The organism is Thermosipho sp. 1074, from assembly GCF_001999655.1.
In the GTDB taxonomy this organism is placed as follows: Bacteria; Thermotogota; Thermotogae; order Thermotogales; family Fervidobacteriaceae; genus Thermosipho; species Thermosipho affectus.
This window is the reverse complement of the sequence record NZ_LBEX01000015.1, coordinates 115,344-173,014: the sequence shown is the minus strand read 5'-3', so window position 1 is coordinate 173,014 and position 57,671 is coordinate 115,344. Positions and strand designations below refer to the sequence as shown.

Here is a 57,671-nt window from a genome sequence, read left to right as displayed (position 1 = left end):
GGGAGAGTTGAAAGTTATGCACGATCATAATCATGAACATGAACATGAACACCTCGAGGCTTTTACGTTATTTGACGAAGAAGGAAAAGAACACAACTTTGTATTGTTAGGAGAACTTGAAAGGGAAAATAATCAATATTGGGTATGTGAAGAAATATTCGTTGAAGGGGAAGAAATAACAGATTTTGGAGAACTATACATATTCAAAAAATCTACGGATGAAGAAGGAAATATTTTTCTTGATACAATCGAAGATGAAAACGAATTTAACGAAGTTGCGAAGATGTGGGAAGATTTAGGAGACTTTGAAATCCTTGATGAAGACGAAAATATTGACAACTAAAACCTAATTTGTTAAAATATTCCTGGTTGCAGGCGTAGCTTCAAGAGGTGGAGCGCCTCCTTGGTAAGGAGGAGGGTGTGGGTTCGAGTCCCACCGCCTGCTCCAGAGAGGGACCTCATAGGAGGTCCCTTTTTGTTGTGGTATAATTTATATTGGAGGTGATAAATATGAAAAAATTAATTGTTTTTCTATTATTACTTGCTGTTCTCCAATTTCCACTTACACTGTTAAATCCGTTTGGTCCAACTATATTTCCAGTTGCACCAATATTAAATAAAAACGTAACTGGGAATGTAGACTTAACGGTTGAATTTTGGAAAAATCTAGATGACGTTATTGCAAAGGTTGCCACAAAGTACGCAAAATTTGTCGTATTACCCATTACCACTGCGGCAAACCTTTATACCAAAGGTATAGACATAAAACTAGTTGGGGTACACGAATGGAAGGTATTTTACCTTGTATCAAACACAGATTTTAAAGGTCTAAAATCTCTAAAAGGAAAAACAGTGTACTCTGCTCACGGAAGAGGACAAACTGTAGATGTGCTTTTGAGGTATCTCTTAACAAAAGAAGGACTTATTCCCGACAAAGATGTAAAATTTGCATATGCTCCACCACAAGAAATCGTTGCACTATTTAACTCTGGAAAAATAAGCTTTGCTGCTCTTCCTGAACCTTTTGTCACAATGTGTCTGTCAAAAGGAAAGATTGTTTTAGATTTTCAAGAAAAATGGAATAAAATATCGAATTCAAAACTTGGTATTCCAATTGCAGGACTTTTCGTAATAGGTGATATTTCAAAGTACAAAAATACCATACTTGAAGTGGAAAAAATATTCAAAGAAAGTGTTTCATACGCAAATACTCATGTAGATGAAAGTCTTGAAATTACAAGCAAGTATTTACCAATTCCAAAACCCATTCTCAAAAAATCACTTGAAAGAACACAATTTAAATACGTGTCTGATTGCAAAGATGAAGTCTCAAAATTTCTCGAAACGATGCATAACCTTTATAAAGAGGGGATACCGAAAATTCCAGACGAAGGATTTTATCTAAAATGAAATTTGCATATGGACTTGTTTTGTTCTTGATTATTTGGTATTTTTTAGCCTTGGTTATAAACTCATCTTTAATACTCCCTACTCCATTGGAAGTAGGGAGGATTTTTATTACACTTATATTTTCTAAAAGCATTTGGAATTCCATATATTATACACTATTAAAAGGATTTATTGCACTTTTTTTTACATTATTATTGGGTTTTATATTCGGTTTTGTAATGGGGATATGTGAAAAATGCTTTGAGTTACTAAGACCTATATTTACAATATCTCAATCTGTACCAATAATATCTTGGTTAGTGCTTGTAATATTTATATGGGGAATTGGTATTACAGGACCAATAATCATCACCGTGTTATCCCTCATACCTAACGTTACTTTTTCAGTTGCACACGGTGTGAGAAACACAGATAAAAAATTATTGGAAATGGCTCAAATATATAATGTCTCAAAGAAAAAAATTATAAAAGATATATACTTTGGCTCCGTTATTCCATTTTTATTAAGCGCACTTGAAGTAGTTTCTGGTAACTTATGGAAGGTTATAATAGTTTCAGAATACCTTGCTGGAAAAGAAGGAATAGGTGTACAAATATCATGGGCAAGACAATATGTAAACATTCCAAAAGTTTATGCTCTGACTATAATAGCCGTGATACTTGGAATATCAACCGAAAGAGCTATTAAATTCCTAACTAAAAAGGTGATATTATATGATATTAAAGATTGAAAACCTAAATAAAAGTTTTGGAAGTCTAAAAGTTTTAGAAAACATCGAATTTAAAATTAAAAGAGGAGAAAAAATCACCTTTTTAGGTCCTTCGGGATGTGGTAAAACCACACTACTAAGGATTATAGCAGGTCTTGAAAAATACAGTGGAAAAGTAAAAAAAAGCTTTAAAAAAATAGGATACATATTTCAAGAACCGAGGTTAATTCCCTGGAAAACGGTATATGAAAATCTTAAATTTGTGGGAAAAGATGACCGAAAGATAAAGGAAGTTCTAATTTCACTTGATTTATTTCAATTCAAAGATTACTACCCGGCAAAGTTAAGTGGTGGAATGAATCAAAGAATAAATCTTGCACGCGCACTAATTGTAGAACCAGAAATTCTACTCTTAGATGAACCTTTTTCTTCGCTTGATATACATATAAAGTGGAAGTTGATAAATGATATTAACGCACAAATAAAAAATAGAAAGATAACCACTATACTTGTAACCCACGACATAAAAGAGGCTATTTCACTTTCAGATAGAATTTTAATCTTATCAAACAGACCGGCAAAGATAATAAAAGAATTCATTACAAACGAAATTAATGAATTTTTTTTGGAAAAAGAAGTAATAAAACTTTGGGGTGATAAATATGTATAGGATAAAAAAGAGCGGAAAGATGAAAGTCGATGCCTTTGTACTTACAGATAGTTTAAATGACATATCTGAAGCTATTGAACAACTCAAAAATGTTGCATCTTTACCAAGTATAGTGAAAGCTGCATATGCAATGCCCGACATACATTGGGGATATGGATTTCCAATTGGTGGTGTTGCGGCATTTTCAGAAATTATAAGCCCCGGAGGTGTGGGGTTTGATATAAATTGTGGCGTTAGACTATTAAAAAGTGAAGTTACATACAAGGAAATTTCAAAACACATACAAAAAGTTTTAGAAAAGATATACAAATTAGTACCCGTAGGACTTGGTTCAACTTCAAAAAAATTTGAAAAAAAACTCTTTAAAAAAATAATAGAAAATGGCACAAAAGCAGTTATCGAACTAGGTTTTGGTTATGAAGAAGACTTAAATTTTATAGAAAACAACGGCACATTATTACCCGCAAATATGTTAGACGTATCAGACACTGCCTACAAAAGAGGCAAAGAAGAGTTAGGTACTTTAGGCGCTGGAAATCATTTTATCGAAATTCAAAAAGTAGAAGAAATATACGATAAAAAAATAGCAAATGTATTAGGACTTTTTGAAGGACAAATCACTGTAATGATCCATACGGGAAGTAGGGGATTTGGTCATCAAGTTGCAACGGATTACATTAAACTAATGAGAAATTTAAATATCGATCTTCCAGATAAACAACTTGTCTATGCTCAATTTAAAAGTGAAATTGGTCAAAAGTATTATTCTGCAATGAACTGTGCCGCAAATTTTGCATTCTCAAACAGACAAATAATCACACATCTTGTTCGAAAGGCTTTTTCTGATATTTCAAAACTATATCTGGTATATGATGTAGTACACAATATAGCAAAAGTTGAAATTCACGATGGTCAAAAAGTTATAGTCCATAGAAAGGGAGCAACTAGGGCTCTTGGCCCTGGTCAAAAAGAACTACCTGAAAAATACAAAGACATAGGTCAACCAGTTATAATCCCTGGTGATATGGGAACCTCCTCGTATATCTTAGTAGGAACAAACGAAAACTTTGCATTTTCTTCTACTGCACATGGAGCAGGAAGAATTCTTGGCAGAAGACAAGCCTTAAAAAAATTAAAACTAAACGATATACTTTCAAATCTTGAAAGAAAGGGTATAATATTAAAAAGTAAATCCAAAAGAACTATAATAGAAGAAGCACCAAATGCTTACAAAGATATAGATAAAGTAGTGGAAATAGTGGACAAATTAAGACTTTCCAAAAAAGTAGCCAAATTAGTACCTTTGGGGGTTATAAAAGGTTGAATAAAAACGAAAAATTTTTAATTTTAGAAGGTATATTTTCAAACTTTTATTTTTTACTTACCCAAGGTGTTGTATTTACAGCACTTGCTTTGTATTTCAAATTTAACGAAATTCTACTTGGGATTACAGCTGCTTTTCCCATGGTCTTCCAACTACTACAAATAGTAACGCCATATATAATAGAAAAATTTAAATACAGAAAAAAATTACTTGCAGTCTTCAACTCCTTTAAATTTTTATGGATTGTTGTACTAATCTCCGTATTAACAAATAGCAAATCCCCTTTAATATTAATAACAATTTTTGCAATTTCTCAAGCTTTTACATCCCTTGCGGGAAACACGTGGTCTTCGCTTGTTTCAGATATAATCCCATCAAATAAAAGGGGGAAATATTTTGGTATTAGAAGTGTTTTAATATCTTTTTCTACACTTATAATATTTTACGTTTTTTCATACATAATAGACAACGTATCTGCTCCTTTTAATTTTGTATACGTTATTTTAATTACTCTAATAGGAAATCTACTTGCACTTTTATCCTTAATTCCCGTAAATGACCCCCCTGTAAAAAGTTTGGGAACTTTAAGTGAAATAAAAGAAGTTTTTAAAGAAAAAAACTTTATGAAACTTTCTTTTGCAAACATGTACTGGAATTTTATCCTTTTACTAACCGCTCCCTTTTTCTCATACCACCAATTAAAAAATCTAAAAATATCCATGACTTACATAAGTTATGCAACCATTGCAATGACTCTAATTTCCATGATTTTTTACTTTGTTTGGGGAAAGATAAGTGATAAATACGGGAATAAAACCGTTATGATTTTAGGACTTTCGTTTGTCTCTATTACTCCTATTATCTGGATATTAATGAACGAACAACATTGGCCTTTTGCAATGACCCTTGATGCAATAATATCAGGTGTTGGATGGGCAGCTATAAATATATCACTGTTAATTTTGCCAATGGAAACGGCAAAAAGAATGTCCCCCATGTATTTTGCCGTTTTTGGTTTTTTTGGGGGACTTGGTGGACTTATTGGTTCTATACTTGGCGGATACTTTGCCTCAATATTTAATCAATACAATTTTTACATAAATAATTATCACATATTTGGCATTCAAATATACTTTGTTATAGAAGGAATACTAAGAATGATGGCTATATTTATATTTGCAGCTATAAGAACACAAAAATATGTTTCACCTACTATATTTATGTTTAACGTACTCAACATAATAGCAAGAAGACCTACTCAAAGAATATACGAAAATGCAAAGATAGAGACTGCATTTATACTTAAAAAATTAAAAATAGAAAAGAAACGTATAAACAGATGGTGGTAACACTACTCTTTTAACCAGTTTATTATCGTTTTCGCAACCTTTTCCTTTTCAATATCATTCGTCATCACATGACCTGATTCTTTAAATACTTCCAATTTTCTCCGTTCTGATGAAACGTTTTTGTAAATATAATGAGCTGCCTTTAAAGGTACTACTTGATCTTTTTCCGATGCCAGTATAAGTATATCCGATTTTATAAATTTCAATCTTTTCCTTGCTATTTTCATCAATTTATACAAGTGTTTTGCTTGAAGTGGCCAATTATACGACCAGTACTCCTTAGACAAATATTTCAAATCCTCGTTATCATACTTTTCACCGTACCCTTCTTTCTTAACTTTTTTTGCAAAGAGTGAAATTATAGGTGTTAAAGCTATTCTTTTTTCCGTGGTAAAAATAGCACCTGCAATAGAAATAACTTTTCTTGGATTAACTATACTTGCTAAAACTAAAGTTAACACTCCTCCCATGGAAAGTCCTGCTACATACACATCTTTACACAAACCAGCTAAATCAAAGTAACTGTCTAAAGACCTTCTAAGCCAATCTCTCCAATTACTTTCTAAAAAGTCTAAAGAAGATGTACCATGTCCAGGAAGACGTGGCACCATAACAGTATAACCTTCCTCATTCAAACTCTTTGCAAGATACGTCATATCATGTGGGCTTCCTGTAAATCCATGTATTAACAAAATACCTTTTTCGTTGTTCCCTTTCAAAAATATCGGTTGTGAAATTTTAACTGTTTTAATATCACCAAGATCAAATAAACTCATATAACCCCCTCCTTCTTTATCATATTATAACCCAAAATAATTCTTTACCAATTAATATTTTTCTATATAATTAAATTAGAAAAGGAGGGGATAAAATGAATTTTAATGATACCAAAATCATGGGAATAATCAATGTAACACCAGATTCTTTTTACCCAAAAAGTCGGATAAACAAGGATAAACTACTAGAAACAGTGGATAATATGATCAAAAATGGGGCAAAAATAATCGATGTAGGTGGTGAAAGCACAAGACCCGGTGCAGAAGAAGTATCCGAAGAAGAAGAACTAAATAGAGTTGTTCCAGCTATCGAACTTATAAAGAGAAATTTTGATATAGTTGTTTCAGTTGACACCTACAAATCAAAAGTTGCAGAAGAGAGTCTTAAGGTTGGTGCCGACATAGTAAACGATATAAGTGCACTTAGATTTGACGAAAACATGGCTAGTGTTGTAAAAAAATATAACTGTCCAGTAATACTAATGCACATGAAAGGTACTCCCAAAAATATGCAGAAAAATCCATATTACAAAGATACCATAAAAGAAATTTACTCTTTTTTTGAAGAAAGAATAAAATTCGCCCAAAAACGTGGTATACAAAAAATTATAATTGATCCAGGTATTGGCTTTGGCAAAAGACTTATAGACAATCTTCTAATTTTAAAACATCTAGATGAATTTAAAAAACTTGGCTTTCCTTTGTTAATCGGTGCAAGTAGAAAATCCATGATAGGAATGATTCTTGATCTTCCGGTTGAAGAACGCTTAGAAGGTACTCTTGCAATCACGGCATATTGTGCACTAAAAGGTGTTGAGATAATAAGAGTCCACGATGTGAAAGAAAATTATAGAGTACTAAAAGTAATTGAGGCGATTAAAAATGCGTCTAGATAAATTTTTGGCAAATGCAAAAGTTGGTTCTAGAAAAGACGTAAAAAAAATTATTAAAGCAGGAATAGTTTCCGTAAATGGAATAATAATCAAAAATCCAGAATTTAAGGTAAATTACAACGATATAATAAAAGTAAATGACCAAACAATAACTCCATACCACAAAGTTTATATAATATTTAACAAACCATCTGGATATACTTCAAGTAAATCCGAATACGAAAGAAACGTATTCGAATTTATCACACATCCTTACGTTGAAAATCTTCATATTGCAGGAAGACTTGATAAAGATGTAGAAGGATTACTATTAATAACAAATGATGGTGAATTTACACACAAAGTAATTTCACCAAAATATAACGTAGAAAAAGAATACCTTGTGGAAATCAATGGTATACTTACAGTTGAAATGATAAAAAAGGCGAAAAAAGGTATCACCTTGAAAAACGGCAGATCTTTTAAACCTGCAATAATTAAAGAGATAGATAACAATTTAATATCTATAATAATTACAGAGGGTAAATATCATGAAGTAAAATTAATACTAAAATCTTTAGGTCTTTTTTACAAAAAAATAGAACGAATAAGAATAGGAAGTCTAAATCTATATGATTTTAACTTAAAAAAAGGTGATTGGATCGAAATAGATTACAAAACAGCTATGAAAGCTCTTGAATAATGGTTATAAAAAAAAATTTGAAAAAAACATAATTAACCATATGTATACAATATTTTACTTTTCATTTACGCAATGCTATAATTATCCTGTAAATAAAACACGTGGGGGTGTAAAAATGTCGGGACTTTCCAAGGAAATAACACTGGAGTTGGTAAGGGTAACAGAAGCAGCCGCACTAATGTCTAGCAGGTACTTAGGTAGAGGAAATAAAGAAATGGTGGACAAAATGGCTAGTGATGCAATGAGAGGAATGTTAGATTACATAGATATGCAAGGTGTCGTGGTTATTGGCGAAGGAGAAAAAGACAAGGCACCCATGTTATACATAGGAGAGCAAGTGGGAAATTGGGAAGAGAATACACCAGAGCTCGATATAGCTGTTGATCCTGTCGATGGAACAAGGTTAGTTGCATACGGACTTCCAAACGCAATAAGTGTTATGGCTGCAACAGATAGGGGAGCAATTGAATACCTGCCAACGTTTTACTCTTACAAACTTGCCGTCGGGCCAGAACTTGCAGGAAAGTTAGATATAAACGCATCTATACGTGAAAATTTAAGGGTTGCTGCGGCTATTTTAAACATAGATATTTCCGAACTTACAGTTGTAATATTAAACAGAGATAGACATAGAGAAATAATTGAAGAAGTAAGAAAAGTAGGAGCTAGAATAAAACTAATAAGCGACGGAGATATCGCAGCGGCTATTGCAACTGCACTCCCAGAAAGTTATGTGGATATATATATTGGAATAGGAGGATCACCTGAAGCCATTCTAGCGGCGGCTGCATTAAAGTCCTTGGGTGGAGAAATTCAAATAAAACTTTGGCCAATAGACGAAAAAGAAAGAAATGAATTAACAGAAAAAGGCTATGACCTTGACAAAGTGTATAAAACAGATGATTTAATAAAAAGTGATAATGTAATATTTGCGGCAACAGGCGTAACAGATGGCGATCTTTTAAGAGGGGTTAAATATTCAAAAAATGTAGCAATAACAGAATCAATAGTAATGCGCTCTAAAACAAAGACATTGAGAAAGATAATTTCTCACCACAATTTGAAATACAAAACAATTCCTCTAAAAAGTGAAGGCGAAGTAAGATTTATAAACGGTAAAAAACCAAAATAATTATCATTAAATCAAAAATCCCCCGGATATACCGGGGGTTTCATCTTTTATTGTTCTACGGACATTTGTAGATCTATCCTGTACGATCTATTACTGTAGAATGTATATGTACCTTTATATCCAAAGTAATCTCCTGTATCTATTGTTCCGTTGTTGTTGTAATCTCTCCATGCACATACATATGAATAATATCCTGGTGTTACAGAATTTAATGTATATTGACCATTTGAAACACTTCCCATTTCACTTACCACATAATATCGTCCAGACCAAAAATCATACCTCAACACAAAAACTTTTGTTTCAATATTAGATGGTTGAGGATTCGGATTTGGCGCACTTTCCCCTCCATTGTAATTTATTGCAGCATATGCATCTACCAAACCTGCACCATAGTAATCATCCTCACCAGTTGGTCCTAAATCCTTTGCCGTATTTTTTAATGCTGATCTTATTTCCTCTGGTGTGGTCTTTCCTGAAGCGTATAACAATGCTGCAACACCTGCAACATGTGGGGCAGCCATTGATGTTCCCTGCAAGAACATATACGTATCCCCGTTGTTTGGTGTCCAAGTTGTACTTAACACTCCGTCTGCATATCCATCACCGTTTTGATCTACACTTGTATCTCCACCCGGTGCTGCAACATCAACTTCTGGACCGTAATTTGAATATGGTGCCCTTTGAAGATCATATCTAACTGCACTTACCGCTATTGTCTCTGGGTATTTTGCCGGATATGATACTGGGCCATTTTCATTACCCGCCGCACAAATAATTGTAACTCCTTTATTGTACGCATACTGAATTGCATCTTTCAAAATTTGAGAATCTCCTCCTCCACCAAGGCTCATATTGATTATCTTTGCACCGTGATCTGCTGCATATCTTACACCTTGTGCAACTGCATCAAGAGTTCCAGAACCATCTGCCCCCAATACCCTTATGGGCATTATCTTAATTCCATATCCTCCCCAATTGACGCCTGCTACACCTTTTCCATTATTACTCAAAGCGGCAATTGTACCAGTAACATGTGTACCATGACTTACATCTTGTGCAGGATCCGTTGGATCAGAGTCATTATCCACAAAATCATACCCTTGTACAAATATACCTTGCAAATCTGGATGTGTAAAACTTACACCTGTATCCACAACTGCAACAATCACATTTGCGCTCTTTATAACATCCCAAGTCTTTGGAAGATTAATCGCATCATAATGCCACTGATAACTGTAATACGTATCATTTGGAACGGCGTATGCTCTATAAATATAATTGGGCTCTACATATTTTACACCGGAAATTTTCTTTAACGCTTCTGCCTGCATTTTATCTGCTTTTATCACCAAAATATGACCTTGTTTTCCATTTTCTCTAACATCATAAGTTCTTTCTACAGAAATCCCCATTTTGGATAAAATACTCAGGCTACCTTCTGTATAAACCACATACTCTCCTTCAACATACTCCACACCTTTTGATTTTAAAAGTTTGTCACTAACCAAAAAATTAGGTGCATAGGTACCATCTGGAAGCTTTACAGTACCGTAAACAGTTGCATATCCTGTAGCTTTTGCTGATACCTTGCTAATATCTTCCAATCTCTTTCCCTGCAAATAACTAAATGGATCAGGTATACTTTTCCCCACAGAATTCATACAACCAAAAAATAAAAATCCAACCAAAGCTAACAATACCCATAAAACTTTTTTCATCTAAAAATACCCCCCTTTAAAAAGTTGACGTGTAAAATAATATCATAAAAATTTGAATAATAAAAAATGTAAATTATTTTATAAACCAACATATACTCGCTATTTTCTTGCATTTTAATGGAAATATTTCCAATTAAAATTCTATTCCTTTTCTTGCTTTTATACCTTTTTTGTAATAATGTTTTATCTCGCGCATTTCCGTTACAAGGTCTGCTATATCAATAAACTCCTTTGGTGCATACCTACCAGTCAACACTATTTCTACATCTTTTATTTCTTTTAAAAATTTTAAAACCTCATCTACACTAATTAAATTGTAATAAATGGCAATATTTATTTCATCTAATATTACCACGTCATATTCATTTACTATTTCTTTTATCCTTTTAAATCCATTTTGTGCTGCATCTATATCTTCTTTTGTTGGCTTATTAAAAATAAAACAATTTCTTCCAAATTGTTCCACCGTTATGTTTGGAATATACTCTGGTACCTTTAATTCACTATATTCCATCCCCTTTACAAATTGACCTACAAAAACCCTTTTTCCGGCACATGCCGCCCTAAGTGCAAGTCCAAAAGCAGCAGTTGTCTTTCCCTTACCATCTCCCGTATAAACGTGAATCATAAACATCCCTCCATTTCTTTAAAGTATTTAAAAGCGCTTTATTATCTTCCTTATTTCTTATTCCAATACGTACCAAATTTAATCCAAAGTTTCTTGCATCTCTAACGTAAACTTTATTTTCAAGTGAAAAATCTAAAAATTTTTCTACACTTTTCACATCAATCAAAAAATAATTTGCATCTGATTTAACGTATATAAAATCTTCAAAAAGTTTTTTTTGAGCAACTATAAACTCATGTGTTTTTAAAGTAAAATCCTTCAAACCTTTTAAATTATCCAACAATTTTTCCAAAAAGGTATATCCCATTCCACCTACTCCCCACTCCATTCTATACCTTTTGAAAACATTCTCGAATTTTTTAGAAATCACATATCCTACCCTAATACCTGGTATTCCAAAAAACTTTGTAAAAGTCCTTATTCTTACAACATTTTCATAATCTATATCCACGCATTTTCCAACAAAATCAATAAATGCTTCATCGATAATAAAAATCACATCTTCATTTAATTTAATCAATTCATGCAGATCTTGATAAATACCTGTAGGATTGTTTGGGTTCCCTAAAAACACCGCAACTTTTTTGTTTTTTCTTTTTCCACATTTTATACTTTTCTCCAAAATATTTAAATCAAACTTCTTTTTTACAAAATACCAAGGACTATCTATATATTTTGATGAAAATTTTGCAACTTTAAAATAATCTAGATAGTTTGGACGTGGTATTATTACATACGCATCATTCAAAATATGATATCCAACTATGTGAAATGCTTCAGTTGCACCAGCAACAATAACTCCATTAAAATGTTTATAAAACTTTTCTTCAATCCATTGTATATATGTATATCTAAAAAGGTTTTCAAACGGAAGTTTTTCTATCCAACTTAACCTCAAAGGATTAACAGAAATTGAAAAATCTAATATATCTTTTTCTTTAATACCTCCATGACCATTATTAAAATTATCCATACAAATACCACCTTTTTATACAACTTTAATCCTCTATCTATATCTTCTCTCTCCACTTTTTTTCCTTCAAGTTTGTAAGTTCCCACCTTTTCAAATCCCAAATTTAACACACCAGCAAAAGCCGCCATGGGATACATTGCATTTATTTTTATTTTTCTGTATTTTTTTAGATATAAAATAGATTTAAAATTAAATGGAACAATAAGTATGGCTGTTAATCTTGCTGGTATAAAGTTCAAGATATCATCGCATCTTGCAGCAAATTTTCCAAACCATTCGTATCTTTTTGTTCTATATCCAAAAAGTGCATCATACGTATTAACTACCCTATAAATCAGCGCACCACAAACACCAAAGAGCAAATAATAAAATAACGGTGCTATTATGCTATCTGAAATATTTTCAGAAAGACTTTCAAGTGCCGCAGAGTACAGCTGATTTTTGTTAAGCATTGAAACATCTCTACTGACAATAAAAGATACGTGTCTTTTTAGAACCTTCTCATCGTCTGTTTTACACCGTTCCACATGTCTATACAAAGCCTTTATAGAAAAAGTCGACGAAAGAAAATATATACCAAAAAATTCACTAACTTTCATAGTTAATCTACAAACAAAAAACCAAAAAAATAGCTCTAATAATAAAGAAAACATTCCCCAAAAAAATCTAAAATTTTTCATCTTTTCTATTCTTTTTCCTAAAAACCCCATGTAAATAACTGGATGAATAATACTTGGAAACTCACCTAAAACTAAATCCACCAACAAACTAAAGACCAATAACATTTTCTATCTCCTTTATGTCTATCTGCCCTATTATGTAATCACTTACCCTATCTATTTCTTCTTCAAGCGTAAACAATGACAAATCTTTTGTATTATACCCTCTATTTTTTCTAATGTAATTTAAAAACTTTTTCAAAAATTCTTTATTTTTAAACAAATTATGTGTATAGCCTCCAAATATCCTTCCCTTAATAGCTCCATCTAATTTTCCGTTATCGTATAACAAAAAAGGACTCTCATGCGATATTGTTCTTCCATGGTGAATTTCAAAACCTTCTACATCCGTATTAAAAAGCATTTCCTTTGCAACTATATTCCTCAAAATTTTTGTCTCTAAGAAAATTGTTTTTAAGTTTAAGTATCCCAATCCCTCATAGCATTTACCATTGTATACAATCTTTTTTCCCAACATCTGATATCCACCACATATTCCAAGTAAAAAGGCTCCATTTAAAAGTGCTCCATTTATTTGATCTTTCCTTTGTTTTACCCATTCTAAATCAAAGATAGTTGACTTTGTTCCGGGAATTATAACTAAATCCACATCTTCACGAATGTTTTCAACAAATTTTGCATTTGTATTTAAAAATAAAGGTTCAAATTCAAAAGAATTTGAAATATGAGGAAGTTTTAAAATATCCACTTTTAAATCACCAATTCCCTCTTTTTCAAAAAACAGGTCTTCTTCAGGAAGATAGTGTTTAAAGTATTCCACTGTTCCAAAATATTTTAAATTAAACCTTTCACCAAATTTTTTGGGAGAGTCTCCAAGAACAGATTTATCCCCTCTAAACTTGTTAAAAATAAAGCCCTTAACAATGCTTTTTTCAAACTTACCAAATAACACCATAGCACCTGCTATCTGTGCAAACGCCCCACCCATTTCAATATTAGATATCAAAATCACCGGTGCATTTACCGCCTTTGCAATCGCCATATTTGAAATATCCTTTATATTTATTTCAGCTGCACTTCCAGAACCTTCAATTATTACCAACTCATGTTTTTCCAACAACTTGTACAATGCTTTTAATGCTTGATCTAAAATCCATTCTTTATCTGAATACATATACTTTTTACTTTCCACATTTTTTATTGGCTTTCCATTTACTACTAATTGAACACCCTCTACATCTGGCTTTAAAAGTATGGGATTCATTAATACACTAGGCTTTTTATTACAAGCAACTGCTTGGACATATTGAGCAACTGCCATCTCTCCTTCTTCTTTACTTACCACACTGTTTAAGGATATATTTTGTGCCTTAAACGGCACTACATCTAAACCTTTTTTTGTAAAATATCTACATAAAGCTGTGGAAATAATAGACTTTCCAACGTTTGAAGCAGTCCCCTGGATCATTAATACCACTATATCACCCCCAAAATCACTAAGAGTAACTCACTTGTTATAATACAAGTTGCCCCCAAAACATCCCCTGTAATACCACCTATCTTTTTTTTAGATATAATGCTCATAAAATAGGAAAATAAAAAAGTAATAAAAAACGACACGACAAAGTATTTTACGATAAACAATAAAGGCATTAAAAACACGGTTGAATAAATTAAATTTTTCCTTTCAAATGGATAAAATATAGCACCAAGTCCTTTTTCTTTGGCAGGTTTTGAAAAAGCCATCAACGAAACCATAGCATACCTTCCAAACACCGAAGAGTAAAAAAAGAAAGTTGGTGAAAGTGTAAAATACAGATTCCAAAATATAACAATATACAATGCCCCAAAAAACACGGCAAAAGCCCCAACGTCTCCTTTAGACATTATTTCAAGTCGTTTCTCCTTATTTGATTGATTCAAAAAGCCATCTATTGTATCCAAAAATCCATCAAAATGAAAGAGATCAAAAAAATAATATCCCAAAATTAAGAAAATTATTTTAACAAAAAAATTTTCAAAATAACCCCCTAAGAAAAAAATAATCCCGGGAATATATCCCACAAGTGGGAAATACCCGGGAATGTTTTTCATCCTTCTTCCAGAATATCTAACTTTAATTGGAATCCTAGATATAAACGCCAACGAAAGTAAAAAATCATAAATCAAAACTATCCCTCCAAAGAGTTAGTGAATGCAAAAAATCTCTTAAGTCAAATACTTCAAAACACACATACTCTAAATTTGGTGAATATTTCAACTTTTTCCTTATTACTTCCAAAGTATCTTTGTCCAATTTAAGATGGTCTTTCCCATTTGAAACACCCATGACATGGTATTCTATTGAATTTTTTAAAAAATTCTCCGTAACCTTTGTCCCAAGCAAATGATGTCCTATGTCAAAAACTGTCCTATCGTGTAAAAAAATATCTTCTTTCAAATTTTCAACTAATATCTTCTCAGATTTTTTTAAAAACACCTCTATACCATCTAACGGATGTACGATGTAATTTGAAATTTCCAATCTACTATTTTCAAAAAAACAAAAGGCTTTTTCAACGTTAAAAATACAATCTGTTGGTAAGTGAACGTTATACTCCAGATTAAATTCTTCTGCTATTTCCTTTAAATCTTCTATTTCGTTCAAAAAAATATTCTTTGTATTTGTATCCCAGCTAAACACCAAAAACTCCACAAAATCCACCTTATCTGCTATAACTTTTACATTTTCAAGATAAGTGCCTGGAAAAAGCCAAGAAGTAGTTCCTAACTTCACTTTAATTCCACCCCTATCCCCGATACCATCAAATAGACTTTTTGTGCTATTTTTGCAATATCTTTATTTAAAAGTCCTAGTCTTTCTACATATTCTCTTACTTGTTTGTTTTCTGGAATTATTCCCCACCCCACCTCATTCGTTACACAAACCAATGTATAATCAACTTTTTTAATACTTTTTAAAAATTTTTCTAAATAATTTTCTATATCTTTCTTGTAATAGTAAAGATTTCCAAGATACGTGGTAATACAATCCAAAATAGCAAATTCATATTTTCCATTTAAACCTTCAATTACTTTATCTACTTCAACAGGTTCTTCAAAGGTGTCAAAACCTTTTCTTTCACTTTTATGACGGTTTATCCTATTTCTCATCTCCTCATCAAAAGGAACCCCTGTTGCAATAAATGCTTTTTTCTTGTAACGTCTTGAGAGGTCAAGCGCAAAACTACTTTTTCCAGACTTAACCCCACCAGTTACTAAAATAACCACCCTTTATCCCCCCAAAATAAAACAAATTTTTCCCACATTGCCCTAGCAATGGGGAAATATCATTTACTACAGGTAGGTCTCCCGGCTCCCGGATCATCCTACTTTCTGCGCCTTCCCAGGTTTTACCCAGTGGCACTTGCAGATTTCGTCCCCGGTTACGGTTGCTGGGCAGCTTCGGATTTTCACCGAATTCCCTTAACCTGCAGTATTGAATATTTAAAAAATGGCCGGTAAAACCGGCCAACTGGTCGGGGTGACTGGACTTGAACCAGCGACCTCTTGCGCCCCATGCAAGCGCGCTAGCCAACTGCGCTACACCCCGTTATTCTACCTTATATTATATTACATCTAAAAAAATGTGTCAAATTATGCTAAAATACTTTTGGAGGGATTTAAATGATAAAATTTTATTTAAAGTACTTTCTATATACTCTTCTTATCTTTTTAACCTTGTTTTACATATTTTATTCTCTTGGCAATCCAAAAGGCATTGAAATTTCTAGAATAAATAATACAACTTTACCAAAAGTTATTATACTAAAGGCCTTTAAAACTATATCCTTTCAAATACCCGTACCTAAAAATTCAAAATACGTATTTTTTCCATTCATAGAAGGTTCTTCTTTTTCCATTAAAAACAACAATTTTCCAATATTTACATTTGGTCTTGGAAAATCTGGACGTACGTGGTATACTCCATTTTTGATACCTATACCAAAGGGTGTAGATGTTCTTACTTTGGAAATTTCAGGAGTTTATTCAATAGGTCTTGGAAAGTTCTTTTTTATAAACGAATCAGAAATATGGAAATATTCTATTTTGAAGTTCCTAACCGACAACTTTTTAAATATTTCAATTGGTCTTATTTCAACATTGGGTTTTCTTTTGTATTTACTTTCGAAAAACACCGGAATAACTAGACAAAAAGCGTATAAATATTTTGCGTTTTCTAGTTTTTTGGCAATTATATGGTTATTGGATGTTATTAGCTTCGAACACTTTTTTTATTCACTTAGGAAATTATTTATCTCCTGTGCTTATCTCTCATTTACATTTTTAATGCGCGGGATCGATTTATATAATTTTTCAACAATACAAAAAAATACAAAAAGATTCTCCTACTTAAATATTCTGGCAAGTATATTACCACTCTTTACAGTCACACCCCAACAATTAAAAACTCTTACGATTTTCATATCCCCTATATTAATACTCAATGGTATATTTATCTTGTACAAAATTGTAAAGTCATACGTCTCGCAAAACGTAACGTTCGCAAGCCTTTTTGCAATAACAATTATATTTGACAGTATAGTACTTTTCTTTAATCTTCCGTTCAGAATGCTTTCACCATTTGGAATTATATCGTTATTTTTAAGCTTTGCCTCAAGTATTATACTAGAATACAAAGAAAAGATTCACGAATTAAATGTAATATATGCAAGAAGCCTGATTGATCCCCTAACAGGGGCATGTAATAGGGGTTTTTTAGGAAATATAAAACTAGAAAAAAACGATATATTGATATTTATAGATCTCAACAAATTTAAATATATAAATGATACATATGGGCATGACAAAGGGGATGAAATACTAAAAAAACTTTCAAGTATAATTAAAAGCAACTTAAAATCTTCGGATATATTTGTACGTATGGGGGGAGATGAATTTTTAATTATCTTAAAAAATTCCACAAAAAAAGAAGCAGAAAAACTCATCAAAAAAATTCACAATGAATTTAACAAATCCTCGGAACTTTCACCAACTTTTTCATGGGGAATAACAAATATTGAAGGTTCCCTTAAACAATCAATAAGAACCGCAGATGATCTCATGTATAAAATGAAAGGTGAAAAAAAAGCCTCTCAATAGAGAGGCTTTTTTCATTTTAATCCAACCGTTAATTTTCCATCTTTTTTATAAACCTGGAAAAATCCATTTTTCCCACCAAATCCGTCATCTACAAAGGCAGGTGCATTGGGATCAGTAACCCAATTTGTACCATTTACCACAAATTTATACTGATAATCTCCCTCACTTAATTCTAAAACGGCTTCCCAAACACCATCGTCAACTTCATAACATTCGGTCTCTTCTGCATTCCAATTATTAAAATTACCCGCTATCGTTACATAATCTGCATCTTTATACTCAAAACGTATCACTACATATCCTTCATCATCTACAAACATCTTTTTTGGGTCAAAATTCTTGTTTACCTCTTTTTTATTCTCTTTCTTTTCCTCGCCTTTTAAAACCACTAATCTTCCATCCTTTTCAACTAAAGTAAAAATACCATTTTTCCCTCCAAATCCATCATCTACATATCCCGGTGCTTCTGGGTCTTCCTTCCAATTCTTTCCATCAATTACATATTTATACTGATACGTACCGGGCTCTAATTTTAAAGAAATCTTCCATACACCCTCCTCTTTTTCCATTGCAATGGAACTTGAAGACCAATTATTAAAAGTTCCTGCAAGGTATACAACTTTTGCATCTACCGCCTCTTTAAAAGTAAATACAACCTTATCATCTTTAACTAAAACTGCTGAAAAATTCAAAACGGAAAAAATCAAAAGAATACATATAAATTTTTTCATAAATCCTACCTCCTTTGGAAATAATTCCACTTTAAATTATACACAAAAAGTAACGTGTTATCCACATTACTCTTTTTCAATTTCATTTAAATCCTTTTTTCTTTTCTTCTCCACAACAATCATGGTAATTGAAAGAAGCAGTGAAATTGTGGCAAACCCAATAACTATAGATGTTATTATAACCGCTTGTGGAAATGGATCTACGTAATTTCCACTTCCCTTTAAAGGAGGAGCATTTCCAATTTTTGACGCAATAACTACAAACAAGAAAACAATTCCCGTATTTAACACATCAAGCGCTATTATTTTTGAAATTATATGCTTTTTGAACAAAAGACCATAAATTGATAAAAATATGATCAAAAATGGTGCTATAAAATCTACCATAACCTTCCTCCAAGCAAAGTAAAAAATGAAATTGAAAATACCATAAACGTTAAAATGGATTCAGTGGTAATGGAAAAATCAAAATAAATCCTTAAAAAATACCCAAATATCAACCCTAAAACTACAAATAGAGATGAAATAACGTTAAAATATGGATAAATCAAAAAAATCGAAAATAAAAACAAAAGTATATGCCTTTTTGAGAATACAACCCTTAGCTTTAAAACTTTCCCCGCATAAACAGCGCTAAGAAAACTTACAATATATTTAAAATATTTAAAATTTTCCACAAAAAGTTTTGATTTAACATATCCTAAAGCGGTAAATGAAAAACCAGAGATAGATAATAAAGAAATTAATAAAGCCAAAAACAAGAAAACGGGAACTTCCCTTTTTTCGGATAAATCTCTTTTAACATACCTTGTACTCAAAAACAAAATACTCTTTGATATACCATGATAAAGCACATAAACAGGTGTAAAAAGAGGATTTAGAATCATTATTCCCAGCTGAGACATTGAACTGTAAGCAAGAACTTTTTTAAAATCTTTTGAAATAATGGCAAAAAACACTCCGTAAAAAAAAGCCAATATTCCAAATAAAAAAAGGTCATCTAAGCCTATTCTCAAAAGTGGAAATAATACCGATTGTGTATACACGCTTGAAAGCATTGCGGAAATTTCAGGCTCTGAATTTGAATGTACTTCTGGAAGCCAAAGCCCAAATAGAAAAAAACCACCCTTTGCAAGAAGTGAAAATTTCATCAAGTACCCGGAAAGTCCATCTACATTTGAAATATCAAAACTTCCAGTTGAATAATAGTGCATCCCTATTCCTATTAAATAAAAACTCATCGCAAGTGAACTTGCAAAGATGTATTTAATAGCCGTTATCTTTTGCTCAAATTTTTCACTTGAAAGAATAAGTAATGTAATTAACAAAGTTGAAGTTTCAAGTATAACGTATATGTTAAACAAGTCATTTGAGATAAAGAGTAAATTTAAAATTGTATGCAAGAGCGAAAAGAAAAAATACACATGCTCATTGCCATTTTGGTAGAGAAAATAAGACACAATAATACTACAAGAGATATTGGTAAGCAAAAAATAAAATGAATTTGAATCAAAAATTAAATGTACTCCCCCATACCCAGAAAGTACAATATCAAATCTTTCAAAAAGTAGGGAAATAGAAGAAATAGGTATCAAAAAAGGCAAAAATTTTGCCTTTTTCAATAAATACAAAAAAAATGAAAAAATGACCTGAAAAATCGAAAAAACTACAAAAAAGATTACTCTTCTACCTCCTTAAAAATGGTATAAACTGGCAGGCCATCCTTAAATTTTGGGAACAATTCACCTTCAATTAATGGTTTTGCATATTCTATGTACTTTTCCGTCACTTCAAAATCCGTGTGAAAGTCGTCGGGAAGATATTTTGTTACCTCTGCAACTTTATTTAATTCCACTGTACCATATTCCACTTTATACGGTGAATTACTCACCCTGTTTATTGTAACCATAACCCCGGATACTCCATCAAGCGCAAGTTTTACAGCTTGTCTTCCAACTGCTTCTGCTTCACCTACATCGGTTTTACTTGCAATATGTCTACCACTTCTTTGTAGATAATCTGGTATTGCAACATGCGTCTTAAGTGAAAGTTCTGACCTTATCATCCCTGCAATTGTAAACCCCACACCACCTAATTGTCTATTACCAAAACTATCTGTATAACCCATATCCGCTACAAAAAAACCATCTGGATACTTAATTCCCTCTGAAACGGCTATTGAACAATATCCTTTTCTTCTAATACTCTCATCTACCCTCTCCAAAAACTTTTCCTTGTTAAATGGCACTTCAGGAAATAATATTAAATCTGCACCTATACCGTTTAACCACCCAAGCCCTGCCGCAGCAGAAAGCCACCCTGCGTGTCTACCCATAATTTCCATCACAAATACCCTAGTTGAATCCACATACATACTCCTCAAATCAAGTGTAGCTTCCATAATGGCAGTAGCTATATACTTTGCCGCAGAACCATATCCTGGGCAATGATCCGTATGCGGTAAATCATTGTCTACTGTTTTTGGCACACCAATGACCTTTAATGGTATATTTCTCTTTTTTGCCTCCGTATACAACTTCCATGCAGTGTCCATTGAATCATTACCACCGTTATAAAAGAAATATTCTATTTCATACTTTTCAAATATTTCAAAGAGTTTATTTATATCTTCTTGTGTTTTTAACTTTCTTCTACATGACCCAAAAGCCGCAGAAGGTGTGTATTTTAACCCTTCTATATCCTTTCCATTAATTTTTAATAGATTTTCTCTTAAAACACCTGATATACCGTGTATTCCCACATATACTTCAAGCCCTGCTTTTTGTGCCTCGTCCAATACCCCATATGCGGACGCGTTGATTACACTTGTTACCCCTCCTGATTGTGCGTATAAGACCCTCATCGTATACCCCCTCTAAAAATTGCTAACATAATTATATCATATAAAAAAGTCCCAGCGTGTGCTGGAACTAGAATGCAATTTCCAATATCTTCCTTACATCTTCCTTTACCAATTTTTTTAACCTTCCCATAGGTGTCATCTTTGATGCTATATCCACCAACTTATCTATATCTTCTCTTTCAAATCCTAACTCTCTCAAGGTAGTGGGAGCACCAATTTTTTTGTACCATCCCTTAAGTGCGCTAATACCGTCTTCTCTTCCAAATATCTCCATTCCAAACCTCACCAGTTTATCCGAAATCAAATCCTTAACGTAAGTAAGCCATGCGGGAAAGACCACTGCAAGACCTGCACCATGTGCAACTTCTGGATTAAGTGCACTTAAAGCGTGCTCTATAGCATGTGATGACCAATCTCCACCACTATGTCCCATACCAGATATACCATTTAGTGCTAAAGTAGTCGAAAGTGCAAAATTAGCACGCGCTTCATAGTCTTTTGGATTTTCAAGTAAAATTTCAGTAGTTTCAACTAATGTTTTTATAATCCCTTCATCTACTCTATCTATCAACTGTGTGTTTTTCGTACCATCAAAGTAGTATTCCATAACATGACTTATAGCATCTACTGCGCCATTTACCGTTTGATTAGGTGGAAGTGTGTATTGTACCTCTGGATCAACTATTGATACCTTTGGATAAACATGTATAGAACTAAATGAAAATTTTTCAAGTGTTTCTTCGTTAGTTACAACACTATTCCCGTTCATTTCAGTTCCTGTAGCAGAAAGGGTGAGTATTGTATACAACGGGATTGCTTCTTTTACCCTGGTCTTTCCAGAGTAAAAATCCCATACATCTCCATCATAATTTACACCGGCTGCAACTGCCTTTGCACTATCAATCACACTACCTCCACCAACTGCAAGAATGGCATCTACCTTTTCCCTTCTTGCCACCTCTAATGCTTCTTTTACCTTGGACAATACAGGATTAGGTCTAACTCCCCAAACTTCTACTTTTTCGATAGAACTTTCAAATAAAGCCCTTGCAACTTTTTCATATACTCCATTTTTCTTTATAGATCCTCCTCCCGCTAAAAACAACACCTTTTTTATTTTATCTTTCTTTAAATACTCACCTATTTTTTCAACAGTATTTTTTCCAAAAACAAGTTTTGTCGGATTATAAAACACAAAATTGTTCATGCACTCACCCCCTTAAATCATCTTTCATTCCTATCTCGTTCAAGATAATAAAATCTTTATCTCTCCATTTTTCTTTTACTTTCACATGCAAATCAAGAAATACCTTATTCCCCACTAAATACTCTATCTCTTGCCGTGCATTTTGCCCTATTTTCTTTATCATATTCCCCTTGTTTCCTATGATAATTCCCTTTTGACTTTTCCTATCAACATAAATATTCGCCCTGATGTACAAAACCCCATTTTCCCTTTCCTTAATTTCTTCGACAATAACCGCAACAGAATGTGGTACTTCTTCGTACGTCAAATGAAAAATTTTTTCTCTAACAATCTCGGAAACCATAAATGAAAGGGGCCTATCCGTTATCATATCCTCTGGGTAATATTGAGGCCCTTCTGGTAGATTATCCACTATTAAATCTAAAAGTTCTTTTATTCCCTCACCTGTGACAGCGGAAGTCTTTATAATAGAAATACAATTTTTTAATCCATCTTCCATCTTTTTTTTCAACGATTTTATCCTTTCACCATCTACAAGATCTATCTTATTTATAACCCCAATAGTCTTTGTATTAGACTGATTTACATAATCAAAAACAAATTCTTCTGGCTTTCTTATTCCCTGTTTAGCATCAACAACGGTTAAAACAAGGTCAACACCTTTAAGTGCACTTACTGCAGCCTTAACCATGTATTCACCCAATCTGTACAAAGGTTTGTGGATACCAGGTGTATCCACAAATATTACTTGATAATCACTTGTTGTATGGATCACATTTATCCTATTTCTCGTAGTCTGTGGCTTGTCTGAAACTATGAGTACTTTTTTACCCACAACGGCGTTTACAATAGAAGATTTACCTACATTAGGCTTTCCAGCAAGTGCAACAAATCCCGATCTCATTTCATACCTCCTCAAATCTCAATTTTAAAGGATATTTATAAACCAAATCTCTTTTAAGTTTATCCCAAATTTTGTTCACTTCTTCTTCCTTCAAAGTTCTATCCTTTGCTCTAAACACACAATACACCGTAACACTTTTATATCCTTCTTCAACACCTTTTCCTTTATAAATATCCGAAATACCAACCTCTTCAACGTATTTGTACTTAAAGAAACTGTCCAATATATTCCCAAGCATAAAGCTATCCGGCACCAAGAGTGATACATCTCTTCTCACTGAAGGAAATTGTACACTTTCTTTGTACGCAGGAACCTCCACGTACTTTTCGTATATAAAATCAATTGAAAGTTCAAACGCATACACTTCGTCTTTCACGTCAAAGCGTTGATTTATAAAATCTGGATCAAACATTCCAATTATTCCAACATCTTTATCATCTACAACAACTCTTGCACACCTTGTTGGTACAAATCCCTCAATTTCACACGGTACAAAGCTTGCAGAAACATTAAATTCGTCCAACACGTTCTCAAGCATACCTTTAAACGTATAGAAATCAACTCTTCGTTGGTCTGTGTAATCTCTTTTATTGAGCCTTCCCGTAACAACTGCAGCCACCTTTTCTATGTCCCTTGGTCTCCCATTTTCCTCTATATATACCCTACCCACTTCAAACAATTTCACATCTTTGTTTTGTCTTTTGTAGTTATACGAAAGTGATTCAAGAAGTCCGTTGAGCAAAGAAGGTCGCATAACACTCAACTCTTCGTTAATTGGGTTTGATATCTGCACCTTGTATCCCGTTATACTCCAATCATCAGAAACAAACGAAAGGTTCATGGCTTCTAAAAAACCTTCTGCCTTCAACGTTTCTTTTAACATATACCTGAGTTCTTGTATTTTATTCCTTGAGGCACTATTTACAGTCACCTTAAATGGTTCACCTTCGATATTTTCCATACCATATATTCTGGAAATTTCCTCAACAAGGTCTATAGGGCGTGTAACATCAAAATACCTAAACGTAGGTACAAACACCGTATTATCTTTGACTTCAAAACCCAATCTGTTTAATATCTTTATTTGCTTTTCTTTTGGTATATCTACACCTATTACTTTTTTGGTCATAGAAAAGTCAAAATTGATATTCGTTCTTTCAATTTTTCTCCTTACCACGTCTTTTATCTTTGAAGGTATTCCACCTGATAACTCTAAAATAAGCTCTGTTAACCTATTTATCACATCTATTGCATCGTTTGGATCAACTCCCCTTTCAAAACGATATGAAGAATCTGTCATAATTGCATGTACTTTTGAGGTTTTTCTCACTCTTACAGGATCAAACATAGCAACTTCAAGCAAAATATCCGTTGTATCATCTTTAACTCCTGATTCTTCTCCGCCCATAACTCCACCAAGCGCCAAAATTCTTTCCCCATTTGTTATAAGTACCTCTCCACCTTTAAGTTTGTACTTTTTTCCATCGAGTAGTAATATTTCTTCATCTCCCTTTGCATCTTTAACCACTATCTTAGAAGTATTTCTCAAATCAAATGCGTGAATTGGATGTCCCGTTTCAATCATTACATAATTTGTAATATCCACAATATTATTTATTGGTCTAAGTCCGGATGCAATTAATCTTTTTTGTAGCCACAGAGGACTCTCTTTTACTTTTATACCTCTTATTACTCTAGCTGTGTACCTAAAACATCCTTCACTCTCAATGGAAATTTCAACGGGACATTCTTCCTCTCCATCAAAAACCTTTGTATTTAGGTTCAAATCCACATCGTATATAGCGGATAATTCCCTTGCAATTCCCTTTACACTAAGACAATCTGGCCTATTTGGAGTAATCTCTATATCAAGTACCCTATCGTTAAGCCCAAAATATTCAATAACATCGGTACCAACAGGTACTTCATCTTTAAACTTATACACTCCACTTGAATTTTCTTCAAGACCTAATTCTTGAAGGGAACACATCATGCCTTCAGACATAATTCCACGCATTTTCCTAGGTTTTATTGTAATTTCACCAAGCTTTGCCCCCTCAAGTGCAACTGGAACAATACTTCCTTTTGAAACTGTTAAATCACCAGTAACAATAGTTTTCACCTCTGTTCCCACATCAACTTTACACACAATCAACCTATCTGCATTAGGGTGATTTTCTACATCGATAACTTTCCCCACAACAACTTTTCCACTTACATCAAAAGGAATTATCACTTCTTCAACATTAGTACCCGTTAAACTCAACCTTTCAGCAACTTCTTCTGGAGATTTATCTATTTTTACAAAATCCTTTAACCATTCAAAAGAAAGTTTCAAAACGGTCCACCTCCAATTTTACTCTTTTTTCTTTCTGAAATTTACAACAAAACCAATAACCACTAACAACAAAAAAATCACCAAGAAAACAGAAGAATAAAGTGGAGTAGTTAAATCTCCATGGGAAATAAATTTCATTGCTACAACTGCCAAAGTTCCTGCACCTATCAAAACAGAGAGAATACCAATTACTTCAGAACTTTTTTTGTAGGTAACTATACCCCCTAATATCCCAAAAACCAAACCTGTTCCAATTGCAATATATGTTGGATCAAAATTAATATTTAAATTCAAATACTTTAAAACAATATCTGTAAGGTAATAACCCAAAATTCCCACTATACCAAAACCGAATATAAAGGTAATAGACTTATACAGCGCGTACAAAACTGCAGCGGTTATAATCCCAACAACTATCATGGCAATTTGATAATAATTTGAAAGTACTTCATTTAATTGCGGAACTTTTTCCACCACCACAGGGAAAATCATATTTATTCCCAGCAAGAAACCCAACACTGCTATGGCTATCTTTTCAACAAATTTTGCAGCAAAGAGTAAAAACACACCGGAAATTAACGAATAATACCAATATTCAAACAAGGGTTTCAAATAAAATTGCAAATTTTCCATTTTACCCCTCCTCGATATACTTTAATACTTCTTCCCTCACCTTTTCATCTTCCATCCTTTGATTTGCCCGCTTCTTATTTCCAACTGCCAAGTAACATAATGCAAGTTGCACATCCAAATCAAACTGTTTAAATCCCAATTTTTCCGCCTTTTCCATGCTAAATATAGCCATAGAGTAGTTATCTATCTCCATATACGCACAGCCCAGATTAAAATAACACTCGGCAAAATCAGGTTTTATCTCAATTGCTTTTTGATAGTATTCAATAGCCCTTGCAATTAACCCTTTCTTTCTATATATATTCCCCAAATTATTGTAAGCCTCTGGTATATTTTCTTTAATAAGTTCTTTATAAATCTTTTCTGCTTCATCTAGTTTCCCCATCTTAGTAAGTTCAATCGCCTTTAGAAGTTTCCTCACCAATAACCTCCTCCGTATATATAACTATATCACTGTACTTTTTATCGAACATTTCAAATTTAACTGCTACTCTAACAAGCGGAATAGGAAAGATTTTTGCGTAATTATACGTTAATTGCCACACGTATTTTCCCCTATTTTTAAAAGCTATTTTTGCACCACCTGTATATTTCCAATTTTTATCTTCATATAAAGTCTTTCCTAAGAATCTATCCGTTAAAAGATTTTTTGATGCTATATTAGTTGCATCTTTTGTTATGGTTTTTCCATTAATATCAATATATTCCCTTACATCTTCTTCGTATAAATTTAAAAACTCACTTGCAAGGTATATATCATTCCCAAAAAAATCTTCAACGGAAACATTCAAAGTTAAAGTTGCATCTGTAGTTTCAAAGTCTTTCACCTTCACAAAAACCGGTAAATCATCCTTTAAAAGATATCTCTTTACAACATCTTCTTTCCAATCAATAACAAAGAGATTTGGATAAGAATACTCTATAAACATCGGTGTTGAGTTAACTTCAAATTGTCTTCCATCTACGTAAATCTTGTTGCCAATAAAATATATTATCCTTCCTGCTGGGGTAACTTCAAAACTCCATATCCTTTCTTTTAAAGGTATTTCATCTTTCTTTTCAAATGTATACAAATCATAAACCAAAATTTTGCCGGAATATGCATCTAAAATATAGAGATTTTCGTAGTTAATCTCACAATCCAGTGTAATGGTGGGAATGGGTAACATCTTTTCTGTTTTTTTATCTCCAAACGCGTAAATCTTTGTTGCATCTACAACAATTATCCTTCCTGCTCTATCCACACCTGCAATAACAGGGGTTTTTAAATTAGAATACAAAAGTTCACCATTTTTGTAAATAGCATCATTTGATGATATATATAGATTTCCAAAACTATCCGTAGCTATACTCTTTGGAATAAAACTTAATTTTTTAATATCTACTATACTTCCATTTTTTATCTTAATTAATCTTTTATTTTCTTTATCTATTAAGTATATTATCTCTCCGTACACAGCAAGTCCAACAGGTGAGTAAAAATACTCGGTTAATCCTTCTTTTCCCATGTACTCTTCAACAAATTTAAAGTCATACCCATTAATTTCTACACTTTCTGGGTTGTTAAATATGCTTATTTTATTGTACAAATCCCTTATTTCTTCTATATTGGTAAAGGTCAATAAAGTTTCTAAATTTTCTTTAGCAATATCTACACGGTCATTGTAAATATCAACTTTCGCCTTAAAATACCAAAACCATGGAATTTCACGGGCGGAAATACTTCCCGTAATGGCATCATCCATTTTCTTGCTTGCAGCTTGAAAATCACCTTTTCCCCATAACTTTATGGCTTCACTTAAAAATTGCCTACTTTGCTCTTCGGTTAATATAGCAAAACAAGAAACTGTTAAGATTAAAAAAACAACAATTATTTTCTTCAATTTTTCTTCACCTTCCCAAAGAAATATCCAACTACATCGGTTTTTCTTTCATTTCCCTTTATTAATCTTTCAATATTTCCCCTATGTCTCAATATGGAAAAGAGGGAAAGTGCTAAAAAAATAGGCCAAAAGTCTTTTCCCATAATCCAAGTAAAAAGCGCACCACATGTTAAACCAACCATAGACGCAAGAGAAACGTATTTTGTTATAGAAACAATCAAAAGCCAAAAAACAAAAAATACAAGTCCACTCCATGGATAAATTGCCAAAAACACTCCAAATGTACTTGCCACACCTTTGCCACCTCTAAATTTCAAAAAGACAGAATAACAATGTCCGAAAACGGCCATAACCCCAGCAATTAGCATGGAATTTAAACCTAAATCTCCAACCAAAATAACCGCTAAATACGCCTTGAATATATCAAAAAAGAAAGCAAGTGCACCGTAAAATGCTCCTGCATTCCTCAATACGTTTGTACCTCCTACATTTCCACTTCCCGTTTTCCTTATATCTATTCCCTTTATTTTTGCAATAAAAAAACTGAAAGGGATCGCTCCTAAAAAGTAACCTATTAAAGCAGGATAAAGATACTTCACATTTTTGCCTCCTTAAAAATAAACAACGTAAGTTCTTTTTCCTTTTTTAGATAAATTATTCTGTATTTTCCATCTTCTAAACCTATATCTTTTATCAAAAGCAAAATAGGATCTTTTTCCCTTGAAATTATTTTACCATTCAAAATCTCTATTACTATTGCACTCCCTATTTTTTTTATCTTTTCAAATTCCTGCCTGAATTTTTCAAAATTCTCTATTTTTAAAAACTTAGTAACTTTTCTTTTTTCTATATTAAGCTTTACGTAGTACAAATTTATCTCATGTTCCCTCTGTTTTATAAATGTATCAAATGCCTCAGGATCATAAAACACTAATACGTGATACTCAAACATACCTTTTCCCTGAGGAATCTTCCATCTTGCAATTACCTTTGAACTTGAAACAAAATTATCAACTACAACACTTGCATCTTGGTAATATCCAAATGTTCCCCTTATTCCAGATACTTTCTCCCTTAAGTTCACATCGGAACTTACCTTTGCACCCAAAAATGCAGAAAGTTCTTGTCTTGCCTTATTCGTTGCTTGAGAAAATGCCTCATTTTCCTTTTTTTGAAAAGATACAACACTTCCCTCAAATACGAAAAGCTTTTCTTTTTCGTACAATTGTTTAATTCTCTTTGCAACTGAAAGATCTTTTTCCACGATTATTGCATTAAACGGTAAAACCCTTAGTGTAACACCGTCAAAATCCAGAATTTTTTCTTTTGGAAAAAGCAAAATAACTGACACTAACAATATCGAAATAACAATTATAATTTTCTCCACACCTTTACCTCCTGGAATAAATTATATCATTATTATAATCACAATTTCACAATAAATGATGCTACTTGCAAAAATCAAAAGTATTTTAGCTTAAATTCCTTGTATAATCGATTTTATCTTTTGAATTTGATTTTTAAGTGAATACTTCTTAATAAACTTTCTATATTCATCTGAAGTATAGTCACCATTTGTTATCATATCCACTGCCTCATCTACTGTATTAAACAAGTATTTTTTTGGGTAAAACTCTTCTGCTATGTAAAAATTGTGTATTACAGGCTTTATACCTTTGGCCATAGCCTCCATTATCGCTATACCATAACCTTCGTGTATGCTAGTTGAAAGAAACACATCCTTATCTTCCAACCATTCGTCTGTATCGTCTACCCATCCATCAAAGACAAAATTTTCTATTATACCCATCTTTTTCAATATGTAATTTATATACCTCCACATCCTATCATCCTGTATCTGACCCGCCCAATAAAGTTTATATTTTTTATCCTTATCCACCAATTTCTTTAGAATCTGGACAGCTAATATGGGATTTTTCTTGTAGTTGAAAAATCCAAGAAAACCTATGTTGTAACCTTTTTCACGTACTTTGTATTTGTATTTTTCAAGGTTTATCCCATTCGGAACAAAGTGAATCGGAATAGTTTGTATAATTGGCTGGTTTTCCACAGCCGTTTTCATAACATTTTTCGCAACAAATATCAAATCATTAACATTATTCCAATTTATCTTTAAAAGAAAATCTTTTCTCAACGACTCATATCCATGAAGTCTTAAAACAACACGCTTTCCCTTAATTTCAGGATAATTTGTAGCTATAACAGCAACTTCATTTGCCCATTCAAGCCATACAATATCTGCCCAATTAATCGCATCTTTTATTTCTTTTTCAGTTTTAACTACCCTACGCTGCACCCAATATTGATCAGATAATTCATGTACTATATCATCTATAAAATTATCAAATCCCTTCGCACACACTATTGCAAGCTTTTTTTGCAATTTTACTTTCTCCATTCTTTCCGTTAATAAGTCAAGCTTTTCTCTCAATAGATGTGCTTTTTCTTGAGGTGCTATCGCTATTGCTTTCTTTAAACTCTCATATGCACTCTCAAAAAAACCTTCAAACGTATAAATATTCGATAACATATCGTAAACATCCCACGTAGGATACATTTTTAAAAGCATTAACACGTAATCTTTTGCTTTAACATATTTTCCAAGTTGAATGTATATTTCAGAAAGATTAAAAAGCGCATCTATGTTATTTTGGTCCAAATAGAGTGCCCTTTTAAAGTTTGAAATGGCCTTATTTCTTTTTCCAAGGTTATAATACGCAACCCCCAAAATATTGAAATCTTTCGCACTTTTTGCACCTTTTTCCAAAAATTCTACAACTTTTTTAAATTCTCCATTTAAAATAAATCTTTCTAAATTCATAATTTCACTCCAAAATGTAAGATATTATTCTTTCAGATGCCTTTCCGTCACCAAACGGATTCTTCCCATCTAATTTTTCTTCAATTCCTTTGATCAACGCTTTATACACTCCCTCTTCAGATGTCCCTGCCAATATTCCATAACCTTCTCTTATAAGCTCTGGCCTTTCAGTTGTATTTCTACAAACAACCACAAATTTTCCAAAACTTGGTGCCTCTTCTTGTACCCCACCACTGTCAGATGCAACAATTGCAGCACTAGATAAGAGGCTTAAAAATTCAACGTAATTTACCGGGTCTATTAATAAGGCATTTTCAAAACCTTCCAATTCTTCAAAAACTACTTTTCTTACTTTAGGATTTAAATGCACGGGAAATACTATTTTTTTACCCGTTTCCTTTGAAAATCTCTTTATCCCTTTCAAAATGTTTGACATTTTCTCTCCCCAATTTTCTCTTCTATGTAGAGTCACAAGAATATAATCCTCTTCTTTTACTATACTTTCTCTAATAACTTTTAGATCAAATTTATCCCTTATGTAAAATAGTGCATCTACCACCGTATTACCCGTAATTACAATTCTTTTCTCCTCATGTCCCTCTTTTTTTAAATTTTCACATGACATTTTTGTAGGTGCAAACATTAAATCAGATACTTGATCAATCACACGCCTATTCATTTCCTCTGGAAACGGATCCTTTAAATTACCACTTCTTAAACCCGCCTCAATATGACCTACCTTTACCCCTCTATTAAATGCACAAAGCGCACTTGTCATAGCGGTGGTGGTATCTCCTTGAACAAATAACCAGTCAAATCTTTCTTTTTGTATTATTTCATCTAACTTTAAAAACACAGCCGATGATATATGGTTTAAAGATTGATTTTTTTTCATAATGTTCATATCATAATCGGGGGAAATCCCAAAAACACCTAACATCATATCCATCATTTCTCTATGTTGCGCAGTTGCAATCATCTTTACATCTATTCCCATTTCTTTTGCCTTCAAGTAAACCGTTGCTACCTTTATAACCTCAGGTCTTGTTCCAAAAACTATGGCTAATTTCACTTTTTATCACCCTTTAAGCTGTATTATAGCAACAACTAAAAGACCAAAAACAGGTAAAACAAACATACTACTAATACTATAGTTTGAAATATACCCCATTAATGAAACAAATAAAAGTGAACCTATACCCGTTGTGGCATATGTAACACCATTTAAAAAACCTACTTCTTCTTTTTGTAAACTCATATTTGCCCTTCTCTGTATAAGAGGAAAAATACATCCCATTGAAAATCCAAACAAGAAAAAGAAAAAGTACATTTTAAACAACAATGTAAATAAAAGAAAAAGCGCAGAAAAAACGGAAAACAAAGAAATCAATTTCCTCTCATTAAATAGTTTCAGAAAAAATTCCATCATAAATCTTGATAGCGTAAACAAAAACCAAAATATACCCAAAAATAACGATGCTTTTTCTTTCGAATATCCAAAACTTAAAAACAAGTTAGATGCCCATGTTACCGTACTTATCTCACTCCCCGCATAAACCAAAAAAGATAATATAGAAATCAAAAATATAGGTTTAAAAATTGTCTTAGTTACTGTAGTTTCCCTTTGTAAAAAGGGGATTTCTTTAAGAAAATTCCAAATAAATAATAAAATAACAAGTAAAGAATACAATATGTACAAGAAGCGATATGAAATATTAAATCTTAATAACATTGAAATTATAATAGGCGAAAGTATTCCACCAAGTCCGAAAAAACCATGTAGAAAACCAAATTTTGGATTTTCCAAATGTGTTAAAAGAGTAGTAGAAGTTGTAAATAAAATAGAATTTCCCGCCCCAAGCAAAAAAAATGAAAATAAAGACATTTCCAAACTTTTAAAAAAAGCTAACGAAACCAAAGAAAAGAAAACAAAACCGTAAGATATTATATTTAACCTTTTTATACCGATTTTATTTATTAAAAAAGACGAAACAAACGAAAAAGTAATACTTCCAATTGTATTTAAAACTGGAATAAACGACGACAAAAAAATGGAGATACCGAATTTTTCCTGAAATATCGGCATCAAAGGAGCTATAGATGTAGCAATTAGCGCCGCCACAAAAATATTAAAAAATATGAAAGCCACAATATCCCTCCTTTACATTATTTTACCATAAAATTATTTTTACTAAATACCACTAACTATATTCAATTAATACCAAAAATTAAACAAATTCTTCTTTTTACACCAGAATTACTTTTTGACACTGAATGTTAAAATAAACTTAAGACACTAAAAAGGAGGTGGAAGTATGAAAAAATTTGTTATATTATTTTTATCGATTTTATTATCTTTAAGTGTATTTTCACAAGAAAATATCTTAGAAGTATTTAGCTGGTGGACAGGCGGAGGAGAAGCTGAAGGGTTACAGGCTTTATTTAACCTTTTCCACAAATATTACCCAGATATAAAAATAATAAACGCTGCAGTTGCAGGGGGCGCTGGTACAAATGCAAAAGCAGTTCTTAAAACAAGAATGCTCGGTAAAAACCCTCCTGATTCTTTCCAAGTACACGCCGGTATGGAGCTTACAGATACATATGTAATCCCAGGCCTTATGGAACCAATAACTTGGATTTTAAAGGAGATAGGCGCATACGACAAATTCCCAAAAGATTTAATAGACATTGTAAGCTACAAAGGAGAAATATATTCTGTTCCAGTAAATGTCCACAGAGCAAATGTTGTATTTTACAACAAAGAAATTGCCAAAAAAATCGGTATGAAAAAAGTACCTACAACCTGGCCTGAATTATTGGCATATCTTGACAAAGCGCAAAAAATGGGATACGTTGGAATCTCATTGGGAGATAAGAACAAATGGACGTCCCTTCACTTATTTGAAAGTATTATGTTATCACAACTTGGTCCTGAAAAGTACAATAACTTGTGGAAGGGAAAAGCATCATTCAACGATCCAGACATAAAACAAGCCTTGTTAATATTTAAAGACGTACTAAAATACGTAAACTCAGATCACTCCGCGTTAACATGGCAAGACGCCACAAGGATGCTCTTTGAAGGAAAAGCTTTCTGTAATATGATGGGAGACTGGGCCGAAGGCTATCTTAAAACATTGAATTGGAAACCAGGTGAGGATTTTGGATGGTTTGCACTTCCGGGCACTCAAAATGCATTTATGCTCGTTTCCGACACATTTGGTCTTCCAAAAAATGCACCACACAGAGAAAATGCAATTAAATGGATAAAATTACTCGCATCCGTTGAAGCACAAGATACTTTCAATCCTATTAAAGGCTCTATCCCAGCAAGAATTGATGCAGATAAATCAAAGTACGATGTTTATCTAAAATGGTCTATGGATGATTTTTCAACGAAGGCAATTACACCTTCCATTATTCATGGTTCTGCTGCTCCTGAGGCTTTCGTAACAGCATTAATGGATGCTATTAATATCTTTGTAACCAAGCAAAATGTCGAAAAAACCTTTAAAGAAATTTTGTGGATAGCAGAAGATAATGGATACGTAACAGATTAACGGGGCATAAAGCCCCGCTTTTTCGAGGTGAAAGTCGTGAAAAAGAAAAACTTACTAATTGGCATTTTTGTTATTTTGCCTTCTATTATCGCCATAGCGATTTTCGTATATGGTTTTATTAGTTGGACTGCTAGAACTTCTTTTTCAAATTGGAATAGTTTTTCCGCACTACTAAGAGGTCAATACAAATTTGTAGGACTTAGAAATTACATAAGACTATTTCAAGATAGCAGGTTTCAAACGGATTTATGGAATACATTGTTTTTTACAATATTTTTTCTCTTTGGTACAATAAGTCTTGGTATAATCATGGCCATACTGGTAGATAAAGGGCTTAAAGGTTCTAGATGGTTCCAAAATCTATTTTTATTTCCAATGGCTATTTCATTTGTTGTTACCGGAACGGTTTGGAGTTGGATTTTTGCACCTGGAAATATCCCATCAAATCCCCAAGGGTTAAACCTTCTCTTACACAAATTGGGACTTGATAAATTAATGTGGGGATGGTATACAAGCACTCAAACTATAGGTAAATTTAACGTTGCGTTAATTCCAGTGATAATAGCTGCAATGTGGCAACTTTCTGGATATACAATGGCCATGTACCTTGCGGGATTAAGAGGTATTCCAAACGATATTATAGAAGCTGCAAAGGTAGATGGTGCATCAGAGTGGAAAATCTTCTGGAAAGTTAAAATGCCTCTTTTAACACCAATTACACTCAGTGCTTTTATTATTCTTGGACATATATCCCTTAAAATATTTGATCTAGTGTTTGCCATGACAGGAAGTGGCCCTAATTTTGTCACAGACGTTCCTGCAATTTATATGTTTGAACTTACGTTTAGAAGTAACCGATACGCATTGGGCTCTGCAATAGCAATAATAATGCTCTTATTTGTAGCACTGGTTATTATTCCATACCTTGCTACAAACTTGCGAGGTGAAAAAAGATGAAAAAGTTCTTCTCATATTTTTTCCTAGTAATTATCGCAATTTACATAATAACACCACTTTACGTTCTACTTGCCACTACATTTAAACCACTTAATGAAATAGGCATTTCCGATATGTGGAAATTACCGCGACATTGGTCATTAAGAGGAATAATAAAGGCTTTTCAAAAGTTGTTACCTAATTTAAAAAACAGTTTCTATCTTACTATACCTGCAACTATAATATCCGCGTTTATCGGTTCGATAAATGGATATGTGTTTTCAAAAGTTAGATTTAAAGGGGCAAATATAGTATTTGCACTTATATTATTTGGAATGTTTATTCCATATCAAAGCGTGTTATTTCCTCTAATTCGTTTCTTGCAAAAAATCAATCTCTATGGAACAATTACAGGACTTATAATAGTCCACATAGTATACGGTATTCCCATTACTACATTAATATTTAGAAATTATTATAGCGAAGTTCCAAACGAACTAGTAGAAGCTGCATACATGGATGGTGCAGGATTTTTTAAAACTTATTCAAAAGTACTTTTTCCTATTTCAATTCCAGCATTTGTTGTAGTAATAATCTGGCAATTTACCAGTATATGGAATGAATTTCTCTTTGCAGTAACAGTCACAAGCAATCCCGCAAAGCAACCTATTACCGTAGCATTAATTAACTTAGCTGGAAGTCAAGTAGTAGAATGGAATGTGCAAATGGCTGGTGCAATAATCACGGCACTTCCTACCATAATCATATACGTATTACTAGGAAAATATTTTATCCGTGGTTTACTTGCAGGCTCTGTTAAAGGATGATATAATTAGAAAAAATTTATATAAAGGGGATAAAAATGTCGAAAAGTATAAAAAGGGACTTTTTCTTTTTTTCCGTTATTTTAAGCATTATTATAACATTAATTTTTGGAATATTCATTGTTATCATTCTGTTTGATTCGGAATTTTCCTATACAAAGAGAATAATAATGCAAAAAAATAGTGCAATTTCAAATTACATCGAAGGTTATTTTCAAAAATTTTTAATTTTATTAAATACATTGAGTGAAATCGATGAAATAAAATATCCAAAAGACGATATATCTAAAAAAAAGGTACAATATTTATACAAAAAAGTACAAGAAGAAGATAAGAATATAAATTACATATATTCTGGTTATTCAGATGGCAGCCTAATCATAAATGGTTATACTCCACCTATAGGATTTGATCCAAGAATAAGGCCTTGGTATGTGGAAGCTGTTATCAACGCTCCAAATACTTCAAAAGGAATACCATATAAAGAGATAAAAACAGGTGAATGGTTGATATCCATTAGTAAAGCATTATATCACAACAAAAAGATCTCTGGAGTAATATCAATAGATACCAACTTAGACCAAATAAATCAACTTATAAATAAAAAAGATGAAAAATTCAAAAGTCTGTATAGCTATATAATTAAAGATGGAATAATTATTTTCCATCCAAAAAAATCTCTTCTTTTTAAAAAGTTTAATGATTTAACAAATAAGGACATAAAATTCTCATATGCATTTGGAAATTTCGAATATAAATTCAAAAACCAAAATAAAATGGCCTATTACACAAATCTCCCAACCGTAGGTTGGACTGTTATTACTGCTGTTGATAAAAGAGAAATTCTTCTAAAAATTTTCTTAAAAATTCTTTTTGCATTTTCTTTTGTAATAATAACATCTATATTCATGGGAATGTGGATAAGTTCTATTGCAAGAAAAAAGATTATCAACCCACTTATCTCTTTAAAAGAAAACGTTATTAATATAACAAATAATAGAAAACTAAAAAAAACAGATTATCCAAATAACGAAATAGGAATTATCGCAAACGAAATTGAAAAGATAACACAAACTGAACTTTACAAGAAAAATATAGAACTTTCACAGCTAAACGAAAAACTTAAAGAATTATCAATTAAAGACAAACTAACAGGGTTATATAACAGACATAAAACAGACGAAGAATTAAATAGAGTATACTATAATTTCCAAAAATATGGAAAAACTTTTTCTATTCTGCTGATAGATATAGATAAATTCAAGAATATCAACGATACATATGGTCACCTTGTTGGAGACAAAGTTTTAGAAAAACTTGCAAATATATTCAAAAATACATTAAGAAAAACCGATATACCATCTAGATGGGGAGGAGAGGAATTTTTAATAATTCTTCCAGAAACAGACTTACAAGGCGCTTATAATATAGCAGAAAAATTGAGAAAAAAAGTGGAAAATACGGAATTTCCGGAAAACATTAAGCTTACAATAAGTATAGGTGTGGGAAATATAAACGAATACAACACAATTAAAGAGCTTTTAAATGAAACAGATAATAAGCTATACACGGCCAAAAAACAAGGAAGAAATAAAACTATAAAATAGGATAGTTCAAATTCTCGTTTGTTGTTTAAAACTTTTATGCTTTTTCTTTTCCATATCTTCTCTGTACATAGGCTTATTTTTTATTTGCGTCTCTTTAAGATTTTGCATACTTCTTTACTCATATTCTGGTATCCTTTCTTTTCTCAATGTCCTCTTTTTAAACCAAAAATAAAGATATGATATAATTTTTCTAGCACAGTAGAAAGGAGAATTGCTATGAAAATAATCTCATTAGTTGGAGCAAGACCACAGTTTATAAAAGAAGCAATTATACACAAAGAATTGAAAAAGTATAAAATAAAGGAAATATTAGTTCACTCTGGACAACATTACGATTTTAATATGTCAGATGTTTTTTTTAAAGAATTAGATATTAAAAATCCAGATTATTACTTAAATGTAGGTTCTGGAAATCATGGAGAAATGACGGGAAAAATAATGATTGAATTTGAAAAAGTGGTTATCAATGAAAAACCAGACGTTATCCTTGTTTATGGAGATACTAATACTACACTTGCAGGAGCAATAGTAGGTGCAAAATTAAAAATACCTATAGCACATATTGAAGCAGGTATAAGACAAGAACCAAAGGATATGCCTGAAGAAATCAACAGAGTATTGACCGATAGAATATCGAAATACTTATTTTGTCCAAGTAAACTTGCAGTTGAAAACTTAAAAAAAGAAAACATAACAAACGGTGTTCATTTTGTTGGGGATATTATGTACGATTTGTACAAAATAATGGAACCAAAATTTAAAGATGAAATACTTAACGAACTGAAACTAAAAGAAAGCGAATTCATTGTTTTAACACTTCACAGAGATTTTAATGTTGATAACAGAGAAAAACTAAAAAAAATACTTGAAAGTTTAAACAAAATAGCAAAAGAAAGACAAATAATCTTTCCTATACATCCGCGGACAAAAAAAAGAATTGTCGAGTTTGGTCTTGGAAATTATTTAGAAAATATAACAATTATCCAACCGTTAGATTATCTAAATTTAATGGGTCTAGTAAAAAATTCATGGAAGATAATAACCGACAGTGGAGGATTGCAGAAAGAAGCTTATTTTGCAAAAAAGCAAGCAATAGTCTTAATGCCTGATACAGGCTGGCGAGAGTTAGTAGAACTTGGCTGGAACAAACTTGCAAACGAAAATAACTTGTATGAAAAAACATTTGAAGAAACAAAAACGATTTATCCAAAAGATATATATGGTACTGGAAACTCAAGAAAAGACATTTTAAAAATCCTTTTTGATAATCAAAGTTAATGAAAATACATTTAAAGAGATATATTACAAAAGAGGGAATATTATGAATATACTTCTCACAGCAGATATACACGGCTCATATCTAGCCGTAGAAAAACTAAAGATAATCGGGAAATGTTTTGACTTAACAATAGTTTGTGGTGACATAACACCCAAAATTGTTAATTACGGAGAAGACAGAAAAAAAGTCCAGAAAGAATGGTTTGAAAATGTATTTTTACCCCTTATGAATGAAATCAACGGATATTTTATTTTGGGAAACGATGATCTTTTTGATTACAATGGAGAAAGAATGCTAAGGGGAAAAATGAAATTAAACGGATTAAATATTTTTGCTTACGACAAAGTTCCTCCAACAAGTTTTGGAACATACAGAGAAGTATCAGAAGAAACCATATGGGAAGATTTAAGAGAGGTTGATACAGAAGAACCTTTCATTTTTATAACGCATGCTCCGCCACATGGAATACTAGATAATGCACGTGGGAAAAACTTTGGAAGTATTGCTATTAAAAATTTTGTTTTATGGAAAAAACCTATCCTTCACTGCTTTGGGCATATTCATGAATCCTTTGGAAAATTTGAAAATGACCATACTGTTTTTGTAAATGCCGCATTTGAAAAAGAATTTAGATTTTATGTTGTAACTATCAAGGAAAACTACAAAATTGAAGCTTTTGAGCTTTAAAGAGGATGTGATAGAATGAACATTCTAATATTAAACCATTATGCAAGTATACCAGAATTTAGCGGCGCCGAAACAAGACATTTTGAACTTGCAAAGCGATTAAAAAATCACAATGTAACAATTGCTGTTGGAAGTTATTCACACCTTTTAAAGAAAGATTGGTATACATTAAAAGGTGGTGATTTTTCCAAAGAAGGTGTTTCGTTTAAGGTTATTAAAACTAGAAAATATAAAGGAAATGGTGTAGAAAGATTCTTATCTTCATATGACTACTATCAAAACGGATTAAAAAGGATATCTTCTGAAAAATATGACGTTATAATTGCATCATCTCCTCACCCTTTTTCTTGGAAATTGGGATATGTTTTATCAAAAAAATTTAACGCAAAATTCTTTGTTGAAATCCGAGATGTTTGGCCAGATGATCTTATCTCATCAGGACTTATTTCCAAAAAACATCCTATATCAATTTTGTTTAGATATATGGCAAAAAAATATTACAAAAAAGCAGATGGAATAATCTCGCTTGTTCCCTTTATCAACGAACATATTAGAAGTTTAAAAATAAACAAAAAAATACCCATTGAAATAATCCCAAATGGGACTTCGGTTTACTTATTTGAAAATCCTAAAAAGTGTAAAGAAGTTGATAAGTTATTTTCAAATATCAAAGAGCATACCATAAAAATTGTATACACTGGTTCACATGGCCCTTCAAATAATCTTGAATTTGTCATCAAATGTATAAAAAAACTCGAAAAAGATATAAAGAAAAAATTCTCCTTTATCTTTGTCGGTAGCGGTTCAGAAAAATCAAAACTGATAAAATTAGCTGGCAAAGAAAAAAATATTCATTTCTTTGAACCTATTCCGAAAAAATGTATCCCCTATCTATTAAAAACCAAAAGCGACATTCTACTTTTTTCATTAAAATCGTTTGACAATATAAAATACCCTGCGTATAGTTCTAACAAATTACTGGACTATATGGCAAGTGGAAAACCAATTTTGAGCATTAACCAAGAGAATTTATTTTTAAAGCAATCAGGAGGAGCAATATTTTTTGACAATTGCGAATCATTCAAGAGCGCATTAAAAAACTTTGAAAACTACAACTTAAAAGCTTTCGGTAAACAAAACATTGAATATATAAAAAAATACAGAGACTGGGATGTATTGGCAAATAGATTTGAAAAGTTTTTAACGGGAGGATAATATGAAAAAAATATACATATTAACCAATTCATATCCAGAAAAATACGAAACATTCAATTCTCAGGAAATGGAATTTGCACTAAAAAACTTCGACAATATAAAAATTTTGAGTTTTTCAAAAACTAAAAACCATATCCAAAATGTAATTTATCTTAACATTTCCCAAGGAATTTTGGAATTTTTATTTCCCAAAAATAAATCTCGACAAAAATATCTTAAAAGCTTAAAATACGTTTTTGACAAGAATCCAAAAGAATTTCTAAGAAATCTATATTCCTATTTTATGGCATTAAGTATATTGAGAAATGTTAAATTAGAAAAATCAGAATTAATTTTTTCATATTGGCTTTCTAGAGCCACAATAATAGCGTACTATATCAACATACTAAATGGAAATAACTTCATTTGCCAAGGACATGGTTCCGATATCTACATCTATCCTCCACAAAAAAAAATATTGGAAAAAGCAAAATTTATACTTACCGTTTCAGAAAAAAACAGGAAGTTTCTGATAAAAAAATACTCCCTAATTCCAGAAAAAGTTAAAGTTTTTAGATTAGGAGTTAGTATTAATTTTTATAATAAATTGGAAAATCAAAAAAAAACAAAGAAAAACTCAAATATAAAACAATTTTTGTCAATTTCTGGCTATACACCAGTAAAGGGAATTGATATATTACTCAAAGCAATATATAACCTCGTATACAAAAAGAATATTAAAAATGTGCGTTTTAAAATATTTGGTAAGGGAAAACATTATAGAAAATATTTAAAATCTATAAAAAAATACAAACTAGAAAAGTTTGTCGAGTTAAACCCATGGTTAACTAGGAACAAAATACCACGAGAGCTTTTAAATGCTGATTGTTTTATACTTCCAAGCAGAAGTGAAGGATTACCGGTTGCACTAATGGAAGCTTGTGCTGCATCTCTTCCTATAATAGCCACAGATGTTGGAGGGGTAAGTGAAATAGCTGTAGATAACTACAACGCCATCTTAGTTAAGAATTTAACACCAGAATCTTTAAGTATTGCTATTGAAACATTCTTAAATTTAAACCAAAATAAAATTAACAAAATGAAGAAAAAATCAAAAGAACTATACTTAAAACATTATATTCTTGAAAAAAATCTTGAAGAAAAATATAAATTTCTTCAAGAGTTTGTTTAACTATTTTATTTCTTTTAATAATTTTCCCATTTTATTATTCCAACTTAAATGTTCTTCAGCATATTTTCTCATAAACAGGCTATAGTTTTTACTTTTAATCCTTTCATAAAACTTTAATATTTCTTCTATCTCTATTGGGGTTTCGTCGGATGGAAATTTTAACATAAATTCAAATTCTTTATCAAAGTCTTCATCATATGACGAAATGATAAAAGGTATCCCCCTTGCACAATACTCTCTTACCTTCAAAACACTGGATTTTAAAAGTCCTATTCTATGTAATCCCAACGAACCTACTGCTACATCACTAATATCATACAAATTATCTAATTCATCCCCTGTTTTAAATCCATGAAATATAACGTATGAATTTAACTTTTTTTCTTCTGTTAATTTTTTTAAATTATTAAGTTCTTTTCCTTCTCCTACAACATGAAAGATAACTTTTATTTTCGGATCATTTTTGTAATATTCATAAAGACCGTTTATTACCCTATCATATCCATGCCATAATGAAACATTTGCCACACCTATTAAATGAAACTCGCCATCTTTTTTTATGTTCTTTTTCAATTTATATTTTTTGACATCTATTCCATTTGTTATTCTAATTGCTCTCACTCCATATATTTTCTCAATATCGGCTGTAGTTACAACTAAATTTATATTTTTTCCAACAAATCTATTAAATATATTATCAATTATCAAATTAATCTTTGAAAGTTCTTTTTTGTAAGGATATGTAGGGACATCTAAAATAACAAATTTTGTTAATTTTTTTAATTGCTTTATAAACTTTACCGAAAAATAATTCCAAGGAAGAAGATTTCTAACGTATGCAAATTCAATTTTTTCACTTTCCATATATTTTATTAAAACATTAAAAATATAGTTCAACCTACGAACAAACTTTAACTTTCTTAAGATAATATTTTCTTCCCTTTTCAAAACATCTCTATAACCAAATTCATATATTTTTTTCATTTCTCCCTTATTTCTGATATACAAAGAATTATTTTTCACTATTAACTCATGAACATTAAAACCATTATTTTCGAAAGCTTCACATTGTTGCCTTATCTTCATAGAAGGTCCAATTGCTGAAGCATCATCTCTAATGTCAAGAGCTATAAATATTAACTCCATATCAACCCTCCATTTTATTTAGTAACAAAATTAACAAAATTTTCCTCTTTTTCTTTATCCCAAACATATAACTTTTTATACTTTTCTATATTTTTCAAAATAACCTCATAATTTTCATATGCATTAACTATTTTATCCACGGACTTTTCCACATTTTCCGGATTTATTATTACTCCTAAACCATGTTTTTCTACTTCCTTAGACATTGATATAAACCTCTCATTTACGATAACTGGTGTATTCGCCGCTATAGAGTCAAAAAATTTGTGAGGAAAAGAATACTGATAATTCTTTGTTTCACTCCCAAACGATTTGTATGAAATTAAAGAAAATGAAGCCATTGATAATTCTTTCATCATCTTTTCATAAGGTAAAAACGACGTATACTCATGTGGAATATCTTTAAAATATTCTGAATCCATACCTATAATTTTAAAACTAAAACCGAACGAAAATAGTTTCTTTATTATCTCTTTTTCAAATCTAATGTTTCTTGGTGTTTTACCAACAAATGCTATCTCTTTTGCTTTTTTTGATTTTAACAAAATATTAGCATAGTTTGGTACTATCAAATAGGGTTTTTTAACATCTGTTTTTTTAAACATGTCCAATTGCATTTCTTTAGATACAAAAATCAATTTATCAGACAAAAAAAATTGTTTTCTCAAAATATACCACATAAAATTCTCTTTTAAAGTTTTTTTTATCCCTTTGAAATTTTTAAGGTGATTTTCTGGATGATATTCATGTACATCATATACTACTGTCTTACCCTTCCTTTTTGCTATTTTAAAAGCCTTTAAAGGAAACATAACTAAAAAATAGTGAAGATATAATATATCATACTCTACATTTTTTATAAGGTTTATTATTTTTTTATCAAATTTAACTAAATTCTTGATATTTCCAAACCTTGTTCTCCGCCCAAGTGTATTTGAAATTTTCAAAGGAATATAAGTTATATTGTTCTTTCTATAACTTTTCTCTTTATTAGTTGAAAGATACTGATAAATAACTTCGTGTTTTCTTGATAATAATTCAACTGTTTTAAAAACTCTTTTATCATCTTTTACATGAGTATATCCTATAATAAAAATCTTCACTATTTTCACCTCTTATTTACTTGTCAGTTTTTTTAAAACATATACTATGTAATTCAAAACTTCATTATTTACCATATACGACAAAATAAAAAACGAAAGTACAAACGAAAAAAACATAAATAATAATCCTACAAAAACCCCACTAGAAGTAATATCATAAAGTACATATAAACTACCGCTTATCATCAAAGATACAATTATCGACTTAATCCAATTAAACCAAGGAAACGTTTCTGAAAACTTTATTTTTAATATATTTTTTATATTAATTAACTGTAAAATAACTAAAAATACCGTTGTTAAAACAGTTGCAATAACAGCACCAATTGGGCCAATTTTCATAATTAAAAATATGTCCATTGCAATGTTAAAAATCAACGAATAAATGGCATTAAATAAAAATATCCTACTATTTTTAGTTGCAACAAAAATGGATCCATATACGTATATTCTAAAATATAGTATAGTTTGATAAATTCTAAAATATGGAACAGATGCTAAATACTTTTCCGAAAAAATAAACAACACAAAAGGTTTAGCAAAAAATATTAATGAGCTAGCAAGAGAAACCATTATTGGAATCATTACGTTTCCCGCACGATTCCACAATGTTTTTATGCTTGAAATATTTTTTAAGTCATTTAATCTCTTTAATTCAGGTATCAAAACAGTAAAAAGTGAGGAAGTTAAAAGGGATGAAAAAGGAATCTCGTATGCTCCATTTGAAAAAATAGCGAAATTTACGTTATCGACAAAATAACCAACCACCAACTTATCAACATTCTTATTTAACATCCCTAAAATTGTTGAAAAACCTATAGGAATACCAAAAATCAGAATATCTTTAATTCTTTTTAAATTTGTATATTCAAACTTTATTTCTCCCCAAGTTGGGAGTATCAATAAAACAATATTTAAAACATACCTAAAAATAAAAAGCACAAAAATCATGTATATTGTATACTTGCCGTAAAACAATAAAAATAACAATCCAACAAACCAATAAACAGTAGGCGCAATGGTGTAAATTACCAAACTTTTTATTTTGTTTAAAGCAACCAATATATTTTCAGATGCTGAAGAGAAAATCCCTAACGAATAAATCAAAGCTACAATAAAAATATTTTTCCTAAAAAAGTCCACTTTAAAATTCATGTCAAACAACATTGCCAAAAACGGAGAAATTATTACCACTAAAATGGAAAAAGAAAATAACATAAAATATAAATTCACCAAATACTCTTTCTTTCTTTTATCAGACAAATAATACAAAGCTGAATTTGAAACTCCTAAAGTCATAATACTAATAATTAATTGACTGGAAATCGAAACTTGCTTGTATATTCCATAATCCGATACCAACAACAATCGAGATAAAAGCATTATTGAAGCTATATCAAATACGGTTTTTATAACTTTCGAAATAAACAAAATAGAACTAGATTTTTTTACAGACACATATTCTCCTCCATATCTCTAAAATATAAATAATTAACCAGTGAATACCAAACATGTGCTTGCTGCCTAATATATACACTATCATCCAGTTTATTATATCTAAAGTCCCCATTTTGAAACAGTTGACTCTCAATTGTTTTCAATATTTCTTCTAACTTTATCGGAATAGTGATACCAAAAGCCTCAAGTAAAGTATGAACTCGAAGGAATGCACCAAAACTCCAAGCCCTTGATAATCTAAATTTTTTCTTGAAAAAAATTCTAAACAAAAGATGTTTTAATTTTACATTAAATTCTACATTATCGAATAACCTGAAAAAATATGTTTCAATATAAGAATTAAACATGTATTTATCCATAAATTCCACACCTTTAATCGCTGATTTAAAAACTTTTTCTTTCAAATCTCTTTTCAACCGCGATGCCGATAAAAGCAATCCTTCGCATGTATATGATTGGTGTAATAAATCAACTGTAGGATTATTTACTGAATACTTCCAAAATCCTTTTTTATTTTGTACTTTTATTAATCCCATTACAACACTGATTAAATTTTCTTTTTGCCTTTTCCAAAGATATTGCCCAGATTCTAACAATATACCACAAGCAAGGGAAGTAGCAATATAAATATTTTCTTTTAACCTTGGAGAATAATAAAAGGCATTTTCTTTGATATTTTCATCGTAATAAAGTAATCCAAAAATCCAATTTATCGCTTTCTCTATAACATCTAAATATTTATACGAAAACTCACTATTCCACTTTGCTAAAGCTCGTAAAGAAAATACCGTCGTAATTAAAAATCCATCATTTTTTTCAGTTACTCCCCAATCATATGGTAATCCCCAACAAATTGTATTATCTTTTTTTATAGACAATGAAATTAATCTATCTATAAATTTTTCAGCTTTTTTCTTCCACTTATTATCTTTTTCTTTCTTAAAAAGATAATAATAACTCAATAAGATCATTGCATATACTTCTGGATATTCTAACTTTTCTGACTTAAAATACTCGTCCTTTCCCAATACTGGTTCATTTTCATTTAATTTTTCCAGGTTCGTTATAACAAAATCAAGCATTTTGTTTCGTTTCACTCTATATCCCTTCCTTTATCAATACACTATCTATATAAGCTCATTTAATATGCTACAATATAGAAAATAACAAATAACCCTATTTCATATAAGTCTTTGTTACGCATATTTTAATCTTTACAATCTAATCTTTTAATAACTTCTGCAGGATTTCCCGCTATTATACAATATCCTTCTGGAAAACTTTTTGTTACAACACTTCCTGCTCCAACAATTGTTCTAGGCCCCAGTACAACTCCTGGTAATATAACAGCATTCATTCCTATCCAACGTTTCTCACCAATTATCACATCTTTTCCAGGTAAATGTTTTTCTAAATTACATGGATTGTGATTTCCCGTAATTATACCTACATTTGGAGCAATTAATGTACCTTTTCCTATTATTATTTTTCCATAACCAGCTTGAAAATAATTTCCAAATCTCTGGAAATTATTCAAATCGTTAACATCAAAAACTATATCCTCGGCTCTATTTACAACTATTTGATGAGAAACTGGCCATGGAACATTTCTATTAAATCCCAATATTTTTTGAAACCAAACACTTCTCCAAGCCCAAATCCATCCCTTAACTGAATTTTCAAACCATCTTCCTCTTAAATATTTTTTATCAAAAAATATCGGCAATACAATTTTGGAAAATACTATAAACATCTTTTTTAAAAATCTTCTCATAAGAATCCCTCCACTAAAAATTATACCATCATATTTTTTCATATGCATTTACGTATCCCAAAAAATATGATAGAATAAAGTAAAGTTTAATTACTTTAACTTTGTTATAGTATTCTAACATTCTGACTTTAAAAAAAGGGGGGAATATATATGAATGAAATTCCAACACTAAAAATAGGGGAACTTGAAGCAAAAATCCCAATTATACAAGGGGGGATGAGTGTAGGAATTTCCTTATCAGGACTAGCATCAGCTGTGGCAAACGAAGGTGGTATTGGTGTCATTGGAGCTGCCGGGATAGGTATGTTCGAAGCAGATTTTGACACAAACGAAAAGGAAGCAAATAAAAGAGCACTAAAAAAGGAAATAAGAAAAGCGAGAAAAATGACAAAGGGGATAATTGGTGTAAATATAATGGTTGCACTTTCAGATTTCAATGAATTATTGATAACCGCTATACAAGAAGGAATAGATATTGTATTCATGGGAGCAGGATTACCTTTAAACTTACCAAAATTATCCTTGGAGAAAATTAAAACAAAATTTGCACCTATAGTTTCTTCCGCAAGAGCAGCCAAAACAATTTTCAACTACTGGTCCAAACATTACAACCACATACCAGACGCACTAGTGGTGGAAGGACCACTTGCCGGAGGACATCTTGGTTTTAAAAAAGAACAAATAAATGATCCAAAATACTCTCTGGAAAAAATTCTTCCAGAAGTTATATCTACAATAAAACCTTTCGAACAAAAATTTAGAAAACAAATACCGGTAATTGCAGCTGGGGGAATTTACACGGGAAAAGATATTTATAAATTCATAAAAATGGGAGCAAGTGGAGTACAAATGGCTACAAGATTTGTCGCAACACACGAATGTGACGCCGATATAAAATTCAAAGAAGCTTACATAAAATGTAAAAAAGAAGATCTAATAATAATCGATAGTCCTGTTGGACTCCCAGGTAGAGCTATAAAAAGTGAGTTTCTTGAAAAAGTATCAAATGGATTCAAAAAACCAATAAAATGCTTGTGGAAATGTCTTAAAACCTGCGACTTTAGAAAAGCACCGTATTGCATTGCACATGCTTTAACAAACGCAAAAAAAGGAATATTAAGTGAAGGTTTTGCATTTGCCGGTGCTAATGCCTATAGAATAGAAAAAATAACATCTGTAAAAGAATTAATAGAATCACTTTTAAAAGAATATCAAGAGGCTTTTTAATTTTCAAAAAAACGCATTGTAAGTTTTAATATGCGTTTTCTAAATATATACGACGAAAGATGTCCACTTGGTAAGCTATGTATTTCTTTTTTTAAACTGCCAAAACTATTAAAAAGTTCAACAGTAGATTTTTTAGGAATAAACACATCAAAGAGCGCCTTAAACATTATAACCGGTGCTGTAACAAATTTCGCAAATACAATTGGATCATATTCATAACATGCAATGGGAGCTGAGTCTATTTCAATAGCAGGAGTTTTTAAATTTGAGATATATTCTAGAAATTCTTTGCCGTGATAATCTGCACATTTTTGCGGATTGCATTCTTTGTTTTGCTCGTATTGAACTCTTAAAACCTTTGTTACGAAACTTTTCCAAGTTATATAATAAAAATTTCCACCTGTTACACATAGCGAAAGTCCCTTAATGTCCCTATCAAAACTTGCGGCTATTGTAGAAACCATTCCACCAAAACTAAATCCCATGAGGTATATATCTCTACCATATACTTTCTTTAGATAATTTAGAGATGTTAATACATCTACAACTGCATGTTCAAAACGTGATCTAAGAGTTGGATTGTCCGTTGTTGAAAGAAATAACTGCCCACTTTTATACCCTTTAGGTGTTCTCTCAAAATGATAAGGTAAAACCATTAATGCGGAATTATATCCAAACTCTGAAAAATTCCTTGGAAACCACTTTAAATACTTTAAATTATTTGTTCCAAGCCCATGGATAAATAAAAGCACACCCTTTATTTTATTTTTCGATTCGTACAAGTATAAAGGTAATCTTGAAGATTCTTTATGTTCACATGGATAATTTGACTGTAATAGAACCTTACCTTTCTCTTTTTTAATCACATTTGGATTTACATCATATGAACTTACAAAATACATGTTTTTCCTCCAAACTTTATTATACCAACCCCGCTTTTTTCACTAAAAGTACTATATACACACTTGTCAAAAAACACAAACTACACTTGTGTATATTATTATTTGCGAAAAATTACACTATTTATACACATAAAAAAATTTTTTTATTTAAAAAATTAATTATCCCTATCTAAAATAGCACCTATAAGAAAGCCCGCTCCAATTCCAATCATAATTGATGCAACAAAATAATATGGTGAGTATTTAAGCAATATAAACCCCACACCAATACCTATTAAGGTTACTCCCTTTGCAACAATAGAACTTTTCTTTGACATTATATCACCTCAAAAATAAATTATTCCTGTATAAAATTATATCATTTACAATATACTTATTACAAATCTTACTTTCATTTCCATTCTTATTAAAAGTATGTCACACTTTTTTGTCAAACTCGAGTAAATCTTAAAAACTCCAAATATGTTAACAAAATAAATACACTATTATTTTATTTAGGATACAAACTCCATCCATTATCAATTGTATTGCACACCTTTTTATTTGACCAAAAAAAAAATAAGTGTATAATATAAGTATACCCCCTACGGTGGGGTGCGGGAGGCGAGACTATGAAAAATGAAGAGAAAAAATCCTTTACAATAACGGGTATGACTTGTGCAAATTGTGCACGTACAATTGAAAAGGCACTTCTAAAATCAGAAGATGTAAAATTTGCGGCGGTAAACCTTGCAACAAACACGGCTTTTGTTGTGGGAGAAAATTTAGATATAGAAAAGATTAAAAAAATAGTTGAAAGTGTTGGATATGGAATAACGGATAAATCACCAGAAGAAGTTGAAGAAAAAAGATACAAAAAAATAAAGAAAAACCTATTTATATCACTTTTACTCACTATCCCCCTATCCATATTGATGATAACAAATATGTTTTTCAGGGAAATTTCGTATTTCACGTTAATAGAAGTTATCTTTGGAGGTATAGTAACATTTTATGCTGGCAGAGATACTATAAAAGGCGCGTGGATTGCGCTTACGCATAAACATACCAACATGGACACTTTGATCTTTTTTGGTGCTACCACTGCATGGTTAACATCTATACTTTCACTTTTTGGACTTGAAATAGGTTCTTTTGGAGCCATTGGAAGTATGATCATATCCTTTCACTTACTTGGAAGATTTATAGAATCCTATTTAAGGGATAAAGCCACAAAAGAAATAAAAAGTCTTATAAAACTTCAAGCAAAAGAGGCAAGAGTAATTATTGAAGGCAAAGAACTCATGCTTCCAATAGAAGCAGTTAAAGAAGAAATGATTATCCTAGTAAAACCAGGTGAGAGAATTCCTGTTGACGGTGTAATAATTTCGGGAAAATCTGGTATTGACGAATCTATGATATCTGGAGAATCTATGCCGGCTAAAAAAGGAGAAAACGATGAAGTCATAGGTGGTTCTTTAAACCTTACAAGTCCCATAAAGATAAAAGCTACAAAAGTAGGAGAAGATTCATTTCTTTCTCAAATGATAAATCTCATTAAAGAAGCGCAAGGTGCAAAAGTTCCCATCCAAGCCCTTGCAGATAGAATAACAAATTGGTTTGTACCGGTAATTATCTCCCTTGCCATATTTAGTGGTATATTCTGGTATTTTGGTTTTGAAACATTTCACCCATTTATCGAAAAAGCAAGTAATTATCTTCCATGGATTTTAAACACCAACAACCCTGTTTCTTTTGCAATATTTGTATTTGTTGCAACAGTGGTAATTGCATGTCCATGTGCATTAGGACTTGCAACCCCTATGGCATTGATAACTGGAACGGGACTTTCAGCAAAAAGGGGACTTTTAATTAGAAATGCAGAAGCTATTCAAACGATGAAAGACGTAAAATTTGTATTAATGGATAAGACTGGAACAATAACTGAAGGTCATCCAAAAGTTATAGAACACAACTTGGATAAGGAAACCTTGAAAGTAATAGCATCCATTGAAAAAAACTCAAATCATCCCCTTGCAAAAGCAATATCTGAGCTCACCAATAACTACATCAAAATAGAAAAAATTGAAGAAATACCCGGTAAAGGTATCAAAGCCTTTGTAAATAACACAGAATATTTTGTGGGAAAACCACAAGATTATTCAAATTATTCAAAAATATTGGAAAAAGGATATACAGTTGTCGAAGTAAAAGTCAACAACAAAACACATGGATTTCTGGCAATTGTTGATCCAATAAGGCCTGATTCTCTCAACGCAGTTAAGATGTTGAAAAACATGGGAATTACACCTATCATGGTCACAGGAGATAACGAAAAAACAGCTGAGATTGTCGCAAAACAGGTGGGTATTGATAAAATTTATGCACAAGTTAAACCACAAGAAAAATTGGATATAATCAGAAAATACCAAGCAAAAGGTGGAAAAGTTTTAATGGTTGGAGATGGCATGAATGATGCCGCGGCACTAAAAGGTTCAGATGTAGGAATAGCAATAGGTACAGGTACGGATCTTGCAATTGATAACGCAGATATAATAATTACAAAAGAAGGAATTTCAAAGATAGTGGACGCAATAAAAATTTCACAGTTAACATTCAGTGTAATAAAACAAAACCTATTCTGGGCGTTTTTCTATAATATAATAGCAATACCAATGGCAATGATGGGGTTACTCCATCCCGCCATAGCAGAAGCTGCAATGGCATTTAGTTCTATAACTGTTATATTAAATTCCTCAAAAATCAACGAAAAAAGATACTCAAAATCATTAACTAAGAATTGATTTGTTGTAAATAAAGGAGGTGTTTTTATGGGAAAATACATTTTAAATGTACCAAATATATCTTGTGAACACTGCGTAATGAGGATTTCAAAGGCTTTAGAAGAAATTAGTGAAGAAAATTTTAAAATTAACTTAGAAGAAAAAATCGTGGAAATTGAAACAAATAACCTTGAAAAGGTTAAAGAAAAACTTTCAGAAATTGATTATCCCATATCAGAAGTTAAAGAACTTTAAAAAACCCCATCCTTTGGATGGGGCCTTATAATTTTATCTTACCTTCGTACAATGGGAACCTTTTACACAAATCTTTTACATTATTTTGTACTTTTTCAACAATATCATCAGATACATTTCCTTCTTCATCTTTTACATTTTTCAAAACGGTAACTATTAGTTCTGCTATTTCCTCCATTTCCGCTTCCTTCATTCCCCTGGTAGTTAAAGCAGGTGTTCCAAGTCTTATACCACTTGCTACAAATGGGGATCTTGTTTCATTTGGAATAGTGTTTTTATTCACGGTTATATGACATTTTCCAAGTGCAATTTCCGCAGCTTTTCCAGTAACATTGAGTGGGGTTAAATCCACTAACATTAAGTGTGTATCGGTTCCTCCTGAAACAATTCTAAGTCCTCTCTTTTCCAATTCTTCTGCTAATTTCTTTGCATTTTTTACAACTTGTTTCTGATACTCTTTAAACTCTTCTGTTAGTGCTTCTTTGAAACAAACAGCTTTTGCAGCAATAACATGCATTAAAGGTCCGCCTTGAATTCCAGGGAATATAGATTTATTTATCGCTTTATAAATTTCTTTATCATTTGTTAAAATCATTCCACCTCTTGGACCTCTCAAAGTTTTGTGAGTAGTACTTGTAACTATATGTGCATATTCTGCTGGATTTGGGTATAGTCCCGCTGCAACCAACCCTGCAAAGTGTGCCATATCAACAATTAAATATGCTCCAATTTCATCTGCAATTTCCCTAAATTTCTTAAAATCTATTATCCTTGAATACGCACTCCCACCTGCTATAATGATTTTTGGCTTATGCTTAATTGCCAAATCTCTTACCATATCGTAATTTATAACTTCCGTTTCTGGATCAACACCGTACGAAACAACGTTGTATATTCTACCTGAAAAATTAACGGATGCACCGTGGGTAAGGTGTCCTCCATGACTTAGAGACATTCCCATAATTGTATCTTTAGGTTCTGAAACCGCAAAGTAAGCACCCATATTAGCTTGTGATCCAGAATGCGGTTGGACATTTGCATATTTTACATTAAAAAGTTCTTTTGCCCTATCCCTTGCTAGCTTTTCCGCAACATCTACCCACTCACAACCACCATAATATCTTCTACCTGGATATCCCTCTGCATATTTATTCGTTAACACACTACCCATTGCTTCAATAACTGCAAGTGATGTAAAATTCTCAGAAGCAATAAGCTCAAGCCCATACTCTTGCCTATCCCATTCATTTAAAATAACATCATATATTTCTGGATCCACTTTCTTTACATTTTCCCACACAAGCATCCCTCCCACTCTTTTTACTCCAGTTATATTCTAACATCTATATAGCTTAATAAAAACCTCAAAAATCACATTTATTCCCAATTTAAAACAATTTCCACCTCAAAACTTATCCTTTTTCCATTTTTGTTAGCATTTAAAATTAATATAAAAATCAATCAAAATTCTAAACAAATATACTATTTTTTCAAAATAATATTATTACACTTATGCGCAAAAAGCGTATAAAATAATTGATAAATACTTATTTTATTATAAATTTTAAAAACACAAAAACTTGTTATTAACACAAAATAAAACTTGAAGAAATGATAATTGTTTGGTATAATAAAATAGCAAAATCAAATTTAGGAGGGATAGGTATGAAGATGAAAAAAGGATTTACACTTGTAGAACTTTTAATAGTTCTGGCAGTTATAGCTGCACTACTATCCGTTGCAACACCACTTGCACTCAACGCCGTAAAAGCTGCAAAGGCAAGTCAAGTAGCTCAAAATTTCAAAGCTATCAAATCTGCTGTTGAAAATTGGTTTAACACAGAAGCACCTGATGATACCGCTATTTCAGGGTTAACTTTAGAAAAACTAAAAAACGAAGATTATTTAAGCAATGTTCCAGAGCATTTTAGTTTAACTGCTCCAAGTAGCGGAACCGATGGAGTTTATAATTTTACGATCGAATATATCGGCGGAGATGTAGAGGCTGCTAAAGTTCAAAAGAATTTACCAGAAGTTTCTGATGATCTTAAGTTAACATTCGATCTTCAAAAATGGTGGTAATAAGAAATTCCCCTCTTTTGAGGGGAATTTTTTTGCAAATCTTTGTTTTTAAAAGATTTTTTTCATTTTTCCTTTTTAATTGAATATATTTTGCCCATTTTATCTTTTGAATTATTTTTCATTTTTTATATAATTTAGTTAGTTGATTGAAACAACCAACTAATAGGAGGGGAGTATGGTTACAAAATCGCTGAAAAAAATCATTGAATTTTCTTGGAAAGAAAAAGTTGTTACTGCAAAAATACTTTCTGAAAAATTAAACCTTGAAAAATCAACTGTTTCGAGAAACGTCGCAAAACTAAGGAATTTAAATATTCTAGTAAAAACAAAGGAATTACCTGCATCCTCACAAGGTGGGCGAAAAACCGTAGTATATTCTTTTAATAAAGATTTATCATATATACTTGGCATATCCATTGAGCAAGATGGAATTGAGTATATTAAAACAAATCTTTTTTCAGAAATAATCTTTAAAAAGAAAATATCAAAAAAAATATCCTCCGAAAATATAATAGATGAAATAAATAGAATCGTTTTAAAAAACGAAGGAATAATCGCCATTGGAATTTCAATACCAGGTATTGTTAAAAATAACACTGTGGTATATTCTGAAGCATTAAACATTAAAAACTTAAATTTCAACAAGCACTTTTCAATTCCTACATTTGTGGAAAAAGACGCCATATGCGGTGCTTTAAAATATTCCCTATTAAAAAACTCCATCCTATATTTTCAACTATCAATCCCATATTTTATAAACGAACCTGTTGGATTTGGTGTAGGTATTATTATCAATGGATTACCTGTGTATGGAACAAATCATCTCTCAGGTGAATATAAAATAAGTAAAACGCTTATTGATCAAAGGCTTTCTTTTTCAAAGTTTACCTTAATTGACATTAAGGATTTTTTAAAATTTATTTCAAAAAAAATAGCATTTTTAACGAGTATTTTTGATCCAGAGCTAGTCGTTATTGGTGGAAACATAACCTTACATCCTCAAATAAAAATGCTTAAAAATTTCATTAAAGAAGAAATATACCTTGAAAACAAAAGACAACTTGATATATTAATTGAAAATGGAAAAAAATTTGTAAATGCAGAAGGTGTTGCAATAAAAACTCTAAAAAACATCTTTTCAACAGATGATGGAATAAAATATTTTTTAAAGAAGGTGACCTAATGGATAAATTTGGCAATTTATTTTTTATTGGTTTTCAAAATAATTTTAACCAAAACATTATTGAAAAAACAAATCCATGTGGAATAATTTTATATCCTGAAAATATGAAAGATATTTATACACTTCAAATAAATATAGAAAGAATTTATTCACTATTTGAAAAAGGGTATAGTTTTTTTATCTCTTCTGATCACGAAGGTGGACAGCTTGAAACTGTACCAAATATATTTCCCTCTCCAGGAAATATAGCACTTGGAAAGACAAATTACTCATACAATTATGGAAAATACCTGGGAAATATGTTGAAGTTGCATGGGTTTAACATGGTATTTGCACCAGTTTTAGATGTAAAATATAATGTATCAAGTCCTGTGACAGGTTTTAGGACGTTTTCAGATAAACACGAAATTGTGGAAAAATCGGCAAAAGAATTTATCAAAGGTCTTCTTGAAAACAACATAGCACCTACCTTAAAACACTTCCCTGGCCATGGTAAGGCAAAATCAGATTCACATTACACCCTTCCTATAGTGGAAAACTTTGAAAAATATGACAAGGATATGATGCTCTTTAAAAATCTTTCTTCAAATGTAGATTTTATAATGACTGCGCACGTACTTTATCCAAAAATAGACAATGAAAATATAGCAACTCTTTCAAAAAAATTAATCACCGATATCTTAAAAAAAGAATTTGAGTACAAAGGATTGGTAATTTCAGACGCATTTGAAATGAAAGCATTGTACAAGAATCATACACCAAAAGAAGTAATTAAAAAATTTTTTGAAGCAGGAGGAGATGTTATTTTAATAGGAGATTTTGAAAATTATTCATACTTTTACGATACATTCATTTCAATGGTTAAAACAGAAGAATTAGACAAAGAACTTTTAAACGAAAAAATCAAAAAGATCGAAAAGATAAAGGAAAAATACGTTGAAAAAACCTATCCCACCAAATTTCTATCACATGCTGCAAAAGAAGCAATAACTTTTAACGTAAAGCT

56 protein-coding genes, 2 tRNA genes and 1 riboswitch (1 of these 59 only partly in view) are annotated in these 57,671 nt (G+C 31.5%); of the genes, 25 read left to right on the top strand and 33 right to left on the bottom strand.

Annotated elements, in window-relative coordinates; translation table 11 throughout:
* Window positions 1-16: 16 nt before the first annotated feature.
* From XO08_RS05040 to XO08_RS05010, 7 genes are all read left to right on the top strand, one after another.
* Window positions 17-343 (top strand): DUF1292 domain-containing protein, encoded by a 327-nt coding sequence (locus XO08_RS05040; protein WP_075665941.1) that lies wholly within the window; start codon window positions 17-19, stop codon window positions 341-343.
* Between the two features lie 28 nt (window positions 344-371).
* A tRNA-Thr gene (locus tag XO08_RS05035) sits at window positions 372-448 on the top strand.
* A gap of 62 nt (window positions 449-510) precedes the next feature.
* Window positions 511-1,410, top strand: a complete 900-nt coding sequence (locus tag XO08_RS05030; RefSeq protein ID WP_077287476.1) for an ABC transporter substrate-binding protein — start codon at window positions 511-513, stop codon at window positions 1,408-1,410.
* Window positions 1,407-2,141, top strand: a complete 735-nt coding sequence (locus XO08_RS05025) for an ABC transporter permease (RefSeq protein ID WP_077287474.1) — start codon at window positions 1,407-1,409, stop codon at window positions 2,139-2,141. Before XO08_RS05030 ends, XO08_RS05025 begins: the two co-directional genes overlap by 4 nt.
* Entirely contained in the window at window positions 2,125-2,790 is a 666-nt protein-coding gene (locus tag XO08_RS05020) for an ABC transporter ATP-binding protein (RefSeq protein WP_077287472.1), read from the top strand. The genes XO08_RS05025 and XO08_RS05020 overlap by 17 nt, the downstream gene beginning before the upstream one ends.
* Window positions 2,783-4,114: an RtcB family protein gene (locus tag XO08_RS05015; RefSeq protein ID WP_075665937.1), complete on the top strand. Its 1,332-nt coding sequence runs from the start codon at window positions 2,783-2,785 to the stop codon at window positions 4,112-4,114. The genes XO08_RS05020 and XO08_RS05015 overlap by 8 nt, the downstream gene beginning before the upstream one ends.
* Window positions 4,111-5,463: an MFS transporter gene (locus tag XO08_RS05010; protein ID WP_077287470.1), complete on the top strand. Its 1,353-nt coding sequence runs from the start codon at window positions 4,111-4,113 to the stop codon at window positions 5,461-5,463. Before XO08_RS05015 ends, XO08_RS05010 begins: the two co-directional genes overlap by 4 nt.
* Before the next feature lie 2 nt (window positions 5,464-5,465).
* Here the strand turns inward: XO08_RS05010 and XO08_RS05005 are convergent, their stop codons facing one another.
* The gene (locus tag XO08_RS05005) at window positions 5,466-6,239 is read right to left on the bottom strand and encodes a carboxylesterase (protein ID WP_077287468.1); all 774 of its coding nucleotides are present in this window, start codon (window positions 6,237-6,239) and stop codon (window positions 5,466-5,468) included.
* A gap of 95 nt (window positions 6,240-6,334) precedes the next feature.
* Here XO08_RS05005 and folP point away from each other — a divergent pair, with 95 nt between their 5' ends.
* The 3 genes from folP to glpX all read left to right on the top strand — a co-directional run bounded on the left by folP (window position 6,335) and on the right by glpX (window position 8,946).
* On the top strand, window positions 6,335-7,135 hold the full coding sequence (gene folP, locus XO08_RS05000) for a dihydropteroate synthase (protein WP_075665934.1): 801 nt from the start codon (window positions 6,335-6,337) through the stop codon (window positions 7,133-7,135).
* On the top strand, window positions 7,122-7,814 hold the full coding sequence (locus tag XO08_RS04995) for a pseudouridine synthase (RefSeq protein WP_077287466.1): 693 nt from the start codon (window positions 7,122-7,124) through the stop codon (window positions 7,812-7,814). Before folP ends, XO08_RS04995 begins: the two co-directional genes overlap by 14 nt.
* 115 nt (window positions 7,815-7,929) lie before the next feature.
* A complete protein-coding gene (gene glpX, locus XO08_RS04990; protein ID WP_075665932.1) occupies window positions 7,930-8,946 on the top strand; it encodes a class II fructose-bisphosphatase in 1,017 nt (338 codons plus the stop codon).
* 47 nt (window positions 8,947-8,993) lie between these two features.
* Here the strand turns inward: glpX and XO08_RS04985 are convergent, their stop codons facing one another.
* The 9 genes from XO08_RS04985 to XO08_RS04945 form a co-directional block, all read right to left on the bottom strand.
* Entirely contained in the window at window positions 8,994-10,667 is a 1,674-nt protein-coding gene (locus tag XO08_RS04985) for a S8 family peptidase (protein WP_075665931.1), read from the bottom strand.
* Between the two features lie 133 nt (window positions 10,668-10,800).
* Complete coding sequence (locus tag XO08_RS04980; RefSeq protein ID WP_077287465.1) at window positions 10,801-11,301, bottom strand: cob(I)yrinic acid a,c-diamide adenosyltransferase; 501 nt, start codon at window positions 11,299-11,301, stop codon at window positions 10,801-10,803.
* Window positions 11,267-12,268, bottom strand: coding sequence for an aminotransferase class I/II-fold pyridoxal phosphate-dependent enzyme (locus XO08_RS04975; RefSeq protein ID WP_077287463.1), 1,002 nt, complete (start codon window positions 12,266-12,268; stop codon window positions 11,267-11,269). Before XO08_RS04975 ends, XO08_RS04980 begins: the two co-directional genes overlap by 35 nt.
* On the bottom strand, window positions 12,217-13,053 hold the full coding sequence (cbiB, locus tag XO08_RS04970) for an adenosylcobinamide-phosphate synthase CbiB (protein ID WP_077287461.1): 837 nt from the start codon (window positions 13,051-13,053) through the stop codon (window positions 12,217-12,219). Before cbiB ends, XO08_RS04975 begins: the two co-directional genes overlap by 52 nt.
* Window positions 13,037-14,416 (bottom strand): cobyric acid synthase, encoded by a 1,380-nt coding sequence (locus XO08_RS04965; protein ID WP_232218229.1) that lies wholly within the window; start codon window positions 14,414-14,416, stop codon window positions 13,037-13,039. The genes cbiB and XO08_RS04965 overlap by 17 nt, the downstream gene beginning before the upstream one ends.
* An 8-nt stretch (window positions 14,417-14,424) precedes the next feature.
* A complete protein-coding gene (locus XO08_RS04960) occupies window positions 14,425-15,117 on the bottom strand; it encodes an adenosylcobinamide-GDP ribazoletransferase (protein ID WP_075665926.1) in 693 nt (230 codons plus the stop codon).
* A complete protein-coding gene (cbiR, locus tag XO08_RS04955; protein WP_075665925.1) occupies window positions 15,107-15,724 on the bottom strand; it encodes a cobamide remodeling phosphodiesterase CbiR in 618 nt (205 codons plus the stop codon). Before cbiR ends, XO08_RS04960 begins: the two co-directional genes overlap by 11 nt.
* Window positions 15,721-16,218 carry a bifunctional adenosylcobinamide kinase/adenosylcobinamide-phosphate guanylyltransferase gene (locus XO08_RS04950; RefSeq protein WP_077287459.1) on the bottom strand — a complete coding sequence of 166 codons (498 nt, stop codon included), beginning with the start codon at window positions 16,216-16,218 and terminating at the stop codon, window positions 15,721-15,723. The genes cbiR and XO08_RS04950 overlap by 4 nt, the downstream gene beginning before the upstream one ends.
* 53 nt (window positions 16,219-16,271) lie before the next feature.
* A riboswitch (cobalamin riboswitch) is annotated at window positions 16,272-16,437 on the bottom strand.
* A gap of 26 nt (window positions 16,438-16,463) precedes the next feature.
* Window positions 16,464-16,540 (bottom strand) — tRNA-Pro (locus tag XO08_RS04945).
* 74 nt (window positions 16,541-16,614) lie between these two features.
* Here XO08_RS04945 and XO08_RS04940 point away from each other — a divergent pair.
* Window positions 16,615-18,090 (top strand): GGDEF domain-containing protein, encoded by a 1,476-nt coding sequence (locus tag XO08_RS04940; RefSeq protein ID WP_077287457.1) that lies wholly within the window; start codon window positions 16,615-16,617, stop codon window positions 18,088-18,090.
* 11 nt (window positions 18,091-18,101) lie between these two features.
* On the opposite strand, the gene XO08_RS04935 is transcribed toward XO08_RS04940, so the two are convergent.
* The 15 genes from XO08_RS04935 to XO08_RS04865 form a co-directional block, all read right to left on the bottom strand.
* Window positions 18,102-18,821 (bottom strand): isoamylase, encoded by a 720-nt coding sequence (locus XO08_RS04935; protein WP_077287455.1) that lies wholly within the window; start codon window positions 18,819-18,821, stop codon window positions 18,102-18,104.
* 66 nt (window positions 18,822-18,887) lie between these two features.
* Window positions 18,888-19,208, bottom strand: coding sequence for a sodium:proton antiporter (locus tag XO08_RS04930; protein WP_075665921.1), 321 nt, complete (start codon window positions 19,206-19,208; stop codon window positions 18,888-18,890).
* Window positions 19,202-20,425: a proton-conducting transporter membrane subunit gene (locus tag XO08_RS04925; RefSeq protein WP_233120230.1), complete on the bottom strand. Its 1,224-nt coding sequence runs from the start codon at window positions 20,423-20,425 to the stop codon at window positions 19,202-19,204. The genes XO08_RS04930 and XO08_RS04925 overlap by 7 nt, the downstream gene beginning before the upstream one ends.
* Before the next feature lie 74 nt (window positions 20,426-20,499).
* Window positions 20,500-21,684, bottom strand: a complete 1,185-nt coding sequence (locus XO08_RS04920; RefSeq protein WP_077287453.1) for a 6-phosphofructokinase — start codon at window positions 21,682-21,684, stop codon at window positions 20,500-20,502.
* A 67-nt stretch (window positions 21,685-21,751) separates the two neighbouring features.
* Window positions 21,752-22,891, bottom strand: a complete 1,140-nt coding sequence (locus XO08_RS04915; protein ID WP_077287451.1) for an iron-containing alcohol dehydrogenase — start codon at window positions 22,889-22,891, stop codon at window positions 21,752-21,754.
* Between the two features lie 4 nt (window positions 22,892-22,895).
* The gene (era, locus tag XO08_RS04910; RefSeq protein WP_077287449.1) at window positions 22,896-23,795 is read right to left on the bottom strand and encodes a GTPase Era; all 900 of its coding nucleotides are present in this window, start codon (window positions 23,793-23,795) and stop codon (window positions 22,896-22,898) included.
* A gap of 1 nt (window position 23,796) precedes the next feature.
* On the bottom strand, window positions 23,797-26,133 hold the full coding sequence (gene pheT, locus XO08_RS04905; protein WP_077287447.1) for a phenylalanine--tRNA ligase subunit beta: 2,337 nt from the start codon (window positions 26,131-26,133) through the stop codon (window positions 23,797-23,799).
* Window positions 26,134-26,151: 18 nt separating this feature from the next.
* On the bottom strand, window positions 26,152-26,766 hold the full coding sequence (locus XO08_RS04900; protein WP_077287445.1) for a hypothetical protein: 615 nt from the start codon (window positions 26,764-26,766) through the stop codon (window positions 26,152-26,154).
* Between the two features lies 1 nt (window position 26,767).
* Entirely contained in the window at window positions 26,768-27,187 is a 420-nt protein-coding gene (locus XO08_RS04895) for a tetratricopeptide repeat protein (protein WP_077287443.1), read from the bottom strand.
* Window positions 27,162-28,649 carry a hypothetical protein gene (locus XO08_RS04890; protein ID WP_077287441.1) on the bottom strand — a complete coding sequence of 496 codons (1,488 nt, stop codon included), beginning with the start codon at window positions 28,647-28,649 and terminating at the stop codon, window positions 27,162-27,164. The genes XO08_RS04895 and XO08_RS04890 overlap by 26 nt, the downstream gene beginning before the upstream one ends.
* On the bottom strand, window positions 28,646-29,248 hold the full coding sequence (gene plsY / locus XO08_RS04885; RefSeq protein ID WP_077287439.1) for a glycerol-3-phosphate 1-O-acyltransferase PlsY: 603 nt from the start codon (window positions 29,246-29,248) through the stop codon (window positions 28,646-28,648). The genes XO08_RS04890 and plsY overlap by 4 nt, the downstream gene beginning before the upstream one ends.
* Window positions 29,245-30,036 (bottom strand): hypothetical protein, encoded by a 792-nt coding sequence (locus tag XO08_RS04880; RefSeq protein WP_077287437.1) that lies wholly within the window; start codon window positions 30,034-30,036, stop codon window positions 29,245-29,247. The genes plsY and XO08_RS04880 overlap by 4 nt, the downstream gene beginning before the upstream one ends.
* 90 nt (window positions 30,037-30,126) lie before the next feature.
* Window positions 30,127-31,491: a glycosyltransferase family 4 protein gene (locus tag XO08_RS04875; protein ID WP_075665911.1), complete on the bottom strand. Its 1,365-nt coding sequence runs from the start codon at window positions 31,489-31,491 to the stop codon at window positions 30,127-30,129.
* Window positions 31,492-31,495: 4 nt separating this feature from the next.
* Complete coding sequence (wecB, locus tag XO08_RS04870; protein WP_075665910.1) at window positions 31,496-32,563, bottom strand: non-hydrolyzing UDP-N-acetylglucosamine 2-epimerase; 1,068 nt, start codon at window positions 32,561-32,563, stop codon at window positions 31,496-31,498.
* A 6-nt stretch (window positions 32,564-32,569) separates the two neighbouring features.
* On the bottom strand, window positions 32,570-33,640 hold the full coding sequence (locus XO08_RS04865; RefSeq protein ID WP_075665909.1) for a sugar MFS transporter: 1,071 nt from the start codon (window positions 33,638-33,640) through the stop codon (window positions 32,570-32,572).
* 166 nt (window positions 33,641-33,806) lie between these two features.
* On the opposite strand from XO08_RS04865, the gene XO08_RS04860 reads away from it, so the two are divergent.
* The 8 genes from XO08_RS04860 to XO08_RS04825 all read left to right on the top strand — a co-directional run bounded on the left by XO08_RS04860 (window position 33,807) and on the right by XO08_RS04825 (window position 42,773).
* Window positions 33,807-35,054 (top strand): ABC transporter substrate-binding protein, encoded by a 1,248-nt coding sequence (locus XO08_RS04860; RefSeq protein ID WP_077287435.1) that lies wholly within the window; start codon window positions 33,807-33,809, stop codon window positions 35,052-35,054.
* Between the two features lie 36 nt (window positions 35,055-35,090).
* On the top strand, window positions 35,091-36,011 hold the full coding sequence (locus XO08_RS04855; RefSeq protein WP_077287433.1) for a carbohydrate ABC transporter permease: 921 nt from the start codon (window positions 35,091-35,093) through the stop codon (window positions 36,009-36,011).
* A complete protein-coding gene (locus tag XO08_RS04850) occupies window positions 36,008-36,817 on the top strand; it encodes a carbohydrate ABC transporter permease (protein WP_077287431.1) in 810 nt (269 codons plus the stop codon). Before XO08_RS04855 ends, XO08_RS04850 begins: the two co-directional genes overlap by 4 nt.
* A gap of 35 nt (window positions 36,818-36,852) precedes the next feature.
* Window positions 36,853-38,421 carry a sensor domain-containing diguanylate cyclase gene (locus XO08_RS04845; RefSeq protein WP_077287429.1) on the top strand — a complete coding sequence of 523 codons (1,569 nt, stop codon included), beginning with the start codon at window positions 36,853-36,855 and terminating at the stop codon, window positions 38,419-38,421.
* A 216-nt stretch (window positions 38,422-38,637) separates the two neighbouring features.
* Window positions 38,638-39,699, top strand: a complete 1,062-nt coding sequence (gene wecB / locus XO08_RS04840) for a non-hydrolyzing UDP-N-acetylglucosamine 2-epimerase (RefSeq protein WP_075665904.1) — start codon at window positions 38,638-38,640, stop codon at window positions 39,697-39,699.
* Window positions 39,700-39,742: 43 nt separating this feature from the next.
* The gene (locus tag XO08_RS04835) at window positions 39,743-40,387 is read left to right on the top strand and encodes a metallophosphoesterase (RefSeq protein WP_075665903.1); all 645 of its coding nucleotides are present in this window, start codon (window positions 39,743-39,745) and stop codon (window positions 40,385-40,387) included.
* A gap of 15 nt (window positions 40,388-40,402) precedes the next feature.
* Window positions 40,403-41,602 carry a glycosyltransferase family 4 protein gene (locus tag XO08_RS04830; protein ID WP_075665902.1) on the top strand — a complete coding sequence of 400 codons (1,200 nt, stop codon included), beginning with the start codon at window positions 40,403-40,405 and terminating at the stop codon, window positions 41,600-41,602.
* A gap of 1 nt (window position 41,603) precedes the next feature.
* On the top strand, window positions 41,604-42,773 hold the full coding sequence (locus XO08_RS04825) for a glycosyltransferase family 4 protein (protein WP_075665901.1): 1,170 nt from the start codon (window positions 41,604-41,606) through the stop codon (window positions 42,771-42,773).
* Here XO08_RS04825 and XO08_RS04820 read toward each other — a convergent pair whose 3' ends face one another.
* The 5 genes from XO08_RS04820 to XO08_RS04800 form a co-directional block, all read right to left on the bottom strand.
* Entirely contained in the window at window positions 42,774-43,919 is a 1,146-nt protein-coding gene (locus tag XO08_RS04820; RefSeq protein ID WP_077287427.1) for a glycosyltransferase, read from the bottom strand.
* A 14-nt stretch (window positions 43,920-43,933) separates the two neighbouring features.
* Window positions 43,934-45,022, bottom strand: a complete 1,089-nt coding sequence (locus XO08_RS04815; RefSeq protein ID WP_075665900.1) for a glycosyltransferase — start codon at window positions 45,020-45,022, stop codon at window positions 43,934-43,936.
* A gap of 12 nt (window positions 45,023-45,034) precedes the next feature.
* Complete coding sequence (locus XO08_RS04810; RefSeq protein ID WP_075665899.1) at window positions 45,035-46,480, bottom strand: oligosaccharide flippase family protein; 1,446 nt, start codon at window positions 46,478-46,480, stop codon at window positions 45,035-45,037.
* A complete protein-coding gene (locus tag XO08_RS04805; protein ID WP_075665898.1) occupies window positions 46,471-47,577 on the bottom strand; it encodes a hypothetical protein in 1,107 nt (368 codons plus the stop codon). Before XO08_RS04805 ends, XO08_RS04810 begins: the two co-directional genes overlap by 10 nt.
* A gap of 110 nt (window positions 47,578-47,687) precedes the next feature.
* A complete protein-coding gene (locus XO08_RS04800; RefSeq protein ID WP_075665897.1) occupies window positions 47,688-48,254 on the bottom strand; it encodes an acyltransferase in 567 nt (188 codons plus the stop codon).
* Between the two features lie 150 nt (window positions 48,255-48,404).
* On the opposite strand from XO08_RS04800, the gene XO08_RS04795 reads away from it, so the two are divergent.
* The gene (locus tag XO08_RS04795; protein WP_075665896.1) at window positions 48,405-49,481 is read left to right on the top strand and encodes a nitronate monooxygenase family protein; all 1,077 of its coding nucleotides are present in this window, start codon (window positions 48,405-48,407) and stop codon (window positions 49,479-49,481) included.
* Here XO08_RS04795 and XO08_RS04790 read toward each other — a convergent pair.
* A complete protein-coding gene (locus XO08_RS04790) occupies window positions 49,478-50,383 on the bottom strand; it encodes a carboxylesterase (protein ID WP_075665895.1) in 906 nt (301 codons plus the stop codon). The genes XO08_RS04795 and XO08_RS04790 overlap by 4 nt on opposite strands.
* Window positions 50,384-50,538: 155 nt before the next feature.
* A complete protein-coding gene (locus tag XO08_RS04785) occupies window positions 50,539-50,700 on the bottom strand; it encodes a multidrug transporter (RefSeq protein ID WP_075665894.1) in 162 nt (53 codons plus the stop codon).
* Window positions 50,701-50,994: 294 nt separating this feature from the next.
* Between XO08_RS04785 and XO08_RS04780 the strand changes: the two genes are divergently transcribed.
* Both XO08_RS04780 and XO08_RS04775 read left to right on the top strand, forming a co-directional pair.
* Window positions 50,995-53,166, top strand: coding sequence for a cation-translocating P-type ATPase (locus tag XO08_RS04780; protein ID WP_075665893.1), 2,172 nt, complete (start codon window positions 50,995-50,997; stop codon window positions 53,164-53,166).
* A gap of 27 nt (window positions 53,167-53,193) precedes the next feature.
* Window positions 53,194-53,400, top strand: coding sequence for a heavy-metal-associated domain-containing protein (locus XO08_RS04775; protein ID WP_075665892.1), 207 nt, complete (start codon window positions 53,194-53,196; stop codon window positions 53,398-53,400).
* 25 nt (window positions 53,401-53,425) lie between these two features.
* Here the strand turns inward: XO08_RS04775 and glyA are convergent, their stop codons facing one another.
* Window positions 53,426-54,700, bottom strand: a complete 1,275-nt coding sequence (glyA, locus tag XO08_RS04770) for a serine hydroxymethyltransferase (RefSeq protein WP_075665891.1) — start codon at window positions 54,698-54,700, stop codon at window positions 53,426-53,428.
* Between the two features lie 371 nt (window positions 54,701-55,071).
* Here glyA and XO08_RS04765 point away from each other — a divergent pair, with 371 nt between their 5' ends.
* The 3 genes from XO08_RS04765 to XO08_RS04755 form a co-directional block, all read left to right on the top strand.
* Window positions 55,072-55,482: a type II secretion system protein gene (locus tag XO08_RS04765; RefSeq protein WP_075666711.1), complete on the top strand. Its 411-nt coding sequence runs from the start codon at window positions 55,072-55,074 to the stop codon at window positions 55,480-55,482.
* Between the two features lie 175 nt (window positions 55,483-55,657).
* The gene (locus XO08_RS04760) at window positions 55,658-56,665 is read left to right on the top strand and encodes an ROK family protein (RefSeq protein WP_075665890.1); all 1,008 of its coding nucleotides are present in this window, start codon (window positions 55,658-55,660) and stop codon (window positions 56,663-56,665) included.
* Window positions 56,665-57,671, top strand: the 5' portion of a protein-coding gene (locus XO08_RS04755) for a glycoside hydrolase family 3 N-terminal domain-containing protein (protein WP_075665889.1). It continues 331 nt past the right edge of the window; 1,007 of the gene's 1,338 nt are visible here — the first part of the coding sequence; the start codon lies at window positions 56,665-56,667; the stop codon falls past the right edge of the window. Before XO08_RS04760 ends, XO08_RS04755 begins: the two co-directional genes overlap by 1 nt.

Bases quoted from the DNA above. Each gene is read 5' to 3' on its own strand.
- XO08_RS05040 (WP_075665941.1), top strand. From the start codon at position 17: ATGCACGATCATAATCATGAACATGAACATGAACACCTCGAGGCTTTT.
- XO08_RS05005 (WP_077287468.1), bottom strand. From the start codon at position 6,239: ATGAGTTTATTTGATCTTGGTGATATTAAAACAGTTAAAATTTCACAA.
- XO08_RS04860 (WP_077287435.1), top strand. From the start codon at position 33,807: ATGAAAAAATTTGTTATATTATTTTTATCGATTTTATTATCTTTAAGT.
- XO08_RS05020 (WP_077287472.1), top strand. From the start codon at position 2,125: ATGATATTAAAGATTGAAAACCTAAATAAAAGTTTTGGAAGTCTAAAA.
- XO08_RS04790 (WP_075665895.1), bottom strand. From the start codon at position 50,383: ATGTATTTTGTAAGTTCATATGATGTAAATCCAAATGTGATTAAAAAA.
- XO08_RS04795 (WP_075665896.1), top strand. From the start codon at position 48,405: ATGAATGAAATTCCAACACTAAAAATAGGGGAACTTGAAGCAAAAATC.
- era (WP_077287449.1), bottom strand. From the start codon at position 23,795: ATGAGATCGGGATTTGTTGCACTTGCTGGAAAGCCTAATGTAGGTAAA.
- XO08_RS04780 (WP_075665893.1), top strand. From the start codon at position 50,995: ATGAAAAATGAAGAGAAAAAATCCTTTACAATAACGGGTATGACTTGT.
- XO08_RS04830 (WP_075665902.1), top strand. From the start codon at position 40,403: ATGAACATTCTAATATTAAACCATTATGCAAGTATACCAGAATTTAGC.
- XO08_RS05015 (WP_075665937.1), top strand. From the start codon at position 2,783: ATGTATAGGATAAAAAAGAGCGGAAAGATGAAAGTCGATGCCTTTGTA.
- XO08_RS04935 (WP_077287455.1), bottom strand. From the start codon at position 18,821: ATGAAAAAATTTATATGTATTCTTTTGATTTTTTCCGTTTTGAATTTT.
- XO08_RS04760 (WP_075665890.1), top strand. From the start codon at position 55,658: ATGGTTACAAAATCGCTGAAAAAAATCATTGAATTTTCTTGGAAAGAA.
- XO08_RS04980 (WP_077287465.1), bottom strand. From the start codon at position 11,301: ATGTTTATGATTCACGTTTATACGGGAGATGGTAAGGGAAAGACAACT.
- XO08_RS04820 (WP_077287427.1), bottom strand. From the start codon at position 43,919: ATGGAGTTAATATTTATAGCTCTTGACATTAGAGATGATGCTTCAGCA.
- XO08_RS04835 (WP_075665903.1), top strand. From the start codon at position 39,743: ATGAATATACTTCTCACAGCAGATATACACGGCTCATATCTAGCCGTA.
- XO08_RS04765 (WP_075666711.1), top strand. From the start codon at position 55,072: ATGAAAAAAGGATTTACACTTGTAGAACTTTTAATAGTTCTGGCAGTT.
- XO08_RS04900 (WP_077287445.1), bottom strand. From the start codon at position 26,766: ATGGAAAATTTGCAATTTTATTTGAAACCCTTGTTTGAATATTGGTAT.
- XO08_RS04940 (WP_077287457.1), top strand. From the start codon at position 16,615: ATGATAAAATTTTATTTAAAGTACTTTCTATATACTCTTCTTATCTTT.
- XO08_RS04850 (WP_077287431.1), top strand. From the start codon at position 36,008: ATGAAAAAGTTCTTCTCATATTTTTTCCTAGTAATTATCGCAATTTAC.
- XO08_RS04845 (WP_077287429.1), top strand. From the start codon at position 36,853: ATGTCGAAAAGTATAAAAAGGGACTTTTTCTTTTTTTCCGTTATTTTA.
- XO08_RS04920 (WP_077287453.1), bottom strand. From the start codon at position 21,684: ATGAGGGTCTTATACGCACAATCAGGAGGGGTAACAAGTGTAATCAAC.
- XO08_RS04975 (WP_077287463.1), bottom strand. From the start codon at position 12,268: ATGGATAATTTTAATAATGGTCATGGAGGTATTAAAGAAAAAGATATA.
- XO08_RS04775 (WP_075665892.1), top strand. From the start codon at position 53,194: ATGGGAAAATACATTTTAAATGTACCAAATATATCTTGTGAACACTGC.
- XO08_RS05025 (WP_077287474.1), top strand. From the start codon at position 1,407: ATGAAATTTGCATATGGACTTGTTTTGTTCTTGATTATTTGGTATTTT.
- XO08_RS04825 (WP_075665901.1), top strand. From the start codon at position 41,604: ATGAAAAAAATATACATATTAACCAATTCATATCCAGAAAAATACGAA.
- glpX (WP_075665932.1), top strand. From the start codon at position 7,930: ATGTCGGGACTTTCCAAGGAAATAACACTGGAGTTGGTAAGGGTAACA.
- XO08_RS04995 (WP_077287466.1), top strand. From the start codon at position 7,122: ATGCGTCTAGATAAATTTTTGGCAAATGCAAAAGTTGGTTCTAGAAAA.
- XO08_RS04875 (WP_075665911.1), bottom strand. From the start codon at position 31,491: ATGAATTTAGAAAGATTTATTTTAAATGGAGAATTTAAAAAAGTTGTA.
- XO08_RS04800 (WP_075665897.1), bottom strand. From the start codon at position 48,254: ATGAGAAGATTTTTAAAAAAGATGTTTATAGTATTTTCCAAAATTGTA.
- XO08_RS04915 (WP_077287451.1), bottom strand. From the start codon at position 22,891: ATGAACAATTTTGTGTTTTATAATCCGACAAAACTTGTTTTTGGAAAA.
- XO08_RS04965 (WP_232218229.1), bottom strand. From the start codon at position 14,416: ATGATCCAGGGGACTGCTTCAAACGTTGGAAAGTCTATTATTTCCACA.
- XO08_RS05030 (WP_077287476.1), top strand. From the start codon at position 511: ATGAAAAAATTAATTGTTTTTCTATTATTACTTGCTGTTCTCCAATTT.
- XO08_RS04930 (WP_075665921.1), bottom strand. From the start codon at position 19,208: ATGGTAGATTTTATAGCACCATTTTTGATCATATTTTTATCAATTTAT.
- wecB (WP_075665904.1), top strand. From the start codon at position 38,638: ATGAAAATAATCTCATTAGTTGGAGCAAGACCACAGTTTATAAAAGAA.
- folP (WP_075665934.1), top strand. From the start codon at position 6,335: ATGAATTTTAATGATACCAAAATCATGGGAATAATCAATGTAACACCA.
- XO08_RS04985 (WP_075665931.1), bottom strand. From the start codon at position 10,667: ATGAAAAAAGTTTTATGGGTATTGTTAGCTTTGGTTGGATTTTTATTT.
- XO08_RS04785 (WP_075665894.1), bottom strand. From the start codon at position 50,700: ATGTCAAAGAAAAGTTCTATTGTTGCAAAGGGAGTAACCTTAATAGGT.
- cbiB (WP_077287461.1), bottom strand. From the start codon at position 13,053: ATGTTATTGGTCTTTAGTTTGTTGGTGGATTTAGTTTTAGGTGAGTTT.